Genomic DNA, 57,671 nt, shown 5'->3' on the forward strand with positions numbered 1-57,671 from the left:
TGTTAAAGAGCGTTTCGATGAGCCTTTCGTCTCAATCGAGGCCGCGCATTCTACAGCAGCCTTTCAACCTGTCAAGCGTTATTTTCGAAAATCTCTTTTCTACTCAATCGCTTGCCGCTTCCGATCCACCCTAGCTCGTCAGCGGGAGGCGAATCTTACAGCATCCTAAAACGCTGTCAACCACCTCTTTCAACCGCTTTCGATCTGCTTCGACCGAACCACCAACAGGACACTACCACCACCCTGCCAGCGCCGCGCATTCTACTCGAATCCGCCTTCCGTGCAACCTTTAATTTAAATCTAAACCCTTGATCTACAAGGCTTTTCAGGTTCAGGCTGCGCCGGAAGTGGTGCGCATTATAGGCCCTCAAATCAGGCCGTCAATAGGAAATTCGAAGAAATGTTTCGACGCGCGAATCTTCCGCTTGGCGATAAGTCCCTCCAAGTAATTTAGCTTAGTTGCTGTGGCTCATCCTGCAAGTAGCTTCATTGCGAATCGGCGGACACACCGTTTATTCAGCTTTTTGACTGCCATCCACTTACACGCTTCGATCTCACTCGCTGCGCAGGGCGACCGATCGTTATGCGCATCCACCTCAAATAGATACCACTCTAATGACGTTACATACCGCGCATGCTGTGCATGTAAACCCGCTTCCCCTGCTAACTCTCGAACCGCCGCTTCATAAGGCGATTCTTCCTTTTCTATCTTCCCGCCAGGTAACGATCATTTAGCGTGAGGCTTCCTCACCAGAAGGATCTGGTCTCTGCGACGGCATAAGATAGTTGCGCGATGTTTGACGCCCGCTCGCCGTGCGGAGGCACGTCCATAGGACGACAAGCGTCAGATGCGATCTCTTTCTGCGCTACTGCGACTTCGCCCACCTGCGTCACGCACTCCGTTCGAATTAGCTTCCGTTAGCAGGGATACCGGATACGTTGGGATGGTTCCAATGACTGCCTCAAAAGTCACTGGCATCGACCGCATGCCGGACAGCTATAAAGGCTGCGTGCTGCGCAAAATTGTCCTGAGCTCCATCGCGGCACTTCGTTACGCACGGAATCTATTGCATGAATGTTTAGTCGAGCCCGGAACGAATACCCAAAAAAGCTCATTTGACACCTGCCCGGTACGTGGCACTGTCCCTGCGAATCGTACTCCACCGTATGAAATTCTAATGCCGAGGTCCGCATGAACATGCCGCAGATGGCCACTCCACCGTTGTCCAGCACCCTCAAATTGGACGCGCACTGGATGCCTTACACCGCAAACCGAGCGTTCCACAAAGACCCACGCATTATCGTGGGTGCCGAAGGTAGCTGGCTGTTCGACGACCAGGGCCGCAAGATATACGACAGCCTTTCAGGCCTCTGGACGTGTGGCGCCGGCCACGCCCGCAAGGAAATTCAAGAAGCAGTTGGCAAGCAGCTGAGCACGCTCGATTACTCTCCCGCCTTCCAATACGCACACCCACTTTCCTTCCAATTGGCAGAGAAAGCGGCAGCGATGATGCCGACAGGGCTGGATCATGTGTTCTTCACAGATTCAGGCTCGGAGTGCGCCGATACGTCCATCAAGATCGCTCGCGCCTACTGGCGGCTAAAGGGCCAACCATCTAAAACGAAATTGATCGGACGCGCCCGGGGCTATCATGGGGTGAACGTCGCTGGAACGTCGCTTGGCGGCATTGGCGCCAACCGCAAGATGTTCGGCCAATTCATGGACGTCGATCACCTGCCCCACACGCTCCAACCCGGCATGGCGTTCACGCGTGGCATGGCAGAAGTTGGTGGCGTGGAACTGGCGAACGAATTGCTGAAACTCATCGAGCTGCATGACGCCTCTAATATTGCAGCGGTGATCGTCGAGCCCATGTCGGGCTCGGCAGGCGTCATCGTTCCGCCGAAGGGCTACCTGCAACGCCTCCGGGAAATCTGCACGCAGCATGACATCCTGCTTATTTTCGACGAGGTCATCACCGGCTTCGGGCGCACGGGCAAAGCCAGCGGCGCCGAGTACTTCGGCGTAACACCTGACCTAATGAACGTCGCCAAGCAAATCACCAATGGTGCGATTCCTATGGGGGCTGTCATTGCCTCGAACGAGATCTATCGCACGTTCATGAATCAGCCTACGCCGGATTACGTGGCCGAGTTTGGTCATGGCTACACCTACTCCGCGCACCCGGTAGCCTGCGCAGCCGGCTTGGCGACGCTCGACCTACTCGCAAGAGAAAGCTTGATCCAACAAGCCGCCGAATTAGCGCCTCGCTTCGAAAACGCCATTCACGGCCTGCGCAATGCCAAGCATGTTCTGGATATTCGCAATTGCGGACTCGCCGGCGCCATTCAAATCGCGCCGCGCGACGGGGATGCTGTCGTGCGCCCGTACGAAGCGGGAATAGCACTCTGGAAGGCCGGTTTCTATGTCCGCTTCGGCGGCGACACCTTGCAGTTCGGGCCAACGTTCAATGCCAAACCAGAAGACCTCGACCGCGTCTTCGATGCCGTTGGACAAACCCTGCAAAGCATCGCCTGACCCATCCACAGATTCAGTCATCAATTGGTAGGTAGAGCGCACCTGCTCTCAGATAAAAGAGGCTTCGATGTCCACCATTCCTCACTTGATCAACGGCGAGCGCGTGTCCACTTCGGGCCGCATGGCAGACGTATTCAATCCTGCGACTGGAGAGGTCACCGCTCAGGTGGGCCTCGCCGACAGAGCCCTCCTGCAGCAGGCCATAGACTCCGCCAAAGCCGCCTTTCCTGCCTGGCGCAACACACCACCGGCCAAACGTGCGCAAGTGTTCTTTCGCTTCAAGCAATTGCTCGAACAGAACCAGGACACCATCGCAAAATTGATTTCCGCCGAACACGGCAAAACCCATGAAGATGCGGTTGGTGAATTACGCCGCGGGATCGAAAACGTCGAATACGCCACCGCCGCACCCGAATTGCTGAAGGGCGAATACAGCCGTAACGCTGGCCCTAATATAGACAGCTGGAGCGACTTCCAGCCCGTCGGCGTCGTCGCCGGCATCACACCGTTCAATTTCCCGGCAATGGTGCCGTTGTGGATGTATCCGCTGGCCATCGCCTGTGGCAATTGCTTCATCTTGAAGCCCTCCGAACGCGACCCCAGCTCGACCTTGTTGATCGCCGAACTTCTCTACGAAGCCGGACTGCCCAAAGGCGTCCTGAACGTCATCCACGGCGACAAGGAAGCGGTGGATGGCCTGATCGAGGCGCCGGACGTAAAAGCTTTGAGCTTCGTGGGTTCGACACCTATCGCCGAATACATCTATAGCGAAGGCACCAAGCGGGGCAAACGCGTACAAGCGTTGGGCGGCGCGAAGAATCACGCTGTACTCATGCCTGACGCGGATTTGGACAATGCCGTCAGCGCGCTGATGGGGGCCGCCTACGGCTCTTGCGGCGAGCGTTGCATGGCCATCTCGGTTGCCGTATGCGTGGGCGACCAAATCGCAGATGCGCTGGTCGAGAAGATCGTGCCGGAAATCCAGGCGCTCAAGGTCGGTCCCGGCAGTTGCAAAGGTCTGGACATGGGGCCGTTGGTCACGAAAGCCGCATTGGAGAAAGTCACGGGCTACGTGGAAGACGGTGTCGCAGCCGGTGCGACTTTGGTTGTAGACGGGCGCAGCCTGAAAGTGGCTGACCATGAAAACGGCTTCTTCCTTGGCGGTTGCCTGTTCGACAACGTTTCAGCGGACATGCGCATCTATAAGGAAGAGATCTTCGGCCCAGTGCTGTGCATCGTACGCGTCGACAGCCTGGAAGCTGCCATGGCGCTCATCAATGCGCACGAATACGGTAACGGCACCTGCATCTTCACTCGTGACGGCGAGGCGGGAAGGTTGTTCTGTGACGAGATCGAAGTCGGCATGGTTGGCGTCAACGTTCCCCTTCCTGTTCCGGTGGCCTACCACAGCTTTGGCGGGTGGAAGCGCTCGCTGTTCGGCGACCTACATGCGTACGGTCCAGACGGCGTAAGGTTCTACACCCGGCGCAAAACCATTACACAGCGGTGGCCGCAACGCGCCACGCACGAAGCGGCGCAGTTCGCGTTTCCAAGCAACGGCTAAACGCCATTGGAAATAGCCTCTTAGCGCTGTTGCAGGGGCAAGCCGGGCACGCCCGGTTTGCTCGCAACAGCAACTCCATCTGAAGGAACACGCCCGACCTGCACCCCAACCAGCCCGCTACCGTCCGTGGCACGTCTACGATCTGATCGTGCAAGGGCTTTATCCAGCGAAGCGCTGCAACCATACTGAATCCGCCCATCGCTCGGACATTCAGGTCATGCTACCGATTCGCCCTCCATCGCCTCTGCTTAACGACGTCCGACGGGTGCAACCATGACCGTGCCTGGACTTCTGATTCTCATCGGCAGTTACCTCATGGGTGCAGTCATCAGTCTGTGGTGGTTACCCGAGATCCCCGGCGCCGTCATCGGCATCCTTCTGCTGGTGGCTGTCCTTAGCCTGCTCGGACGCATTCCGGACTACCTGTCTCGCACCTCTGCCACGCTGCTGCAGTACTTGCCGCTGATATTGGCGGTACCCGCACTAGGCATCGTTAGCGCCGACAAATTGCCGCCACCGCAGTGGCTGGGTCTGATCGCAGCAATCACGCTGTCATTACTGATCACGGTACCGTTTTGCGGCTGGTTGCTGCAGAGGCTTATTCAGAGGCGCAAATCTAAATGACGCATTCTTTTCTGACGCAGCCCCTCTTCGCCCTATGGATGACCCTGGCTGCGTTTCAAATTGCCCTGGTCGTGCAAAGACGGACGCGCTCGCTCGTGCTGCAACCGGTGTTGGTCACGGTATGCCTGCTGGCAGGGGCGCTGTACGTCCTGGACATCCGCTATGACGACTATCGTAGCGCCAGCAGTATGCTCTCGATTCTGCTGGGGCCGACGACCGTCGCCCTCGCAATACCGCTCTGTCAAAACATTGCACGCGTACGTCAGTTGCTGACGCCCCTGTTACTGACGGTGTTGGCAGGCGGCGTTCTCGGTGTTGGCCTAACGCTCCTGTTCGGTTGGTTGTTTGGCTTACCTGGCCATTTACTCATGAGCCTGGCGCCCAAATCCGTAACGATGCCGATCGCCATGCCACTTGCTGAGAAATTCGGTGGGCTGGCGGCCATGGCTGCGGTCATCGTGATGTTCACCGGCGTGATTGGCACCGCATTGGCGCCCCCCCTACTGCGCCTGCTCAAGGTGGAGGACCCAGCGGCTCGCGGTCTGACCCTTGGTATGAACGCCCACGCCATCGGCACCGCTCACGCCCTCAACGAAAGCCAGGAAACCGGAGCGTTCGCCGCACTTGGCATGATTCTATTAGGGCTGACAACCGCGCTACTGCTGCCCTTCGTTCTGGGCTGACCCGTAGCGGGCATTCGGCAATTCCTTCATTCATCCAATTCACCGATATCCGCCAGCAGCCATTGCCGGAACGCGTCGAGCGACGGCAGTACGCTGCTGCGCGGTGGATAGACAAGGTAGTAGGCGCGCGGACTCGTAACCGACTTACCCACCGTCACCAACTGGCCTTGTCGTAATTCGTCCTCGACCAAAAGCTGCGGTACGAGCCCGACTCCAATCCCTGCGCGCACCGCCTGAATCAGGTGCGACGTTAGCTCAAAGCTCGGACCGCCTCGCATACGCGTTGGATCAAGCCCGTGGCGACTGAACCATTCGATCCATAACGGTGGATGGCTGGCGACCTGCAGCAACGTTTGCTCGGCGAGCGCCTCGATGGTTAACGGCGCACTCGGCGCGAAGACCGAAGGGCTGGCGACAACCACCATGGACTCATCGAGCAATCGATGCGCAACCAGACCTGGCCAATCGCCGCTTCCCACGCTGATCGCTGCATCTATATCCCCTTCGTCGAAATCCACCGCCTGGATACGCGAATGAATGTGCACCTGTACCCCAGGATTGGCCTCATAGAAATGATGCAACCTCGGTAGCAACCACTTTGACCCGAAGGTCGGGAGTAGCGCCAACCGAAGGGTACCGACGCCCGAACCGTAGGCAACCGCCTGCAACGTCGCGTTGCGAATCTGCGCGAGAGCACCAGTCAGTTCGCGTCGATAGAGGCGTCCGACATCGGTGAGGACGATGGCGCGTCCTTCCCGCCGAAATAATGTAATTCCGAGCTGCGCCTCGAGTGCTTGGACCTGTCGGCTAACCGCGCTTTGAGTCAGCGACAACTCTTCCGCGGCGCGAGTGTAGCTTTCATGGCGCGCCGCCGCTTCGAACGCGAGCAACAACGACATCGAGGGGGTTAGGCGACGGTAATTCATTCATAAACCTCATCGGTCAGCCGCCAAAAATACCGTTGTAGCACGGCGCGGTGCGCCGGAAAATGTCATCCATAGCCATAGAGCCCGAACGAACACATTCGCACAGCGAAGGATTAACGGGCCAACCTAACTGACCGGACGCCCATGATGATTGCCCGTATCCCCACGCCAGCGGCGCCTGCAGCGCCTTACCTTGCCTTTCTCGATGCCTTGCATGCCGCTGGTTTTCGCGGCGACATCGCAGCAGACCATGCGCGGCGTACCGTTCTGGCCACCGACAACTCCATCTACCAACGGCTGCCACAAGCGGCCGTATTCCCCCTCGATGCAGACGACGTGCAAATACTGGCACGCGTCGCCGCCGAACCTGCACACCACAGCGTGAAGCTGACCCCGCGTGGTGGCGGTACCGGAACCAATGGCCAGTCATTGACTGACGGCGTGGTTGTCGACCTGTCGCGGCACATGAACGCCATTCTCGAGATCAACACCGAAGAACGTTGGGTGCGCGTACAGAGCGGCGTGGTCAAGGACCAGCTCAACGCCGCGCTCAAACCTCACGGCCTGTTCTTCGCCCCGGAACTATCGACCTCCAACCGCGCCACCATCGGCGGCATGATCAATACCGACGCCAGTGGCCAGGGCAGTTGCACCTACGGCAAGACCCGTGACCATGTATTGGAGCTGGATTGCGTTCTGCTCGGTGGCGAACGCTTCAACAGCACGCCCTTGGACAAGACCCTACTGGCGCGAGAGCTCACCCGTCTTGATCGCGTTGGAGATGTCTATCGCTGCGCGGAAAGCATTCAACGTGAAAAGGCCGCACTGATCGAAGCACGCTTTCCGAAGCTCAATCGCTGCCTGACCGGCTATGACCTGGCACACCTGCGTGAAGCCGACGGCCGCTTCAACCTCAACAGCGTATTGTGCGGCGCCGAAGGTTCACTGGGTTTCATCGTCGAAGCCAAGCTCAATGTGCTGCCGATTCCCAAATATTCGGTCCTGGTCAACGTGCGTTATGCAGGTTTCATGGATGCCCTGCGGGACGCCCGTGCCTTGATCCAGCACAAGCCGCTGTCGATCGAAACGGTGGATTCCAAGGTCTTGCTGTTGGCCATGCAGGACATCGTCTGGCATGGCGTTGCCGAGTATTTTCCGGAAGACTCGCAGACACCGACCCTGGGCATCAATCTGGTGGAATTCAGCGGTGACGAGCCGGACGATGTCGACGCACGGGTCGCAGCCTTCGTCGAGCATCTGCGCCACGACACAGGCGTAACACGTCTGGGGCACACACTGGCGGTGGGTCGCGCCGCTGTGACCGGCGTGTACGCTATGCGTAAACGCGCTGTCGGCCTGCTTGGCAACGTCGAAGGCGAGGTGCGCCCGCAACCGTTCGTGGAAGACACCGCCGTACCTCCCGAGCATCTGGCGGATTTCATCGCGGAGTTTCGTGCGTTGCTTGACGGCCATGGTTTGGCCTATGGCATGTTCGGACATGTCGACGCTGGCGTATTGCACGTACGTCCCGCGCTGGACATGAAGAATCCGGCGCATGCCGCGCTGGTTCGCCCCATCTCCGATGCCGTCGCCGAGCTCACCCAGCGTTATGGCGGCCTGTTGTGGGGCGAACATGGCAAAGGGGTGCGCTCGGAATACGCGCCGGCATTCTTCGGGGATCTTTATCCCGCGCTTCAGGCGCTCAAGGGTGCCTGCGACCCGCACAATCAGCTCAATCCCGGCAAGATCGCCACGCCCCTGTCGAGCGACGCATCGCTGCTGAAGATCGATGAAGTCACCACGCGCGGGGAGCTCGATCGCCAAATCGACGAGCGCGTCTGGCAAAGCTACGGCACCGCGGTGCACTGCAACGGGAACGGCGCCTGCTACAACTTCGACCCGAATGACGCCATGTGCCCCTCCTGGAAGGCAACCCGCGAGCGCGTGCATTCGCCCAAGGGTCGCGCGTCGCTGCTGCGAGAATGGCTGCGGCTGCAGGGCCAAGCCGGGGTCGACGTACTGGCCCCGGTCGCGAATGGACCGCTGCACTTCCTGCGCTCGCTGCCCGAACGCTGGCGCAACAGCCGAAACCGCGACGACGATTTTTCCCATGAAGTCTATGACGCGATGGCCGGCTGCCTGGCGTGTAAATCCTGCGCTGGACAGTGCCCGATCAAAGTCAACGTGCCGGACTTTCGTTCTCGCTTTCTCGAGCTCTATCACCGCCGCTATCTACGCCCACTGCGTGACTATCTGATCGGCTCCCTGGAGTTCACCCTACCGCTGTTCGCACGGGTACCGTGGCTGTACAACGCGCCCATGGCGTCGCGCTTCGTGGGCAATCAGCTGGCCGAGCGTGTCGGCATGGTAGACAGCCCACTCCTCAGCGATTTCGATTTTCAGGCGACCTGCCGCCGCTGGGGCGTGGTGGTCGCCACACCTAAATTGTTGAGCGAACTGGACGAAACCCTGCGCGCGAAAAGCCTGATCCTGGTGCAGGACGCCTTTACCCGCTATTTCGAAACGCCTGTTTTCGCGGCCTTCATCGAACTGGCCAGCCGTCTGGGCTACCGCGTGCTATTGGCGCCCTACTCGCCCAACGGCAAGCCGTTACACGTCCAAGGCTTTCTCACTGCGTTCGAACGTACCGCGAAACGAAGCGCACGAAAGCTGCAAGAGCTAGCTCGCTTCGATGTTCCCCTCGTGGGTCTCGACCCAGCGATGACGCTGGTCTACCGCCAGGAGTACACGAAGATCGACGGCCTAAGCTGTCCGAAAGTGCTCCTGCCCCAAGAGTGGCTCGCCGAGGCGCTGCCGACCACACCCGCGAAGTCCGCATCCTCTGGGACCTACCGCCTGCTTGCCCATTGCACGGAAAAAACCAATGCCACGGCAGCGGCTGCACTTTGGAACAAGGTGTTCAGCCAAGCAGGGCTAGAGTTGGTGAATCAAGCAACCGGCTGCTGTGGTATGTCCGGCACCTACGGTCACGAAGCCCGTAACCTAGAAACATCGAAGACAATTTTCGCGCAATCCTGGGAGCCAGCGCTTGGCAAGCAAGGCGAAGCGGAGCCACTTGCCACCGGTTATTCTTGCCGCAGCCAAGCAGCTCGCCTCAAAGATTTGCGGCTGCGACACCCTGTAGAAGCCCTGCTAGATCACTACAGAATGTAAACAACGCTACTGACGGTGCCGCTGGAAACAGCGGCACCGTCAGAACCCTAGCCGCTCCAACACGATTGAAAGCGTCATCAAGGTCAGTGATGTCGCGATAACTTCATGTGGATGTCATCGGGTCGCGCAATGATGGCATTCCCTAATCCAGCCAAGGAACGACCCGATGTCTACCGTCGCCCCGCCTACCAACGTCATGGCGTCACAACAGAGCTCATCTACCGCTGCTTTCGATGAAAAGCTCAATATCGCGAAATCCAGTAAAGCGCTGGCGGACTACCTGAAGCAAAAGGGGAAATCCGCGGTGAACACCGATGAAATGAAGCAGCTCGCAACGAATGCGAAGGGCGATGTCCCGGCTGAAGTGTCGAGTGCCGCGGCTTACCTCGTGCGTCACGAAGATGTCTTTACGGCTATCGAAACCCACGACGTCGCCGGTGCGGATGGCCTGTCAGGCGTCTGGAATTTTGAGTGGGCAGCTCAAGGTGGCCTAGACGGCACATCGGTCGCAGCGATCGCCGCCATGACCGATGCATTTGATCGCGCCATCGCCAAATCTGCGCAAATCACCGAAATCACCACCGGCAAGAAAACCGAGCTCGACGCAACCAAGCAGCGCCCGAGCAACTAATACGCCGCACGGCGAGCGCGTACACGCCGGAGAGGGTCGAAGATAGCCGTTATCTTGCAGTCGACCCCATTTGGCACAGATCGAATGGACACACCTGGAAGCGCCAGAGCACCCTGACGAAACCCTCCCATGACCGGAGCTATCCCGCTACAGGCGTAGCCGATCCGCTGCCTGCTCGGTGGCCGACCGCCGATGGTCGATGAAAGGCGCTATCTTCTCTTTCACCCGCGATAGCAGTTCAGGCGGCGCCAGCCGCGGCGACCCCACGCCATAGGGCGGTTGCGGGTCATACTCCAACTGCAGTTCGATCTCCTTCGCGATCTCTTGCCCCTCCAGCGCAGCCACGACGGAGAGCGCAAAGTCGATTCCTGATGTCACCCCGGCACCGGTCAAGCGATCCCGGTCACGCACGACCCGCTCGTGAACTGGGTGGGCACCTAACAGAGTTAGCTGATCAATCGATGACCAATGGCACGTCGCGTGGTAGCCCTTGAGAAGGCCAGCCGCCCCAAGTACCAGAGAGCCGGTACAAACCGATGTGACCAGCTGACATCCTTGGGCCGCGGCGCGCAGAAACTCCAACGTATGGCGGTCACTCATCAACGCGACTTGGCCAGGCCCGCCTGGGACACACAACACATCCAGCCGCGGGCATTCTTCGAAGCGTGTCGTTGGCAGGATGCGCATACCGCGGTCAGCGGTAACGGGCTCCAAATTTTTCCAAAGAAAGTGCACCTCGGCGCCGGGCAATCTGCCGAATACTTCGGCCGGCCCCGTCAGATCGAGTTGCGTCAGGTTCGGGTAGAGCAAGAGTCCGATGTTGTATTTAGATGTGGACATCGCAGCGTCTCCGCAGTCGATAGGCCTCGTTAATCTACTCCACGCGGGCTTGGCCTATTAGATCGATTCGGATTTACGCAACCCGCCGAAAGCAACAAATGCGCGCAACGTTTTCCTGCAAAAATCACCCAAGGTTCAAAAAAACGCGCCAGGCAAATGCGAGTGCGTTTGAATAAACCTGACTAAGGTACAGTGCAACTCCAAATTCCCACCCGCGAGGACTCTTCATGTCGGCTCCCAAACCCCGTCTGCTCGGCATTTCAGGCAGCCTGCGCAAAGGCTCAAACAACACCGCGATCCTCTCCTCCCTGGCGGATGCCATCCGTGATCGAGCTGAGCTCGTGGTGCTCCCACTCAATAAGGTGCCGCTGTACGACGGCGATATCGACGTCGACCCGGTACCGGCAGGCGTCGCCGCGCTGCGTCAGGCAATTGCCGACGCGGACGGCGTCATCATCGCTACACCGGAATACAACTACGGCATGTCGGGCGTACTGAAAAACGCCCTCGACTGGGCATCTCGCCCCTATGGAAAAGCGACGCTAACCGGCAAGCCGGTGCTGACGTTCAGTTCATCACCGGCCTTTACCGGCGGCGTTCGCGCGCAGGCGCAACTCAACGAAACGCTGACCGCCATTGCCGCGCAACTCGTGTTGCGCCCACAGACGGTGATCGCGTCGGTTCACGAGAAGGTGAAAGAGGGTCGCCTGGTGGACGAGACCACGCTGGGCTATTTGAAAGCGGGTGTGGAAGACCTGCTGAGCAACATCGAGCGCAATGCTGCGGTGATTCGACAGGAAAGCTAAAGCGCTCCAAGGCGATACCTGCGCGCAGCACCGCCTTGGTCCGTACGCAGATGGCCAAGATGGGCATGCCCGATCTTGGCCATCCTTTCTCACACGTACGCCTGGCGAGCCATACCGCGCGGCAGACGGCTTCGACCCGGTAGATCTTCCAAGCGCTTTTGCCAGGCCGCACGCACCGAAACGGCCGATTTGGTCACTTCAGCCGTTGGCGGATTGGCTTTCGCCGGATGGATCTTCACCGGATCACGCTTCACCGGATTCCCCTTCACCGCGTCGATCGTTACCGGATCCGCCTTCACCGGATTAGCACTCACGGGAGCTGCTTTCGCAGCACGCGCCGCGGCGCGTAGCTCTGCCAGGTTCGGCGTACGACGCGCGAGGTTGGCGGCTGGTGTGACTTCTTTGTCCAGCGAACGGAGGCAAAGCTTGCACGTGACCTGCGCTGGTTCATGGGTCGCTTTGATGCTGTCGCCACCTCGCCCACAAGCGACTTCGTTGGAGGACGGCGAGAAATGAATGACCAACGTTACTTCTCCAGCTAAAAACAGGCGCGGGATTCTACCGATCCTGACCGGCATTGTGTTCAGCTTGGCGGAAGGTGCGACGCTATGCCACCGAACCGGAACGCTGGCTACCCGCTGATGCGACTGAGCCCGAAGCTTTGCACCATGCCCTTGTACAGGCCGATTTCGCTACGCATACGTTCGGTGATCTGCGCCGGATCGAGCATCACGTTGTCGAGAAGAAGGCGCCCTTGAAGGTCAGCGTACTTGGACGTCGCCTGTAGCTTTCGAATATTCCCGTTCAGGCTGCGGGCCAAGCTGTTCGATATACCGGACGGGCCAAACCATCCATACCAACCATTGATCACGATATCGCCGACGCCCGCTTCCTTGAAGGTTGGCACCTCGGGCCACACGGCCTGACGGCGAGCACCGCTTACGGCCACGGCGCGGACCCCTTCGACGCCCAACGTCGGCACGTTACCGCAAATCGCCACGCAAGCAGCGAGCGCCCCGCTACGCAGATCACCGAACATGGACAACGGTGTGCGATAGGACTGTGGGCGTAATGCGACCTCCTTCGCGCGGGCGAAACTCAGAGCCGCGAGATGCCCTTCCGAGCCATAAATCGAGAACCCAAGGTCACGAAAGTCGGGATTATCCGTTACCCATTTCAAGTAGCCGTCGACTGTATTGATCGACACGGGCACGGCAGGCCCCAACACCAGCGCGTAGGCATACTCACCCAGGATGGCAATGGGTACGAAATCGTTGAGCGGGTCGTAGGGCAATCGCTCGTAGATGCTCGGGAAGACGGTCATGCTGCCCGCCTGGGCCTGCAAAAGCGTTGCACCGTCTGCCGGGGAGACCTTAACGACGCGCGCGGCGTCCAGCCCTTCGCCCGTGTCGATGATCTGCAAGTCGTAACGCATATCGTAGTCGTCTGCCATCATTCGCAGCACCGCCGATGCGAAACGGCTTCCAACCGAGCCGGCGGCAAGCCCGAAGATCAAGCGCCCGGTACTGGGCATTGATTGGGCGCGTAGCGTACCGGGGACACCCGCCAGCAAAGTGGCTGCGGCGCCGGCGTGAAGCAGTGTTCGCCGGTCAAGCATGAAAGACTCTCCGATGGGCTTTCCCCATGACGATAGCCCATGCAACGAAAAGTGCCTGGCGCTGCGCACCACGATTTGCATTCGGGTGCGCGCGCTCCTGGGTGCCTTCAGCCGCTGGAACCCTGATCCATACGCTGTCTTTCTGCCTCCCCGTTGCGCATCAAGGATTCGGCCAGTTCCGAGAGCGAAGCGATGGTCCAGGGCTTGTCGAGCAAAACGATGTGTCTTACCTCGGGCAACGTCACTTCGTACGCATACGCGCTGATCATGATGATCGGAAGGGAGGGCCATCTTTCATGCGCTTCTACGACTAAGTCGAAGCCACTCAATATCCCTGGCATCGCATGGTCCGTGATGACGAGCGACGGCTGTTCTACGCCACCGCGCAGGTAACGGGCCGCCTCGTCTGCGGTTCCGAATACCTCGGTCCTGCATCCCCACCATTCGGCCAGATCCATGAGCATCTGTTGAATGGCAGGTTCGTCTTCCACAATAACGATCAAATTCATCGAGAGTGCCGGGCTGTCTTTTAAGCGATATTGAAGCATAGGGTTATGACACGTACCGATCACTCACGTGCCATTCAGCCGAATTGTGCGCAAACCCGACGTCGCTCTTCTATGAGTTAAAGGGGAGCTAGCCACTTTCCCGCCGCAGTGATGAAAGACCCACAGGCGCCATGACGGCAATCCATCCAGATTTTTTTAGAACTACCCGAGCGCTTTGCTCGTCTTAGCCGAACCCGCGCAGGCATCTGCCAAGGGCTCTAGCTCGGTACATCGGCAAGGCGAATCGTTCGGCAGAACGAATCGAGGCCGTGCTTTAGTAGCATTCAAGGGTGACATGTGGCGAGTGCATTCATTAGGGCTGGTGATCCATTGATCGACCGGCTGTGCTTGATGAGCAAGGACGATTTAATTCCACTGTTCGACGAGCTATGCGGGCTTGGAACGCCTACCATCCTCGGATTCCTCAATCAGCATGGTTACAACATCGCGCAAACGAGTGCGTCGATGCGTCATCACTTCACCCAAATGCGGTACGTTCTTCGGGATGGCATCGGAGTGAAGATTGCTTGCAAAGCCAGTGGCAAAGACCCCAAGGCGAATCTCAACGGGACGGACCTGATTCCCGAACTCATCGCCTACCTGGTTGATCACTCAGCACGCGATTGCCAACTGTTCGCCATGGGCACCCGTGAGCCGTGGGTCACCGAAGGGTCGAAAAGCTTGTTTGCCGGGCGGCCATTCCACGCAATCGAGGGGCATCAGGAGAACGAGGTTTACCTGGACTTTTTCAAGGCGCATTACCAGCCCGGTACGCTTGCCGTCATCGTGCTCGCGTTGGGCATGCCGCGGCAGGAAGAACTTGCCTCGTTCTTGAAACAGACTTTGGATGTCCCCTGTTTGCTGATCTGCGGCGGCGCCATGCTGGACTTTGCCTCTGGCCGATTTCCACGCGCGCCCTTGCTCATGCGCCGAATGGGCTTGGAATGGCTATTTCGTTTACTGCTCGAGCCTCGTCGCTTATTTGGCCGCTATGTCGTCGGCATCCCTTTGTTCCTGTACTACATCGCGCGCAATGGCGTTCGGCTTAACCGTCCTCGTTCCGGGCAACAAACCGCACATCACGCCCCGCTGCCGTTTCCTGAAACCTCTTCTGAAAGCGCATCGGTCAATACAGCGCTCGATTGCACGCTCGCCAGTACTAGCGACGCAACCTCGGACTGCAACGCCAAGACAGCTAACCACGGCTGATCGGGGTCAGTTGGCGCCACTGACGGGCCGAGCACCCGACTGCCCGCCGTTTGCCTTCCGCCAGGCACCAACGCGATGGTGGCGGCTCAAAAAGAAATGCTCTTCAGTCAGGCGATACCTGTGCAGACCCCACAATCAAAAATCGGTCATGCAAGACGCTTGGTAGTGATCATGGCCGGCTTCATCAGTCTCGCGGTCATTTTGCTTACCTACGTACAAGTGACGTGGGACAAACGCGTGGCCGTGGAACAGCATGTCGAGGAAGTGAAGAACCTCTCCACAGCCTTGACCTTGCAGGCGGAATCCACCATCCGGGACGCGCATACCGTTCTGCTCAGCATCCAGGCCAAACTGGCCCTGTCTGGATACACGGAGGCTAATTTCGCCGAAATCCGTGAGCTGTCGCGAGTTCAACTCGGTGTGCTACGTGAGCTGGAAAGCTTCGCGGTGGCAGACGCCGACGGCGCGGCGCTCATGACGACCGTCGAGACCGCTGCCGCACCCTTCACTGCCGCCGACCGCGAGTTCTTCGCCTATCACCGCATCACTCGCAATCCGAGCCTATACATTGGGTCGCCGATCCGCAGTCGGCTCACGGGAAACTGGGTGATTCCTTTATCGCTGCGGCTGAACGACCCTGAAGGTAACTTCCGCGGCGTGGCCCTCGCATCCCTAAACGTGCAGCGCTTCATTGATTTCTACCAAGAGTTTGACCTAGGCCCGGAGGGCTCGATCAGCCTGTTCAAGCGGGACGGTTACATCCTCGCGCGATCCCGAATGCCCGCGGAAAGCATCGGCATCAACATATCCAAAAGCCCTGTACTTCAAATGATGAACGAGCACGGGGTCCCCCGTGGCACGCTCACCGCGAAAAGCGTCATCGATGGCATGACCCGGATATATGGCTTCGATGCGAGTACGCGTTATCCCATCGCCGTGGCCGCCGCCATCTCCGAGCATGACGCGTTGACGGTTTGGCGCAGTCGCGCCATGCAAGCCTGGTTGCTTTCGGCAATCACGTTGGTGATTTTCACAGGAATGACGGCGCTCATCTGGCGCGCGCTGACTCGCCAGGAACGGATGGAAACTCGGCTGCAGGCCATGCACAGCGAGCTGGCCCAGGCCAATCTGACCCTGGAGGTGATTGCCAGTGAAGATGCGTTGACGCGGTTGGCGAACCGCCGCAAGTTCGACGAAACGCTCGATACGGCGTTCCGTTCCCTACGCTCACGCGACCGACCCATGGCGCTGCTGCTGATCGATGTCGATTACTTCAAGCGGTTCAACGACGGCTATGGCCACCCCGAAGGCGACGAAGCCTTGAAACGTGTCGCCGATGTGCTCCGGCAATCCATCCGTAATGATGTGGACACCGCCGCACGATATGGCGGTGAGGAATTCGCACTTATCCTGCCTACGGCTAACGCGGAATCCGCGCCCGTCGTGGCGGAGCGAGTCCGCAGCGGCGTCGAAGCCCTACGGATCACGAACGAAGGCTCTCCCTATGGAACGCTGACCGTGAGCATCGGCATCGCAGTACTTCCGTCGAATCATCGCTTGCAAGATCCGAAGGACCTGCTTCTGGCCGCGGACAAGGCGCTCTATGCCGCGAAGGCGGAAGGTCGCAATCGAATTGCCCACCAGAGCGTCTGCCGCAGTGTTTTCACCAATGGTTGAGCGCACGTCGGAACAACCATCGGCGGCCCTATCACCTCCGACCACTCACCATGCGGCTTGAACGATCAGCAGTCCTGTCGAGTCAAGTTTTAAGGAGTCATCACTAACCTGTGACGAACTGAATTCTTACTGCCTAGAGGTACTGTTCATGGACAACAAAGCAACGATCTCCGAACTGAATGACCTGATCGAAACCTGCCTTGACGGCTACAAGGGATTCAAAGAGTGCGCGGACGACCTCAAGGATCCGCAACTGAAATCCACCATGCTCAAGCGCGCGGAAGATTGCAGCCAGGCAGCCACCGAACTGCAACAGCTCGTCACCCGCCTCGGCGGTGACCCAGAGCAGAAGGCCAGCGTTTCGGGCGCTCTGCACCGCAAGTGGGTCGACATCAAATCCGCGGTGACCGGCAAGAGCGACGAGGCGATCCTCAATGAATGCGAGCGTGGCGAAGACGTCGCCCTCAAGAGCTATAAGGAAGCGCTGGAAAAAGATCTGCCAGCCGAAGTACGCATGGTCGTCGAACGTCAGCTGCAAGGTGTCCAACGCAACCATGACCAGGTCAAAGCCCTGCGTGACGCTGCTCGCGCCCGCGGATAAATTGCATCGAGTGGTTGCCTGAAGGCAACCACTCAGCCCCTTGCGAGCTTGAAGGACTATCGCGCAAATGCGCAGGTGTTTCTTTACAGCAGACGTTTCGTTTCAACTGGCCCCAATTCGCCTTTCGTAACGCCCGCTACACCACTCCCTCATTTTTCTATTCGAACCGCTACGGCTGTACCCCGTGACGAGTACAAATGACGCCCGCGGCTCCCCTACAAGCGCCGGTTCATTCGGGAAAAGGCATCAACTCGAGAACTAGGGCTTGTCGCTCTTTTCTTGCTCGCTGAGCGTGACGACCTTCGCCGCGGCTTCGGTCTCCGAATTGAAATGGAAGGTCTCGCCGTTTTCGGCAAGCACCTGGAAGACGGTGCTCTGTCCTGGCCGGCGATGCTCTTCAGGGATGTCCGTGCCTTGCAGCTGTTTCAATGTAACGGCCATGTGTTCGTCCTCGCGCTGAGTAAAGCCCAGTCAAAGGGCCAACGCTATTCCGACAGCAGTAGCTCGACCGAAGTGCACAGCGAAGTGTTTCCGATCGCTAATTAGGTAGTGCGCTCAACCTGTGCTCATCTTGCGAACACCAGATGAGTGCAATCAGGTTAGTTTGCATGACCTAATTGAAGTGATACGCGACGCCGACGAACGCACCGAATCCTTCACCCGGCGTCGAACGCGCCGCATCCCCGCCGTTATCGTTATAACCCGGGGTGACCGTGGCGGCGTAGCGCTTGTCCGTGAGGTTGCGCAGGTCGAGCCAGGTCTGCCAATCGCCTTTCGGCGCCGCATAGCCCAGCGTCGCGCCGAAGATGGCGTAGGCGTCGGCGTAATAGGAGTTCGCGTAATCGACGGCCACTTTCGAGGCGTACTGGGTGTTAAGCCCCGCGTAGAAACCCGTCGGATGGTCGTAGCGCAACTCGGCCTGATAGTAGTGACGCGGCAGGCCTGGCAAGCGATTGCTGCCGTAGGTGTCATCGTCACGGTAGTGGAAGTCACTGAACGTATAGGCCTGACGCAACGCCAGCGCACCGGCCGCGCCGCCCTGCCAGAGCGAGCTTTCCATCCCTGCTTCGATTCCCTGATGCACGGTAGGGCTGGCGTTGGATTCGGCAATGACGTTCGGCTCGACTTCCACGCTGAGTAGCTCGTGGCGAACGGCCGAATAGTAATAGGCCAGGTCCCAACGCCCGATGGCGGAATCCCCACGCGTGCCGATCTCGAAGGTGGTCGCCGTCTGGTTATCCAGAGAAACCGCCGCGCTTTGCCGGTTGCTATAGGGCTGGTTGCTGGCAGGGAAACGATATGGCGAACCCCAGATCATCGACCAGGGATGTGGTGGTTCCACCGAGCGGCTGATATTGCCGTACACCTGCAGGTCCGGGTCGATCTGGTAGCGCAGGCCGATGCGAGGCGCGTAATCCCATTGGTGTTCGCTGACCTTGTCGTCATTGGCCGGCCAGGTCACTTCACTTTCACGTCGCGTGTAGATCAACGCGAGCCCCGTGGTCAGCCACAGGTCTGGTGCCAGTTCCAGGTCGTTGCTGGCATGGATGACGTTGTCCGAGCCCTGGTGGATGTAGTCGCGCATCAGGGTGCCCGACGGGTAGGTCGTGCCGCCCACGGTCAACGGCATATGCGCCGTCTCCCTCGACTTGGTACTCGGCAGGTTCGTCGTAGTACGGAAACCGATCGTGGAATTGCTATCGAGACCGAACAACGTGTGATGCCGGCGGTAGGCAAGCGAACCGCTGACGTCGCTGTAGTCTACTCGCACGCGGTAGTCGCTTTCGCGAATGTCCATGGGGTAATGGTGGTAGGCCAGCCCCACTTCCAGCGAAGAGTCATCATCCAGTTGCAAGGTCGTCTTGTTCGCCAGCCAGGTGCTCCCCGGCTGATCGCGTCGAGCGTCGATGCGCAAGCTGTTAGCGCTGGCATCGCGTGGGCTGTGCTCGATCTGCGCCTTGGTCAGCCGGCCGGGCGTGTCGTGCTCGGTTTCGCGGTAGCGCAGGTAGAAGCGCGTTTCCAGATTTTCGTTGATGCGGTAACCGACGTTAGCCGCAACGCCTTTACCGCTGCCGGACGCATGATCCTGGTAGCCGTCGTAACGGCTGTCGGTGAGGTTGATGTAGTAGTCGAGGTCACCAATCTGCTGGCCGGAGCTGATGCTACGTTTCTGGTAGCCATGGCTGCCGGCCTCGTAGCGCAACTGCAATTTGTCGGCATCCCGGCCAGTGCGGGTAATGTAGTCCACGGCGCCACCGAGCGTCAGGGCCCCGCGATCGAATCCGTTGGCCCCACGCAGTACCTCGGCGCGGCTGAGCCACAGGGGTTCGAGCAGTTCATAGGGCGTGCCGCCCGATCCTGTCAGGGGCAAGCCGTCGAGCAATACGTGCAGACCCGATGCGTGCGCGCCGGGGCCCCGATTGATACCCGAGCCGCGCACCGACACCTTCAGTCCTTCGTTACCTGGCGATTGCGCATAAACGCCCGGCTGATAAGCCAAAACGTCCTGATTACCGGCGACACGCCCGCTGGCAACGCGGTCCATGTCCACCAGATTGGTTCCACCCGGCACGCTCTTCAACTGCGCCTCGGCTGCCTGCTGTTCAGTCAACGTCTGGCTGGAGACCCGAACGCTATCCAGCTGGACAGCGCCGGGCGCGGTATCGGCATAGGCAGCCGAAAACGAGCCAAAGGCCAGCAAGCCGGTTGCGAAAAAGTGACCTGTACGCAGGGGAAAAGGAGGCAGTGAACGCATGATGCTAGGGGAATCTCCGAGGGAACAGCGGGCAAGTTCTGGGGAAAGACGTGGCTATGACGCACAAGACGCGTGACGGACCACGTTTCTGCGGGCCTCAGCCAGAGGCGGCGCATGATGATGGCCACGGGCGTCGCCGGCAACCGTTGGATGCGGTAATGCAGGGCCAATCATGTGTAGGGGCGGGTTTACCCGCGAACGCGGTGGCTGGGCCGGCGCGATCTTCACGGCGAAAATAGTCTTCGCGGGTAAACCCGCCCCTACAAAAACCATTACCAGCCCGGCACAAACAGATCAGCCGGCAAGAAAACATGGGATAAAAAAATGCGCCCATCTGGGCGCATTTTTTACTACGGGTCGATCAGACGAGCGCATCCCACGGGCGATCGCCCTGCTCGTCCTTGATCCGCGTAGGCAGGCCCATCACGTCCAGCGCCTTGAGGAACGGCTCGGCCGGTAGCTCTTCCACGTTGACCATACGCGACACGTCCCACTCGCCACGGGCTACCAGCAGCGCAGCGGCAACCGGAGGCACGCCGGCGGTGTAGGAAATGCCCTGGCTGTCCGTCTCAGCGAACGCTTCTTCGTGGTCGGCCACGTTGTAGATGAAGACCTCACGCGGCTGGCCATCCTTGGTGCCTTTGACCAGATCGCCGATGCACGTCTTGCCGGTGTAACCCGGTGCCAGCGAGGACGGATCAGGCAGCACGGCCTTCACCACTTTCAATGGCACGACCTCCAGGCCTTCGGCGGTTTTCACCGGTTGCTCCGAGAGCAAACCGAGGTTCTTCAGCACGGTGAACACGTTGATGTAGTGCTCGCCGAAGCTCATCCAGAAGCGCACGTTCGGCACGTTCAGGTTCTTGGAGATCGAGTGCACTTCGTCGTGGCCGGTCAGGTAGAGGTTCTGGGAACCCACGACAGGCAGATCATCCGTACGCTTGACCTCGAACATGGTGTTGGTCGTCCACTGGCTGTTCTGCCAGCTGTAGACCGTACCGGTGAACTCGCGGAAATTGATTTCCGGGTCGAAGTTGGTCGCGAAATACTTGCCATGACTGCCAGCATTGACGTCGAGGATGTCGATCGACTCGATCGTGTCGAAATGCTGTTGTTGAGCCAGGGCCGCATAGGCGTTCACCACACCCGGGTCGAAACCGACGCCGAGAATGGCTGTAATGTTCTTCTGCTGGCATTCCTCGAGGTGTTTCCACTCGTAGTTGCCATACCAGGGCGGGGTTTCGCAGATCTTGCCCGGTTCTTCATGAATGGCGGTGTCCAGATAGGCAGCGCCGGTATCGATGCAGGCACGCAGCACCGACATGTTGAGGAAGGCTGAACCGACGTTGATGACGATCTGCGATTCGGTCTCGCGGATCAGCGTCTTGGTCGCCTCGATATCTAGTGCATTGAGCGCGAAAGCCTTGATTTCAGCGGGCTGCTTGAGGCTGCCCTTGGCGTTCACACTGTCGATGATGGCCTGGCATTTGGAGATGTTCCGTGACGCGATGGCAATACGACCGAGTTCGTCGTTGTGCTGCGCGCACTTGTGGGCCACCACCTTGGCGACACCTCCTGCACCAATGATAAGAACGTTCTTCTTCAATTGTTTCACCTCCAGGGTACTGCGTTGTTAAAACCAGCTAATGCATTAAGTGGATCGGCGTGCGTAGCCGGCACTTACCTGCGCGGTCCGATCCATCCATTATTTCGTGACCAATACGGTGGATGAAAAAAGCGTCATCCACCTCACACGTCAGCTAAGGCTCGACAGGTAATCGTCGAAACCGAACTCGCGAACCACATCGACACTACCGTCGAGTTGTTTCACCGCGATGGCCGGCATTTTCAGGCCGTTGAACCAGTTTTTCTTGACCATGGTGTAACCAGCCGCGTCAACGAACGACAGACGATCGCCGATCGCCAGCGGACGATCGAACTGGTATTCACCGAAGATATCCCCCGCCAGGCAGGATTTGCCGCACACCATGTAGGTGTGCTCACCCTCGCTCGGCGTCAGCTTGGCGTTCAGGCGGTAGATCAGCAGATCGAGCATGTGCGCCTCGATTGAGCTGTCCACGACCGCAAGATTCTTGCCGTTGTACAGCGTGTCGAGCACGGTCACTTCCAGCGACGCGCTGCCAGTGATGGCCGCTTCACCCGGCTCCAGATAGACCTGTACACCGTACTTCTCGGAGAAGCCTTTCAGGCGTGCACAGAACTCGTCGAGCGCATAGCCCTCGCCCGTGAAGTGGATACCGCCACCGAGGCTGACCCATTCGACTTTGTGGAGCAAATGACCGAAGCGTTCCTCGATGTGAGCCAGCATCTTGTCGAACAGGCCAAAATCGCCGTTCTCACAATTGTTGTGGAACATGAAGCCGGAAATCTGCTCGATCACGCCTTCGATCTTCTCCGGGTCCCACTCGCCCAGACGGCTGAAGGGGCGCGCCGGGTCTGCCAGCAGATAATCCGAGCTGCTCACCTGCGGGTTGACCCGCAAACCGCGAATGGTGCCCTCGGTCGCCGTGCGGAAACGCTCGAGCTGACCGATGGAGTTGAAGATGATCTTGTCGCAGTTGGCGACCATCTCTTCGACTTCGTCATCGGCCCAGGCCACGCTGTAGGCATGAGTCTCGCCGGCGAACTTCTGCCGACCGAGCTTGAGCTCGTAGAGGGACGAAGAGGTAGTGCCGTCCATGTACTCCTGCATCAGGTCGAACACCGACCAGGTGGCGAAGCACTTGAGCGCCAGCAGCGCCTTGGCGCCGGAGTTCTCGCGCACGTAGGCGATCTTTTCCATGTTGGCCAGCAGCTTCTGCTTGTCGATGAGGTAGTACGGCGTCTTGATCATTTGGGAACCTCCGGCAGGGCCAGCCAAAAAAAGAGGCGAATTGTGCCGTTACCGAATGCAGATCGAAAGGGTAAAAGCGGATTTTGCCGCGCGATCAGATGGATGATCTGCCAATGGAGCCTTGGAAGTTCGTCCCTCGACCTCCCAGCAGGAGGCCGTTCGCGCCCGAAGCGATACGCCATCGCCAATCACCGACATTCAGCGAGCCAATGTCTGCGCCGAAGTAAAGCGGGTTGTTATGACAGGGTTATTTACTCAGCTGAATGCTCAACATCAGGGCAACATGGAGCTATCAGGCCCGAACCCATCGCTGGCGCATCCACACGCTCAAAGCGTCCACTAGGAAGACCAGTACCAGCATCGCCAGAATCACGGTGCTCGCCTGGGGCTCTTGGAAAAGACTGAGACTGACGTAAAGCATCTGCCCCAATCCACCCGCGCCGACGAAGCCGAGGATCGTCGCCATGCGAATGTTGTTTTCCCAGCGATAGAGCATGTACGCGAGTAGCTGTGGCCAGAGGTTGGGCAGCGTGCCGTAGCAGAACGCGGCGATCTGCCCGCCGCCTTGCAGGCGAATGGCGTCTGCCGGCGCCGCGGGCGTGTTTTCCAGCGCCTCAGCGAACAGTCGGCCGAGCACACCAGCGGTATGCAGCGCGAGCGCGAGCGTTCCGGCGTTGGGACCCAGGCCAGCAGCAAGCACCATGAGCGCCGCCCATACCAGCTCTGGAATAGCGCGCAATGCGTTGAGGACAAGGCGTGCGAAACCCGCCAGCGGCCAGCCAAAACGTCCGGCGGCGGGCAGCGCGAGAAACAGCCCGAGTACTGCGGCGAGCAGCGTTCCCAATGCCGACATTGCCAACGTTTCCAGCGCACCGTAGCCGATGGCCCGCAGGTGACCGGTACCGAGATCCGGTCGTAGGAATCGTTCGGCATAAGCCGACATCTGGCTCAGGTTGTCGCCGCCGAATACGCGCAACAAATCAACACCGAGGTAACCGAACGATGCGAACACGGCGACCAGAATCACCAGCAGGATGAGCCAGTTGGTCACTCGCTTCATGCCAGTCGCCCTCGCAATAGACGGCTCAATGCATCCGCCAACATGACGAGCAGCAGGAAGGTCAGCAGCATGCTGGCCACCTCACCGCCGGCGAACATCCGCAGCGAGAGATCGATCTGCTGCCCGAGGCCACCCGCGCCAACGAAGCCCATGACCACGGATGCACGCACGGCGCATTCCCAGCGATACACCGTGTACGACATCAGCTCAGCCGCTGCCGTAGGCAGAATGCCGTAGCAGAACGCGGCCAATCGCCCGCTCCCGGCCTGCATCAAGGCATGCGCTGGGCGCTGGTCGACCGACTCGAAGATTTCCGCGTAGACCTTGCCCAGCATTCCGGCGTAGGTGATGCCGATCGCCAGTACACCCGCGGTCGGCCCAAGACCGACAGCTCGAACGAACAGCAGCGCCCAGACGATCTCAGGCACGCTGCGCAGGAAGATCAGCAAACCACGCACTGGCCAGCGCAGCGCCTGCGCCCACCAAAGCGGGCGTCCCCCACGGCTCGCGGCTGAAAGGGATAGCGCGCGGCTGGCGAACAGGCCCGCCGGAATGGCGATCAGCAGTGCAATGGCCATCCCGGCGGTGGCGATCGCCAGCGTCTGCAAGGTGGCGTCGAACAGCAATGCGAGAAATTCGGCGTCGCTTGCCAATGGCCAGAAGCCGGCCAGGAAATTGCCCATGTCGCGTGCGCTGTCGCCATGCCAAAGCACGGAAACGTCCAGCTCGGCGAGCCGTATTCCCGGCCATAGCAGGATGAGCGCAAGCGCCGTCAGCATCAGCCTCGGCAGTAGTGCGGGGTCTCGGGTGTCGCGGCTTAGCATCGCGGAATTTGCACAGCCATAGCGTCTGCCTCTGCTGCGGGAGCAGGAACCAGATGTTCGTTGGCGTAAAGCGCACGCAGTCGCTCGGGAGCCACGTCTGCAGCTGCGCAATCGAACATTACCTGCCCGTCACGCAAACCGATCACCCGAGGAAAATGCGCCAGCGCCAGCTCGACGTTATGCAGGCTGGCCACGAGCGTTACATTGCGCTCGCGCGCATTCCGGCACAGAACGCCGAGCGTGTGATCGGCCAGCACCGGGTCCATCGCGGAAACAGGCTCATCAGCCAGCAACAGCTCCGGGGACTGATACAACACGCGGGCGATACCCACACGCTGCAATTGCCCACCCGAAAGCTGACCGCACTGGGCGAACAACTTATCGGCGAGGTCCAGTTCGGCCAGCGCTTTGCGTGCACCCTCGGCATCGAGCGGATGGAGCAGATTCAACAGGCCGCGTGCCAACCCCCACTCCGCTAGCCGGCCCGCTGACACTGCCGTGACAACGCGCTGCCGCCCCGGGATAGGTGGCGCCTGGTGAACGAGTCCAATGCGTGAGCGTAGTCTTTGACGAGATCGATTACCCATGTTCCAGGGTTGTTCGCCCAACACCCGAAGCTCGCCTTCGGTTGGCTTTATCGCTGTAGAGAGGACATTGAGCAGGCTCGACTTACCTGCTCCCGAGGGGCCGATCAGCGCAACGCGCTCACCGGCTTCGATCTCTAGATCGACATTTCGAAGCGCCTGCACCGCCTTGCCATGGCGCAGGCTTGCGCGATGCAGGCCGAGGATCATTTCAGCAGGTCGGCTGCACGCGCGGCTTCTTCGATGCCCTTGTAGTTTTCAGGCTTCGTTTCGATGAAACGACTGGCGGCCTGAAGGTCCAGGATGGCCCTGTCGTCCGGCTTGGCTGGATCGAGCTTGAGGAATGCCTGCTTGATCTTCTCGGCGACCTGCTTGTCCAGCGAGCCGCGTACCGTCCAGTTGTAGTCGAAATAGGTCGGCGTGGTAGAGAACACCTTGACCTTGCCAGTATCGACTTTGCCGCTGTCCACGAGCTTCTGCCACACGCTGGCATTGAGTACACCGGCATCGACCTTGCCCGCCTGAACCCAGGCAGCGGTCGCATCATGCGCACCGGAATACGCGACACGGCTGAAGAAATCTTCCGGCTTGATACCGTCCTGCAACATGAAATAACGCGGCATCAGGCTGCCGGAAGTAGAGGATACGGAGCCGAAGGCAAACGTCTTGCCTTTCAGGTCCTGCAGCGATTTCACGTTCGCATCGGCGGTGATGAATTTGCTGGTGAACTGCGCGTCCTGCTCACGTTGAACGAGTGGGATCGCCGTGCCATTGGTACGCAGATTCACTTGAACGAAGGTAAAGCCTCCGAGCCAGGCCATGTCGAGGCGATCGGTCGCCAAGGCTTCCACGACAGCGGGATAGTCGGCGACGGGCACGAACTCGACCTTCATGCCCAGTTCTTTTTCCAGATAGGCACCCAGCGGCTTGAACTTGCGCAGCAGTTCGGTCGGGGCTTCATCGGGAATAGCACTGACCCGCAGCACATCGGCGGCGTTGGCGACTACAGCGGAAAAAGACAGGGCGATGCCGGCGGCGAGCGCCAGGGTGCGCTTGAGCATGGAGTTCTCCGGTTCAATAGCGGAAAAAACGAATGAGGAAGCACGGGTGCTTCGTCTGACGGTGGTAAAGAGCGGACGGAAGTATAGGGTGAGTCGGCGTCGGGGGCGAGCGGCATAGCGCTGTCGTGCGGCAAATCCGGCCATTGTAGGAGCGAGCTTGCTCGCGAATACGGTGGTATTGGCGAATACGATCTCCACGGCGAAATCCGCTTTCGCGAGCAAGCTCGCTCCTACAAAAAGCCGGATCAGCTCAACATTTGATTCCTATAGCTCGCCGCATAACCGAGCGCGCCTAAATAAACCGCGCCAACTCGCTCAGGCACAGCACCACAAACAGTGCCGCCGCAAGACCTAGCAGTAGGTTGGAAAGCCAACCCGAACGCCATTCAGCCGGGACGCGCTTTGAGTTGAGCAACCAGATCAGCGTCAGCGCCAGGAACGGCATGAAGAACGCACCGAACGCGCCATAAGCGACAACGAGCGCGAACGGACGTCCGAGTGCGAGCAGCAGCATCGGTGGAAAGGTCAGCCAGAGCACATAGAAACGGAATGCCTTGGTGGTCTCGAGATTGCTGCGATCCTTGCTACCGCCAACGACCTGCCTTACGAAATCGGCGAAGAGCAGCGACACCCCATGCCAGACGCCGAGGATCGAGGAAAACGTCGTAGCCGCAAAACCGATCAGGAAGATCGTGGAAACGATGGGACCGAAACGATCACGTAGCACATCATCGAGGTCGAGAAGCCCACGATCCCCGTCCGAGAGTGCGATCTGCGCGGTATAGAGAAGCTCGGCGCCCACGACCAGCATCGAGATCACGAAGATTCCTGTCGCGATATAAGCCACTCGGTTATCGAGGCGCATCACGCCCATCCACGCCGGCGTGTTCCACCCTTTGGCGTTCACCCAATAACCATACGCGGCCATGGTAATGGTGCCGCCGACACCGCCGATCAACCCGAGCGTATAGATGGCCGAGCCTTCCGGAATCGTCGGTACCAGTCCCGTCAGCGCATCGCCCACGTTCGGCACGACCAGAATCGCGAGCCCTACCACCACTACGAACATGATTCCAATGAAGATCTTCATCACCAGTTCGAACATCGCGTAACGGTTGAGCAGAATGAACACGGCTCCCGCGATCCCTGAAAGCGCGCCCCATACCCAGAAAGGAAGTAGGTCAGGGAAAAGTGCGGATAACGGCAATGCGGTGGCGCTCATCGCCGTGCCGCCGTAGACGAAACCCCAGATGACGATGTAGATACCGAAATACCAGTAGGTCCAGATCCCCAGCGAACGCCAGCCCTCGAGCATAGTGGAGCCGGTTGCCAGGTGGTAACGAGCCGACCCTTCGGCCAGGGCAATCTTGACGATACAGCCGACCACAGCGGCCCAGAGCAGCGCATAGCCAAAGCGGGAGCCGGCGATGAGCGTTGCCACAAGATCGCCGGCGCCGACGCCGGTTACGGCAACGACGATACCGGGTCCGATGAGTTTCCAGCGTGCGAGCGTTCCACGGGGTGGGACGGCGCTTGGCGTGTGATCGGTTGGGGGAGTCGTGTTGTTATTGTCGGTCATTCGATTGCCTCCGCGGGATGTGAGCATTTTTTGCTTAACACATCCCTCGTGAGGGGCAAGCGATGCAGCAATACAAATTGTGTTTGGGCGGGTCTAGGATCGGTGTTTCTCAGGTAGGTGAAGTGAACCGTAGTTGCTTGGGTTTGCGTATCCGATGCACATCGGTGGATGGCGTCGAGCACCCACCCTACGGCTACCCAATACATCTGACGGAGCCCATTCCTGTAGGAGCCAGCTTGCTGGCGATCAATTTTTTCGATGCCGCGCGAACTCTGATCGCCAGCAAGCTGGCTCCTACAAAAGTGGAGGCATGCTCTAGATTCTTGCTCCGAATGAACAACGGTTTATCTGATGCTTGACCGAAGCGGAGCGGAAAACACCTACCCTTCCTGTCGCTCGATCAACCCCAATTCCAAGTCCGCCGGGTCGACCCAGCTCTCGGAAAGCTCGCCCTTCACCGCGATTCCCAGATCACGGAACTCCGCCACCTGCTTGACCAGATTCCCTCGTCCGCCGACCAATTGGTCGCGCGCCTTGCCGTACGCATCGCGCGCACGGTCGAGGCTGGCTTCGATGTTGTCCATACTGCCGAGGAAGGTGCGGAGCTTGTCGTAGACCTTGCCGGCGCGGTCCGCGAGTTCGGCGGTATGTCGGTTCTGATCCTCGAAACGCCAGAGCTGGCGAACGATGTTCAGGCTGGTGAGCAGCGTCGTAGGTGTTGCCACCAGCACGTTGCGCTCGATGGCTTTTTGGAACAGCGTTTCGTCCGCCTTCAGCGCCTCGACGAACGCTGACTCGATCGGGATGAACATGAAGACCATTTCCGGCGCGTTCAGCCCGGGCAGATCGAAGTAATGCCGATCGGCCAATTCGCGGATGCGCATGGAAATCGCCGACACGTGCTCAGCCAATGCCAACCGCCGTTCGGTGTCATCCTCGGAGTTGACGTAACGGGTATAGGCGTTCAGCGACACCTTGGCGTCGATGATCAGGTGTTTGCCCTGTGGCAGATATACCAGGGCATCTGGCCGCTTGCGCCCTTCACTGGTAGTGAAGCTGGCCTCGCGCACGAAGTCCCGCCCTGCCACGAGTCCGGAACGCTCCAGTACGTTTTCGAGAATCAGCTCACCCCAGTTGCCCTGCATCTTCTTCTGCCCTTTCAACGCATTGGCGAGGTCATGAGCTTCCTGGGTGATCTGGCGATTCAATTCGTTGAGCTGGACCAGTTGCTGGGCAAGCGTCGCCTGCTGCTGGACGTCCTTGTGATGAATGTCCTCGACCTTGGCGCGAAAGCCATCGATCTGCTCACGGAAAGGCTTGAGCAACGCGTCCAGCGATTGCTGATTCTGCTGAGAGAACGCCTGCCCCTTGGCTTCGAAGATTTGCGCGGCGAGTTGTTCGAACTCAAGCTTGAGCTGGTCGCGACTCTCCTTGAGCAACTGTTGCTGCTCACTGAAATGCCACTGCTTCTGTTCGAGAGTGCTATTCAGGGTCGCGTGTTCGCGGTCGAGACCGGCGTAGCGCTGTTGCAGCGCCTCGAGTTGCGCACTCAGATGTGCATTACGCTCATTGGCGCTTTCTACCTGATTGCTCAGGTGCCGTGCTTCGGCACGCGAGGCCTCCGCGTGCCCGTGTAACGCTGCGAGCTTCTGCTGATCGGCCTGCTGTCGCTCCTGCAAACGTTGAATGGTTGCCTGAGACTCCGCCTGCTGCGTACGCAGATACTCGATGCGCTCGCGGTCTGCCAGGTGTTCAAGAGTCTCCTGTTGCGCACCCGCGCGCTCCTGCTCCAATTGGTTCTGCAGGGCCAGCAAGCGCTTTTCGCACTCCCGCAATTGACCCGCCTGACGAAAAGAAAGCCCGGCAAGCCCCACCACCAGTAGCAGCGCTGCGCCGGCGAGGCTCCAGTAGAGTTCGATGAGTCCCATAACCAACCCTGGATAAATAACCAGGTCAAAGGATATACCTATTGGCCGCCGGGATCGAATGCGCTTGTAGACGCCGTACGTAGGGCGGGTGAAACCCGCGTAGAAAGCCTAAATGCCGCGGGTTACACCCGCCCTACAGGTACGTGGGAACGGCTTTAGCCGCGAATACGACGACCGACGATCAATTGCGATCACGCCACTCACGTCCGGGCCCCCGGTCCGATCCACGCGAACCACCGCCACCCTGGATCAGCGCCCGGGTAGCTTCGGTTTCACCACGCCACGTCGGGCGCGGCTTCTCTGGTGGGCGCGGCGGTGGAAGTCGGTTGTCCGGTCGATGATCTCCACGATGATCCCCGCGATCGTAGCCACGACCAGAGTTGGACCCATAGCCGTTGCCATAGCTCGTACCGTAACCGCTGTAGCTACGGCGCTCTTCATACCTCGAACTACCATAAGGCCTGACGTAGCGCGACTCGCTCGTAGGCACATAAACCACGTTCGGTTCGGATTCTGGAACCTGCGGAGCCGGGACGACCTGAACCGGTGCTGGGGCAGGCGCCGCAGCAGGTACCGGTGGCTGCTGCGTCTGTACGTACGCAGCGGGTGGTGCAGCAGCAGGTGCCATACGCACGGTGTCATTGCCGCCAGGTTTGGGGTTTACCGGCTCGAAGCGCTGTTCAAGGGTATGACCCGAACCGCAAGCCGCATCGGTATAGGTAACGTTGCCCTTGCTGTCCACGCATTTATTGATCTCAGCTGCGTGCAACACAGGCGCCGCGAGCACACAGGTCAGTGCAATTACACGACGTAGGAAAACCATAGAACCTCGCTTGGCGACCGGAAGGCTTCGGCGCCGCTTCTTAGAGGGTGTTTACAAAAGGCTGTGCTCGGTTATGCCGCGTTGAAATCAGCCTCAAAATGCTCATTTACCATTCGTAAACTGCGCTTTTTCAGCTGATTTCGCCTTGCCTAGCCTTCGCTCGCCTGTTTTGTAAACACCCTCTTATGGGGTGCAGCGTTAGACCTCGGGCAGGCATCACGTTCCGTTTTAGTCTGTGTGGAAGTATGAGCGCGCCGCAAAGCTTGATAAAGCAGCGGCCGTCGGCGCCACGTAGGGCCGAAGCCAGAGCGGGTCCGAACCGCTCTTTACCCAATCCTGACAAGACATTACCTCTCGCTGACCCAATTCCATTAGCGTGCTCACTATCATTGCGTCATCGAATATGACGTGTGATCCGCCATGCCTAGACCTCGCTATCTCATCATTGCCCTGCTCGTTCTCGCGGCTGGCGGCTACGCTGCCTTCCGGACCTTCTCCACCAGTCCAACCGCGGGTTTGCTCACCGCCGAAGTGCGCGAGGGCAACATCGAGCAAACGGTCGTCGCTACCGGCGCGCTGGAAGCGTTCCAGCAAGTCAGCGTGGGCGCCCAGGTTTCCGGGCAGATCAAGTCGCTGGCTGTCGACTTTGGTGATCAGGTCAAGAAAGGCGATCTGATCGCCGAGATCGATTCGCTCACCCAGCAGAACAACCTGGCCAACGCCAAGGCCGCCCTGGCCAATATCAAGGCACAGCGAGCTGCCGGGGTCGCAACCTTGAAGCAGAGCGAGCTGGCCTTCGTCCGGCAGAAGAAGATGCTGTCGCAGAACGCCAGTTCGCGCGAAGACTACGAAGTCGCGGAAGCCAACCTGAACACCGCCAAAGCGCAGATCGCCGCCTATGACGCGCAGATCGAACAGGCGCAGATCGAGGTGAACACCGCCCAGGTCAATCTCGGCTATACCCGAATCACCGCGCCCATCGACGGCACCGTCGTCGGGGTCGTGGTGAAGGAAGGCCAGACCGTCAACTCCGCGCAATCCGCACCGACCATCGTCAAGGTCGCGCAGCTCGACCGCATGACCGTGAAAGCGGAGATTTCCGAAGCGGATGTGGTGCGTTTGAAGCCCGGCCTACCGGTGTATTTCACCATCCTCGGCGAGCCGGACAAGCGCTACGAAGCCACGCTGCGGACCATTCAACCCGCGCCCGACTCTATCAACGATAACGACAGCACCAGCAGTTCGAGCAGCTCTTCGTCGTCGTCCAGCACAGACACGGCTGTCTATTACATCGCGGTGTTCGATGTCCCCAACGAAGACGGCAAGCTGCGCATCTCCATGACCACCGAAGTGAACATCGTGCTGGATCGCGCCCAAAGCGTGCCGACGATTCCGGCATCCGCGCTGGGCACCGCCAACCGCGACGGCAGCTATAGCGTGCAGGTGCTCGGCAAGGACGGCACCGTAAGCGCCCGGCAGATCCGCACGGGCCTGGAAGACTCCATCAACGTGCAAGTCACGGAAGGCCTGGAAAACGGCGAACGCATCGTCCTGGGTGATTCGGCGCAAGGCTCGACGACGCGCATGCGAATGCCGCCTCGGATGGGTATGTGACATGAGCGCGCTCCTTCTCGAACTACGTGACCTGCGGCGGGAATTCGCGGCCGGAGACGAAACCATCGCGGTGCTGGAAGACGTCAACCTGTCGATCCAGCAGGGCGAGATGGTCGCGATCATCGGCGCTTCCGGCTCCGGCAAATCGACGTTGATGAACATTCTCGGCTGCCTGGACCGGCCGACCGCGGGCACCTACCGCATTGCCGGGCGCGAAACGGCGCACCTGACCCCGGACGAATTGGCGCAACTGCGCCGCGAGTACTTCGGTTTCATCTTCCAGCGCTATCACCTGCTCGCGGACCTCGACGCGACCGGTAACGTCGAAGTCCCAGCGGTATACGCAAGTGTGGACAGCGCAGCACGGCGTGAACGCAGCACCACCCTGCTCCAGCGGCTTGGCCTGGGCGAGCGCCTCACGCACAAGCCCAGCCAGCTCTCCGGAGGCCAGCAGCAACGTGTATCCATTGCCCGCGCGTTGATGAATGGCGGGCAAGTGATTCTTGCGGACGAACCCACCGGCGCCCTCGACAGCCACAGCGGCGAAGAAATGCTCAAGCTGCTGCGCGAGTTGCACGACGCAGGTCACACCGTAGTCATCGTCACCCACGACATGAAAGTGGCCGAAACCGCTGACCGCATCATCGAAATCAGCGACGGCCAGATCATCGCGGACCGCCGCCTGGTCCCTGGCGAACTCACGCCCAAGAGCCCGGAATCGCAACGGACGCCCAAGGAACACAAAGGCTGGCGCGTCGCGGTCGGCCATTTCAACGAAGCCCTGCGTATGGCGTTGCTGGCCATGAAGGCGCACAAACTGCGTACCTTCCTGACCATGCTCGGGATCATCATCGGCATTGCGTCGGTGGTATCCGTCGTCGCTCTCGGTCAGGGATCGCAACAGCAGGTGCTGCAGAACATCAGTTCGATCGGCACCAACACCATCGATATTTTCCCAGGCACCGGATTCGGTGACAGGCGTTCCGGCCGCATTCAGACGCTGGTGCCAGCGGATGCCGAAGCGCTCGCCGGGCAAAGTTTCGTCGATAGCGTGACGCCCTCGGTATCGAGTTCGGGCACCCTGCTCTATCGCGATCAGGCGTTGACCGCCTCCATCAGTGGCGTCGGCGATCAGTTCTTTCGCGCCAAGGGCTACACCTTTGCCCAGGGCCGCGCGTTCGACGAAAAGGACGTGAAGCAACTCGCGCAGAACGTGGTGATCGACCAGAACACCTACCAGAAGCTGTTTCCCGGCCAGAACGCCCTGGGCAAGGTCATCATCCTGAACAACGTGCCCTGCCGCATCGTCGGCGTGCTCGACACCATCCAGAGCAACTTCGGAGCCAGCGATTCGCTGCGGGTGTATCTGCCCTACACCTCGGTGATGAAGCGCGTGCTCGGCCAATCCTATCTGGAAAGCATCACGGTGCGCGTTGACGACAGCGTATCCAGCGATGCCGCCGAGCAAGGGATCATCCGTCTGCTGACCCGCCGCCACGGCAAGCAGGATTTCTTCGTGATGAACACGGACACCATCCGCCAGACCATCGAGAAGACCAGCCAGACCATGGCGCTGTTGATCTCCACGATCGCGCTCATCTCGCTGGTGGTCGGCGGTATCGGCGTGATGAACATCATGCTCGTGTCGGTGACCGAGCGTACCCGTGAAATCGGCGTGCGCATGGCGGTCGGAGCGCGACAGCACGATATCCTGCGGCAGTTCCTCATCGAGGCAGTGCTGGTCTGCCTGATTGGTGGTGCGTTGGGCGTTCTCTCCGCACTGACGTTCGGCGCAGTCTTCAGCCGATTGACCAGCGACTTTCCGCTGCTGTTCTCCGGCTCCTCCATCGTGGCCGCGTTCCTCTGCTCCACCCTGATCGGCCTGGTGTTCGGCTATCTGCCGGCCCGTAACGCCGCCCGCCTCGACCCTGTCGACGCGCTCGCTCGAGACTGACCTGTGAAAAAACTTCCTTTCGCTGCCCTGTTGATGCTTTGCCTGTCCGGCTGCGGCTCGTTGCTCACCACTGACTACCAGCGCCCGCAGCTGGATGTCCCGACTACCTGGCAGCAGGCCACGACCGCCGCCACGTTCAAGGATGCGGATTGGTGGAAAGCCTTCAACGACCCTGAACTGGATCGGCTGGTTAACCTCGCTCTGGAACGCAACAACGATCTGGGAAGTGCGCTGCTCAACATCCGTCGGGCACGCCTGCAAGCAGGGCTGACGCGCGATGCACGCTTCCCGCAAGTCAGCGGTGCATTCAGCGCAGACCGAACCCGAGCCCTGCGCGGCGAAGGCAGTGAGGCGCACAGCTACTCTCTCACCGGTTCCGTAAGCTGGGATGCGGATCTGTGGAACAGACTCGGCGCCGCCGACGATGCCGCCACGCTGGAAGCCCTGGCTACCGAGCAGGATTACGCCGCCACACGCCTTTCCCTCATCGGCACCGTTGCGACCCTTTATTGGCAGATCGCCTACCTCAACGAGCGGATTGCCCAAAGTGACGCCAGCATCGCCTACGCCGAGCAAACGCTGGGCATCGTCGAGGCGCAATACAACGCCGGAGGCACGTCGTCGCTGGAACTGGCGGAAGCCCGTCAGAGCCTGGAAACGCAGCGCGCCAGCGCGGTGGAGTTACAGCAGGAACGCGTCGAGCAACGCAATGCACTGGCCGTTCTCTTCGATGGCGCGACCTTACCGGCGCTGACCGAACCGCAGATACTCTCCCGCGCGACCTTGCCCGACGTGAACGCCGGCCTTCCGGCCGCTCTGCTGGCACGCCGCCCTGACCTGCGCGCGAGCGAACTTCGCCTTCGCGAGAGCCTCAAGACGGTCGATGCCACGCGCGCCAGCTATTACCCGGACCTCAGTCTGACCGGCACATTGGGTTATTCCAGCACCGCGCTCGGCATGCTGCTCAAGGATCCAGTCGGCGCGCTTGGGGCCGGGATCACCCTGCCGTTCCTGCAGTGGAACCAGATGAGACTGGACATCGCCGTGTCCCAGACCGACTACGAACTTGCGGTTAAAGACTTCCGCCAGACCCTCTACGAAGCGCTATCCGACGTCGAGAATAACCTGGCGGGCCGGAGACACTACGCCGAGCAAGAAGCCATGCGCGAACGCGCGCTGAACAATGCCCGCGAAGCCGAACGCATCTACGGCGTTCGCTACGAGTCAGGCGCAGAGACGCTGCAAAACTGGCTGACCGCCCAGGAAACCCGACGCAGCGCGGAAACGACGCTGGCGGAGAATCGGCTCAACCAGTTGCTGAACTACATCACCCTTAGCGAAGCCTTGGGTGGCGGTGCGCAGGTGCCGGGCGAGGTTTTGGTAACGGCGAGGCCGTAAGAAGCTTTTGTAGGAGCCAGCTTGCTGGCGATCACATTAGTTAGTGCGACGTGGTCTCACGTCCTGCGCCGTAACGGACGGCCAGTAGCGCCACCGCCACCGCATTCGCGGCCAAGGCCGCTCGTACAAAAGGCACCACAGCTCTTGTAGGGGGCCAGCCGGGCTGCGATCAGCCGGGCTGCGATCAGCGTGTAGGGTGGATGGCCGAAGCCATCCACGCGGGCCGCAGTATTCCCCGACAGGATCACTCCACCCTGATCTCCGCATTCGCGACCAAGGTCGCTCCTACAAAAGCGGTTGGTCGAAGTCGAGCGCTCATGAACCAGCAGTATCGCTTTTTGTAGGGGCGGCCGGGCGGCGAACCGCTTTAGCCGCGACGACGGTAGTCGGCTCAACCCCTCGTTGCCCGTACTTTCGCGGTCGCGGGCAAGCCCGCCCCTACAGTTTCGGCCAGAAGGTGCCTCACCCCGGCTGCGAGGGGCTTGTTCGCGCATATGGCGAATAACGCAACCTCAGGTCAAATCGCAGCGCCAACGCCTCCCGCTGGCGACCTCATTCACTCTTGGACCAAACGCGCCTTACCAGCATCGCGAACACCTTCAAATGGACTTGTCGGACAACGATCCCGATAATGACCGCCCGCAGTTCAATACCGGAGAACCGATTTGTCCGCGCCTATCGGCGGTCGGCTGGCGCGCTGGCCCCGTCCCCTGCAGTGGTTCATCCTCATTCTCGGCGCTGGCGTCGTCGGCCAAGTGCTCGATTGGCTGAAAGTTCCCGCCGGCGCGTTCCTGGGCCCGATGTTCGTAGCGATTTTTCTCGGCGTAAACGGCATCGCTATCCGACTCCCGCGTATCGCCTTCGGCTGCGCCCAAGGTGCAGTTGGGCTACTTGTCGCACATTCCATGACCATGGCCGTGCTCCTCTCGCTGCTACAGCAGTGGTGGCTCATGCTCGGGGTGACCGTGTTCACGGTATTGCTCAGCGCCATCGTGGGTATCGGCATGATCCGCATCGGCGGCCTGGACGGCAGCACTGCGGCCTGGGGAACGACGCCAGGTGCCGCCGCGGCGATGGTCGCCATGGCCGAAGACGACGGCGCGGATTCGCGGGTCGTGGCGACAATGCAATACGTACGTGTGGTGTGTGTCGTGGCCGCTGGTGCATTGGTCAGCCATTGGCTGGGCGCGCACTCCACAGGTGGCCCAACGACGGCGCCGCCGTTAGCGTGGAATGCCACACTGCTGGTCGAATTGCTCTTCAATCTGCTGATCATCGTGGTTGGCCTGGTGGCCGGACGCCGAATATCCGCCGGCGCACTGTTGGTGCCACTTTTCATTGGCAGTGCGCTACAGGTCACCGGCCTGCTGCGGGTCGGCCTCCCTCTACCATTGATGGAACTGGCCTACGGCGTACTCGGCGCCTACGTAGGCTTGCGCTTCGATCGCCAAACGGTGCAGTACGTAGCGAAACGTCTGCCGCTGATGATCGGGGGCGCCCTCGTGCTCATCCTGCTTTGCGCCGGCTTCGCCTGGATCGTCGCGAGATGGCTGCATGTGGATTTTCTGTCCCTTTATCTCGCGACCAGCCCCGGCGGTTTAGACGCGATGGCGATCATCGCCGTGGACACACAGTCGGACGTGGGTTTGGTGCTCGCCATGCAGACGATCCGTTTGTTCGGTGTCGTTTTGACTGGGGCCTACCTTGCGCGATTGGTCATACGGCTGACTCGGCCTGCTGTGACGTAATGAGCGGGATGCTCCAGACCGGCTGATGATTGCATTCTGTAGGAGCTAGCTTGCTGGCGATCCGGATCCGACCGACGACAACGTTTCGTCTGAACGGCCGTGATCGCCAGCTTGCTGGCTCCTACAAAAAGCCAAACGCGACAGCGGCATCCCCATAACCACCCCCACTCCACCGCCAGTGCTATGGTGCTACGCCTTTATTCCCCCTACACAACCAAGCCGCAGGATGAGGACTATTCGAAATGGGACAGATGATCGAGATCACCGCCAAAGACGGCGGGCGCTTCAACGCCTATTTGGCTCTACCGGCGAGCGGCAAAGGGCCCGGCGTGGTGATCGGCCAGGAGATCTTTGGCGTCAATGCGAACATGCGTGCGGTAGCGGATAACTACGCCGAAGAAGGCTACGTTGCACTGGTACCTGATCTGTTCTGGCGACTCGAGCCGGGCATCGAGCTGGGCTATGACGAGCAGGCCTTCGCCAAAGCCATCGATCTGTTCAAGCGCTTCGACATCGACAAAGGGATCGAAGACATCGCCGCAACTGTCGACACGCTGCGCCAGCGGGATGAAGTCGAACATGCGGGCATCGGCTTCGTTGGTTTCTGCCTCGGCGGCAAGCTGGCGTACCTGACAGCCACGCGTACGGACGTGTCCTGCTCGGTCGGCTACTACGGCATGGGCATCGAAGACCTGCTGGACGAAGCCGCGAACATCAAGGGCCGGCTGGTACTTCACTTCGCCGCAGACGACGGCTACTGCCCGGCCGACGCACGCGAGAAGATCAAGGCAGGCTTGGCAAAACTGCCGAAAGCCGAAATCTACGTCTACCCCGGCGTCGATCATGCCTTCGCACGCGTAGGCGGCATGCATTACGACAAACCCGCCGCGCTGATGGCCCATGAGCGCACTGTGGCCGCCTTCAAGAAAGAGATCGGCCCGAACTTCGACTTGTCCGCACTATGGGAACAGCACGTGCTGGAGGAGTTCGGCAACCGAGACGTGCCTGCGACAATGGCGACGATGGTGGCCGAGCCGTATGTGAACCACATCCCGACGATGACCGGTGGCGTCGGCTACGCCGAGCTTAGTCGCTTCTATCAGCACCATTTCGTTCACGGCAATCCGCCGGACATGAAGCTTGTGCCCATCTCACGCACCATTGGCGCGCTGCAAATCGTCGACGAGTTTATCCTGTCCTTCACACACACTACCGAAATCGACTGGATGCTGCCCGGTGTGGAGCCGACGGGGAAGCAGGTCCAAATCCCCATGATCGGCGTCATCAAGTTCCGTGGCGACAAGCTCTGCCACGAGCATATCTATTGGGATCAGGCGAGCGTGCTGGTGCAGGTCGGACTGCTCGATCCGCAAGGTCTGCCGGTTGCGGGCGCGGAAACGGCGCACAAGCTGCTCGATGAAAGCCAGCCTTCCAACAGGCTGATGAAGCGTTGGCAGGATAGCGAGGGTCGCTGAGCTCCCGCAGCCGATTACCGGCTGCGAGCAAAGAACGTTTTTGCATCTGATCGCGCGACTAGCGGTGGCCGGCATCTCATGACTAGGCAACCTGGGAGCGGGCCATCCCCGCGATAAATTTTCGGCGCAAGACTGCTATACCGGAGTAGATCCCATCGCGGGCATGGCCCGCTCCCACAGACGACGTGCAGGCGCTAAAAGCGAACATCCAAATCCGTCGTTATAGATCGTAGGGTGGAAAACCCGCGAAGCGGTTTTCCACCACCTCCCCTGCTTGACCGTCTAGAACCGATCCGCCAAATCCGTCGTCGCAAGCAGGTGCTGGAAACTCTCCAGCATCACCGACTCCGCCTGGGTCATTTTCTGCTCTCGGTTCCAGAGCAAGTGCACGTCTACATCGGTGACGCCCTCGCCTGGCGGCAGTCGCCACATCTCACCGCTGTCGACATCGTTTGCGACGACGTGCTCTGGCAGACACCCGATACCGTAACCCGCGCATACCAAACGACGGATCTCTTCCAGGCTCGGAGACGACGCGACGATATGCCCAGTGAAGCCCTGCTGATCGCGAAAAACCGTCAATGGCGACAGGCTTCCACCAATCTGATCGCTGGTGAAGCTCACGAAATTTTCGCTCTGCAGATCGCCGAGGTTCAGATCTTCACGTCCAAATAAGTTATGCCTGCGCCCGCAGAAAAATGCATAGCGCTGGCGCATCAATACGCGCTGCTCCAATTTAGGCTGCGGAATTCGGCATAGAGCGACACCCAGCGTTGCGGTTTTCTGCAAGATCGAACTGATGATGTCCGAGCTGCGCATCACGTCGATTTCCAGCTCGACACGTGGATAACGTTGGTGAAAGTCGGCGAGAAAGTCGTCATAGAACCGCGACTGTACCCGGCTGATCGTCAGCATGCGCACCTTGCCGACTACGGTTTCAGCCGGCGCCTCCAGTGCAGCGCCTAGACGTGAGACGTTGCCATAGATATCCGCTGCGATCCGGAACACTTCCTCGCCCGCCTCCGTCATCGCAAAACGCGGCCCACGGCGAATGATGAGTGCGCAGTCGAGCTGCTCTTCCAACCTTTTGAGCGCCTGACTGACAGCGGGCTGCGTCAGATGCAATCGGGCCGCTGCGCGACTCACGCTGCCTTCCTGCCCGATAACCAGGTAAGTACGCAGCAGGTTCCAGTCCAGCCGGTCGTTCAAAAATCGCCGAGCTTCGAGTCTGGGCAAATGCTGGATGTCTTCGAAAACGCCCGAGCCAAACGAGTTATTAGCCATATTTATACATGGATATAAGAATTAGAAAATTGACTAATCCTAGCCCTAACCGGGATAACGTCACAACGCGCCGTTAGAGCGCGATTAGCAACAGGCGCCGATTTCATTTTCTTATGTAGGAGCCAGCTTGCTGGCGATGCTTTTGATTTTGGATCGCCAGCAAGCTGGCTCCTACAAAAGAGCGAATCTGGTTCATTCGACCAGCATCGTCTGAACTGGCCCCTTTCTTATCTCCTGCCCAACAAAACAGAACGTTCGATGCCCTCGCCGCACTGAACCTTCGATAAACGCCAGAGAACGCACACATGCAGCCCGTATCCCCTCGCCGCCAGCCCAAGCGCGCGGCCACCGCCGCATTCGTCGGCACCATGATCGAATGGTACGACTACTACATCTTCGCTACCGCCGCCGCGCTGGTCTTCGGCCAGTTGTTCTTCCCTTCGGAAGATCGCTTGCTGAGCACCCTTGCCGCGTTCGGCACCTTTGCCGTCGGATTCTTTGCGCGGCCATTGGGCGGCGTCATCTTCGGCCACGTCGGTGATCGGATCGGCCGCAAGAAATCGCTCATCGTCACGCTGCTCATGATGGGTATCGTGACGGTGTTGATCGGTCTGCTGCCAACCTATGAGCAAGCTGGGCTATGGGCACCAGCGCTGCTGATTCTGCTGCGTGTCGTGCAAGGCATCGCCGTCGGCGGGGAATGGGGTGGCGCGGTGCTTATGGCGGGTGAACATGCCCCCGAGGGCCGCCGAACGTTCTTCGCCTCGTTCGCGCAATGGGGTAGCCCGGCCGGTCTGATCCTGTCGATCATCGCCTTCCGCGCGGTTACCGAACTGCCTGAAGAAGACCTGATGAGCTGGGGCTGGCGTCTGCCGTTCCTGGCCAGCGCCCTGCTGCTGATCGTTGGCCTCGCCATTCGCCTGGGCGTCGATGAGTCGCCTGAATTCGAAGAGATGAAGGGTCGCCAAGAAACCGCGAAAGCGCCGGCACTCGAAGTGCTGCGCACCGCCTGGAAACCGCTGTTGCTGTGCATCGGTGCCAACACATTGGGCATCGCAGGCGTGTACTTCACCAACACCTTCATGCTCAGCTACACAACGCAGGTCATGGAGCTGCCGCGTTCGATGATCCTGGATTGCTTGTTTTTCGTCGCAATCATCCAGTTCATCGTGCAACCGCTGGCAGCCGCCTTCGCCGAAAAGATCGGGCCATCACGCTTCCTGGTGCTGATCTCGCTGCTCGCCATGGCTTCGCCTTATCCAATGTTCGTGCTTGTCAGTTCGGGCTCTGCGCCGATGATCGTGCTTGGCATCGCCCTCGCTGCGGCCTGCATGGCGTCGTTCTATGCCGTGATCGCCGGCTTCGTCAGCGGCGTTTTCCCGACCCGCGTGCGCTACACCGCTATCTCCATGGCTTATCAGATCTGCGGCGCGATCGCGGGTGGCCTGACCCCGATGGTCGGCACCCTGCTCGCTCACCGCTTCACCGGTGAATGGTGGCCGCTGGCGTTGTTCTACACACTGCTGGCCGGACTCTCGATGATCTGCGTGGTATTCCTCGCTCGCCGTCACGCCGAAGCCCCACGCGCGGCCCATGCCTGACCCTAAAAGGAGAACCAGGATGCATACGATCAAGGGTGAACGCCTCTGGGACAGCTTGATGGCGATGGCCGAGATTGGCCCGACCGAGCGTGGCGGCAGTAGCCGTCTAGCGCTGTCAGAAGAGGATCGGCAAGGCCGTGAGCTGTTCTCAGGATGGTGCGAAGCCGCTGGCATGACACTTTCCGTCGACCGTATCGGCAATCTGTTCGCCCGTCGTCCGGGTCGTACAGACGCTGCGCCGGTCGTCATGGGTAGCCATCTGGATACGCAGCCCAAGGGCGGCCGCTTCGATGGAATCTATGGTGTGCTGGCCGGCCTGGAAGTCGTTCGGACGCTGAATGACAACGACATCCAGACCGACAAACCGCTGGAAATCGCCGTGTGGACGAATGAAGAAGGCGCGCGCTTCACGCCTGCAATGCTGGGTTCCGCAGTATTCACGGGCAACCTGGAGCTCGATAAAGCATTAGCGACCTGCGACCGCGATGGCGTCAGCGTCGCTGAAAGCCTTGACCACACTGGCTATGCCGGCGAGCAACCGCTGGGCCGGACGTTCGATGCCTATTTCGAAGCCCATATCGAACAAGGTCCGATTCTGGAAGACGAAGGCCTGCCGATCGGCGTCGTTACCGGCGGGCAGGCAATCTGCTGGCTGGATATTCATGTTACCGGCGTCGCGGCACACGCTGGCACGACGCCAATGCCCAAACGCAAAGACGCGCTGTTCGGCATTGGCCAGATGCTGGGCACGCTCGAATCGTTAGCGGATGACTTCGCGCCGAAAGGCCTGGTCACCGTTGGCCAGCTGGACATCGCCCGCTCCTCACGCAACACCATCGCCGCCGATGTTCGCTTTACGCTCGATTTGCGCCACCACGAAGATGCAGCGCTGGCCGACATGGAACATGAGGCTCGCGAGCGCCTTGCGCGCATTGCGGAGGAACGCGGCCTGACGATCGATATTCAACGCCACTGGCTGAGCCCCGCGACACCGTTCGATCCCGCGTGTGTGAACGCTGTTCGCGAAGCGGTCGAAGGGCTGGGCTATCCCTATCGCGACATCGTCAGCGGTGCCGGCCACGACGCCATTCATCTCGCGCGCCACTGCCCGACCGCCATGATCTTCATCCCATGCGCCGATGGGCTGAGCCACAACGAGGCCGAGTCGGCCACCCCCGAAGACGTGCGCATGGGCGCCGATGTCTTGCTCAACGCGGTGCTGCAACGCGCCGGTTACCAGGAGAAGTAACGTGAAGACTTTTTTCCATCCTGATCAACGCTTGCACCACCCACGTACGTACCTGTCGCGAGGGCAAATGCGGACTCCGCAGGAAATCCCGGCTCGGGTAGATGCCTTGCTCGCTGCGGTCGAAAAGCTCGGCTATCCCATCGAGCAACCGCAGGATTATGGCTTGGGCCCGCTTCATGCCGTGCACGGCGAGGCGTACGTCAGCTACTTGGAGTCGGCCTATCGCGAGTGGCATGAAGTCCCGGAAGACTGGGGCGATGAGGTGATGTCCAACATCTACATCCGCGAAAACAACCCATTGCGCGGCATTTTGGCGAAGACGGCCCGCTATCTGGCCGACGGCAGCTGTCCGATCGGTGAAGGCACTTGGAAAGCGGTCTACGGCTCCGCCCAATCCGCCGTTGCCGCCGCGAAGGCAGTGGTCGATGGCGAGCCCGCCGCTTATGCACTTTGCCGACCACCAGGGCACCACGCTCGGGCCGAAGGTGCCGGCGGCTTCTGCTACCTGAACGGTGCGGCCATCGCTGCACAGGTGCTGCGTGAGCGGTTCGGCAAGGTCGCGATCCTCGACACGGATATGCACCACGGCCAAGGCATCCAGGAGATCTTTTACGAGCGTGACGACGTGCTCTATATCTCCATCCATGGCGATCCGACCAACTTCTATCCGGTCGTCGCCGGGTTCGAAGATGAGCGCGGTCAGGGCAAAGGCGAAGGCTACAACGTGAATCTGCCGATGCCGCACGGCTCCAGCGAAGCGGACTTTTTCGCGAAGATGGATCAGGCGGCGGCGGCGTTACGCGATTTCGCACCGGATGTATTGGTACTTTCGCTGGGCTTTGACATCTACGAGAACGATCCGCAGACCAAAGTTGCCGTCAGTCATGCGGGCTTTGGGCATCTAGGAGAGCGCATTCGCGCAATGAATCTGCCAAGCGTAATCATCCAGGAAGGCGGCTACGACATCGCGACCCTGGACGAAAATGCTCAGCGGTTCTTCCGAGGGTTCGATGGGGCCTGATTTAGCCTCACGCGTGGAAAAGACTTCGCCGTTTTCCACCCTACATCGGGATAGGTAGGGTGGAAATTCCAACGATGAGGTCATGTCGAAAATCGGTTTAACCGGGTTCCACCCGGTCTACAACGCCCGGTAGGGCGGGTGGAACCCGCGTGGGTGCAACGCCGTACCGTAGGGTGGATGGCCAAAGCCATCCACCTGCTCTTACAGGATGCATGGAACCCGCAGGCGTTTGATAAATGCTCACAACAACCGGGTTATCACCCGGCCTACGTCACTCCGCGTAGATCATCTTCCGCGTCATGCCGCCGTCGATCACGAACTCCTGGCCGGTGACGAACTCGGAATCGGGAGACAACAACCACGCGACCGCCGAGGCGATGTCTTCGACTTCCCCTACCCGCCCAGCCGGATGCTGCGCATGATCGGTTTCGCCCAACGGCTCGTCTCTACGCGCCGAAGGATCACGTGAGTCGATCCAGCCCGGGCTCACCGCATTCACCCGAATCTCTGGCCCAAGGCTGACCGCCATGGCATGGGTCAATGCCAACAAACCGCCCTTGGTAGCCGAATACGCTTCCGTATGCGGCTCAGACTGATGCGCCCGGCTCGACGATACATTGATGATCGAGCCGTGGTGGCTGCGCAGATACGCTGCGCAATGCTTCGCGAGTAGCATCGCACCGGTCAGATTGACCGCAAGCACTCGATTCCAATGCGCCAGGGTCAGCTCTTCCAGCGGCCCATTGATAGGGTCGGCAATCCCGGCATTGTTGATCAGGGCATCCAAGCGCCCGAATTGCCCGAGCACTTCAGCTACAGCCAAAGCCACATGCGGCTCACTGGACACGTCGAGCGCAACGAACCAGGCGTTGTCGCCCAGTTCCTGAGCAACGATAGCGCCGCGCCGACGGTCGACGTCCGCAATGACCACTTGCCAGCCTTCGACGATCAGCCAAGCCGCAATACCCAAGCCAATCCCACGCGAGCCACCGGTGACCAGCGCAACCCGGCCGTTGTTAGGCGCACGGCTTTCCATCGTCCACTCGATCACAATGCCGCCAAACCACGTGCCAAGTCCGCCTTCAGGTCCTCGAGGTCCTCGAGGCCAACAGCAAGACGAACGAGATTGTCCTTAATTCCGGCATTGGCCCGCTCCTGCGGCGACAAGCGACCGTGGGAAGTGGTCGCCGGATGTGCGATGGTCGTCTTGGTGTCGCCCAAGTTCGTCGTGATGGAAACCACGCGGGTCGCATCGATAAAGCGCCAAGCGGCGTCTTTGCCACCTTCGACCTCGAAACTGACCACCGCGCCGAACGCACGTTGCTGCCGCTTGGCCAGCTCATGCTGCGGATGGCTTTGCAGGCCCGCGTAATACACCCGCTCGATACCGGCCTGGCCTTCCAGCCATTCGGCCAACGCCTGGGCACTGGTGCAGTGCGCCTGCATGCGAATACGCAAGGTTTCCAGTCCTTTGAGGAAGATCCAGGCGTTGAATGGGCTGAGGGTGGGACCCGCAGTGCGCAGGAAGCCCACGGCTTCCTTCATCAATTCGGCGCGCCCGGCCAGGACGCCACCCATGGCACGACCCTGGCCATCGATGTACTTCGTTGCCGAGTGCATCACGATGTCCGCGCCTAAACTTAAGGGGCGCTGCAATGCTGGCGTACAGAAACAGTTGTCCACGGCCAGCAAAGCGCCGCGCGCGTGGGCGATTTCCGCCAGCGCTGCAATGTCGACAAGCTCGGCCAGCGGGTTCGATGGCGACTCGACGAAGAACAACTTGGTGTTCGGCTTACACGCCGCTTCCCAGGCTGAAAGATCCGACAACGGCGGATAGTCGACCTCGACGCCAAACCGTTTGAAGTACTTTTCCATCAGGCTGATGGTGGAGCCGAACACGCTGCGCGATACCAGCACATGGTCACCCGCGCTGCACTGGCTCATCACCAGCGTCAGGATGGCGCTCATCCCGGTGGATGTCGCCACCGCCTGCTCGGCACCTTCCATCGCGGCGATACGCTCTTCGAACGCGCGCACAGTGGGGTTGGTGTAGCGTGAATAGACATTGCCTGGAACGTCTCCAGCAAAGCGCGCCGCGGCATCGGCTGCAGTACGGAAGACGTAACTCGAGGTCAGGAACATGGCTTCACCGTGCTCCGCTTCTGGAGTCCGGTGCTGACCGGCGCGCACCGCCAGTGTGTCGAGTGCAACGCCTTCCAGATCACTGTCCAGACGACCCGCTTCCCATTCCAAAGCCATTGTTCCCCCTTGTCTTCGGTTACCCGGCGCCAAGCACCGGGCCGACTCAGTTGTTATGCAGATCGATGATTTCGCTGACCATGGTGGCCTTGGCCTTGTTGGCGTCGTTGCGTGCCTGCTCGATCTTGTTCAGGTAGGCGTCGTTGACGTCACCGGTGATGTATTCGCCATCGAACACCGCGCAGTCGAAGTTCTGGATCCGCGGCGACTTGTGGGTACGCACAGCTTCTTTCAAGTCCTGCAGGTCCTGGTAGATGAGCCAGTCGGCGCCGATCAGCTCCCGCACTTCTTCGGTCGTACGACCGTGGGCGATGAGTTCGTGCACGCTCGGCATGTCGATGCCATAGACGTTGGGATAACGAACCGCCGGGGCCGCAGAGCAGAAATAGACGCTCTTAGCACCCGCTTCGCGGGCCATCTGGATGATCTGCTTGCACGTGGTCCCGCGGACGATGGAGTCGTCCACGAGCATGACATTCTTGCCGCGGAATTCGAGCTCGATGGCATTGAGCTTCTGACGCACTGACTTCTTGCGCGCCGCCTGCCCCGGCATGATGAAGGTCCGACCGATATAGCGGTTCTTGACGAAGCCTTCGCGGAACTTCACGCCCAGATGATTTGCCAATTCCAGCGCGGCGGTACGGCTGGTGTCCGGGATAGGGATAATGACATCGATGTCGTGATCGGGGCGCTCGCGCTGGATCTTCTCGGCAAGCTTTTCGCCCATGCGCAGGCGCGCCTTGTAGACGGAAATGCCATCGATGATGGAGTCCGGACGCGCCAGATAGACGTGCTCAAAAATACATGGCGCGTAGTTCGACTGGGTCGCGCACTGGTGCGTGTACAGCTCGCCTTCCTCGGTGATGTACACTGCCTCGCCGGGCTCCACGTCGCGGATCAGCGTAAAACCCAGTACATCGAGCGCGACGCTTTCGGAGGCGATCATGTACTCCACGCCATCCTCGGTCTCGCGCTTGCCGAACACGATCGGGCGAATCGCATTGGGGTCGCGGAACCCGACGATGCCGTAGCCGGTGATCATCGCTACAACCGCGTAACCGCCACGGCAGCGCTCGTGGACTTCGGAAACGGCCGCGAAGATGTCCTCGGGGGTCGGCTGCAGCTTGTTGCGTACCGCCAACTCGTGGGCGAAGACGTTGAGCAGCACTTCGGAGTCCGACGTGGTGTTCACATGGCGCAGGTCGGACTCATAGATCTCGCGCGATAGCTGCTCGACGTTCGTCAGATTGCCGTTGTGGGCAAGCGTGATGCCGTACGGCGAGTTGACGTAGAACGGCTGGGCTTCGGCGGAGCTGGAGCTTCCTGCCGTGGGATAACGCACGTGGCCGATCCCCATAGGGCCAGTCAGACGTTGCATGTGGCGCTGCTGGAACACGTCACGCACCAGCCCGTTGTCCTTGCGCAAAAACAACCGGCCTTCATGGCTGGTCACGATACCGGCCGCATCCTGACCGCGATGCTGAAGGACGGTGAGCGCGTCATACAGCGCCTGATTGACGTTCGTTTTACCGACGATACCGACGATGCCACACATGTGACCAAACCCCTGCTATTAGTACAGCTTTGCGTTAGAGCCCGGAGTAGCCCAGGCCCGCGATCCGTATTTCAACTCGGCGACGGTGGTACCACCATACTGCCCAGCCATTGGCTCGAGAGGCCTAGAATGAAATTCTTGGACCAATCGGCAACCATCAGAAAATGTGGCAGCAGTGTCGACTGTTGCCACCACGGATCCTGTTGTACCGGTGACAAGCTCAACAGGCCCACCAGTATCACCACCAACAAGCCGCCTCGCGCCGCACCGAACGCCATTCCCAGAAACCGATCGGTTCCTGAAAGGCCGGTCACACGCACCAGCTCGCCAATGAGAAAATTGATCAGTGCCCCGACCAGCAAGGTCACGACGAAAAGAATCCCGCAGGCTGCGATGACCCGCACGGAGGGCACGTCGATATAGTCGACGAGATACTGCGACAGCGCACCGCCGAACAGCCAGGCGACCGCGCCAGCCACGATCCAAGTGAGCAGCGACAAGGCTTCCTTGACGAAGCCACGCTTCAAGCTGATCAGGGCGGAAATAACGACGATCGCGACGATGGCCCAATCGACCCAGGTAAATCCCACGGTTCAGCCCAACGATGAAAAGGCGCGCATTTTAACAGAGCACCGCAGGACGGCGTAGGGTCAGTTGAACTTTCGCGGTAATAGCTGCGATAGACGGAGTGAGAAGTGAGAAAGCCCTCAATGCGAAACTGAACGCGCTTTTGTAGGAGCCCATTTATGGGCGATGCCTTTAAGAACGGATCGCCCATAAATGGGCTCCTACAAAAGCATTCCCCCCGGACCTATCCTCGGTGAATCCCGTTTGCTAAGAACGGTCACAACCTGACAACTACACTGACAACCAATTGCTAGACCGCCGAGGGCCTTTCATGAAGTTTGCAGGCACATCGTCCTACGTTGCTACCGAAGATCTGAAACTCGCCGTGAATGCCGCCATCACGCTGGAACGGCCCTTACTCATCAAAGGCGAGCCCGGAACGGGCAAGACGCTGCTGGCCGAAGAGCTTGCAGGCGCGCTCGGCACACAGTTGATTACCTGGCACGTCAAGTCGACGACCAAAGCCCACCAGGGGCTTTACGAATACGATGCGGTAAGCCGTCTGCGGGACTCGCAGCTCGGCGACAATCGAGTGCATGACATTCGCAACTACATTCGCAAAGGCAAGCTGTGGGAAGCCTTCGAAGCGCAAGAGCGCGTGGTCTTGCTCATCGACGAGATAGACAAGGCGGACATCGAATTTCCGAACGATCTGCTTCAAGAGCTCGACCGTATGGAGTTCTTCGTCTACGAGACAGGTGAAACGATCAGGGCTGTGCATCGACCGATCATTGTCATCACCTCGAACAACGAGAAGGAGCTGCCCGACGCCTTCCTGCGCCGATGTTTCTTCCATTACATCGCGTTCCCTGATCGCGAAACGCTCAGGCGTATCGTCGAAGTGCACTATCCCGGCATCCAGGACGCGTTGGTTGCAGAAGCACTGGAAGTCTTCTTCGACGTGCGCAAGGTTCCGGGCCTTAAAAAGAAACCATCGACCTCCGAGCTTGTGGACTGGCTAAAACTGCTCATGGCAGATGACGTCGGCGGTTCGGTACTTCGTGAACGCGACCCTACTCGCGCGATTCCGCCCATGGCCGGCGCGCTGGTGAAGAACGAACAGGATGTTCAATTGCTCGAACGCCTGGCATTCATGACCCGGCGCACCCATCGTTGACTGGAACGAGGACAAGACATGCATACCTCCGGTAGCTGCCTCTGCGGCGCGATCAAATATGATCTCGACGCGCAAATCCAAAAGATCGGGCATTGTCACTGCAGCATGTGCCGCAAGGCGCATGGGGCCGCCTTCGCTAGCTTCGTGAATGTTCCTGCGGAAGCCTTTCGACTGCTTGAAGGCGAAGACAGCCTTGGCGCCTATCACTCCTCCGAGCAGGTGACGCGGACATTTTGCAAGCAATGCGGATCGTCCCTGCAGTTCATCGACCGCAGGGCGAAACACATTGGCGTCGCGGCCGGCACGTTGGATTCCGCACTGCCGCGTACCGAGCAGTACCACCTTTACGTGGACTCCAAGGCAGACTGGTACAACCTCGATGATCGATTGCCGAAACACAATGGTGATCCGGATCTATAGGCGATCCGCTGCAACGGCGGTGACAGGACCACTCGCTTCGGGAGATGCGTAGATGCTGCTCGACCTCTTTCACGAGATGAGAACAGCCGAGGTGCCGGTCACCGTGCGCGAGCTGCTCGACCTCCATGAGGCGCTGGGCAAGCGCCTGGTGTTCGCGGACATGGATGAGTTCTACCACCTCGCGCGCACGATTCTCGTCAAGGACGAACGTCATTACGACAAGTTCGATCGTGCGTTCTCGGCCTACTTCGAAGGGCTGGACGACCTTGCGCCGCATCTGGAAGCGATGATTCCTGAAGAGTGGCTGCGAAAGGAATTCGAGCGATCACTGTCGCCGGAAGACAAAGCGCGCATCGAGTCCCTGGGTGGGCTGGACAAACTCATCGAAACCTTTCGCCAGCGACTGGAAGAACAGAAGAAACGCCACGCCGGCGGTAACAAGTGGATTGGCACTGGCGGAACCAGCCCGTTCGGCTCGGGTGGCTACAATCCCGAAGGATTCCGTATTGGCAACGAAGGTGAGCGCCAGGGCAAGGCCGTCAAGGTGTGGGAGCAACGGGACTACCGCAATCTTGACGACAACGTCGAAATTGGGACCCGCAACATCAAGCTGGCCCTGCGGCGATTGCGCAAATTCGCTCGGGACGGCGCCGCCGAGGAGCTCGACTTGGACGGCACCATCGAGCACACCGCCCGAGACGCAGGCTTGCTGAATATCCAAATGCGGCCGGAAAAACGAAACGCCGTGAAGTTACTGCTGTTATTCGATATCGGCGGTTCGATGGATAGCCATGTAAAGGTTTGCGAAGAACTCTTCTCCGCGTGCCGGACCGAATTCAAACATCTGGAATATTTCTACTTCCATAACTTCATCTACGAATCCGTCTGGAAAGACAGCGCGCGCCGCATGCACGAGCGCACTGCCACTCATGATGTGCTGCACCGCTACGGCGATGATTACAAAGTCATTTTCGTCGGCGACGCCGCGATGGCCCCCTATGAAATAACGCAGGCTGGCGGCAGCGTGGAGCACTGGAACGAAGAAGCAGGGCATGTGTGGATGCGCCGGGTCACCGCAAAATTCAACAAAGTGATCTGGCTGAACCCCTACCCTCGCGATGCCTGGGATTACAACGCATCGAACCTGCTGATCCGCGAACTTGTGCATGAGCACATGTATCCGCTTACCCTGGCGGGGTTGGAACAAGGCATCCGGTATTTGGCGAAGTAATTGGGGTGCGGGGGTCAGCGCCGAATGGCCGCAAAAGCGGGCGACTGAAGATCGCCCCTACAGATCTTTGGCATGCAGCGATAACCAAGGTCTTCCGGTGGTCCTGTAGGGGCGATCTTTAGTCGCCCGCGATGTATCGAACGCCACCAGTCCGAGGAGAAGCAAATGCCCTACCGCATATGCCGTGCTGGGCGGCTTCCAATCGAAAACAGGCTGGCTAACAGCAATACGAGCCCTTCCACCACGAATGCAAAGAGAAATCCGGACGCGACGGCCCAAACAATCGCAGAAGGCGTTAGCAGGATCTGGTAGGTGTAGGCACTGTACGTCTCCTGCAAAAGGGTATTGTCCGCCCGCGTCAGCATGTGCCAGGTACGTTGGTACCACGGGCCTTGCAGCGCATCCCACTCGGCCTCGAGCAGGCGACTTCGGCGGACAAGCACTTCGACGCTGTCAGCATCGTTACGAATGATCGGGTCTGGATTTTCTCGGTAGTGCGCCACAAGGGCGTCGAGATCGCCGTTGAAGTAACGGGTTGCCGTGGCCTGGAAGCCGTTGAGTCCCTCCTGTGCCTCGATCCGATGAGCATCGACCCGCTTGGCGTAGTCATCCATGAATCCAGGAATCTGGATGCCGATCAGCAACCCGAACGCAAACAGCACAAGTCGCAAATAGCCCAACATCATTCAATCGATCTCCTTGTCAGACAACGGCTCTGCGATAGCTCGCACGATGCATTCGCCGCCCACCCAAAGCGTCCACGTTCCCGAGGGATGCATTGTCCATGTCTCGTTCGTGGTAAGTGGTTCGGTTGCCAGTACGGTCACCACGTCATTCGGCGTCGTCTCGGATTGAAAATCCACCTGCACTTCCAGATCCTTGAGATGGGCAGGACCAAAGGGTGCACGACGGGTGATCTCCGCAAGCTTCGTGGTGCAGAACGTGAACAACCACTCGCCATTGCTGAGCATGCAATTGAATACACCACGGCTACGATAACGCTGACAGCAGGCAACCAGCGTCGGGACGATTTCCGGCCCGGGCGCGTGTTTAGGGAACCGTTCGCGAATATGGTTGAGCAGATCGCAGAAAGCGGCCTCGCTATCGGTCGTACCTACCGGCTGGTAGAAGCCGGGCGCTGGCGAGAAGTTAGCGAGCTGACCATTATGGGCAAAACACCAGTTCTGCCCCCATAGTTCCCGAACGAACGGGTGGGTGTTGGCCAGGCAGACGTCACCCACGTTGGCATGACGGATATGGCCGATGACGGTTTCGCTTTTAATGGGGTAGCGGCGAACCAGCTCCGCGACTTCCGATTGGTAACTCGGACGCGGATCCTGAAAGACCCGAACGCCCTTCCCCTCGTAAAAAGCGATTCCCCAGCCATCACGATGTGGGCCAGTGAGCCCGCCCCTCTGCATCAATCCCGTAAAACTAAACACGATGTCCGTTGGGACGTTGGCGCTCATGCCAAGCAATTCGCACATGGATAGTGCCCGTTAGAGCCGGGGTTCGACCCGCATGCCCGAAGCACGCGGCGCAGGGGAGCTCGTCCGGGGGGCCAGCTCATCGCGCTCATCGTCCTCATGCGCCGATTCACGCACATTGCGCCGGGCGTGTCGTTTAGCCTCCTCGGCCTTGCGTTGCCGCACTTTACGCTCCAGTGGCCACCGTACCAAGGCGAAGACAAGATAGGCTCCGAATGCGACAAGCGCGTAGGACACGAGATCCATCACACCACGCCAGGCGTTGTCCCCCACCTTGAGCACGACGTCCATTGCAGTGATCGCAACAGCGGGCGCAAAAAAATCCTTGGTCGGGTCGACGATCGTCGGCGTTAACACCAGCACCGCGACGATCAATCGAAGCGGCTCTCGCAACCAGCGCCACATCCACCCCGTCAGTTTGAAAGAAACAGCGATACAACCGAGCGCGGCGACGCCGTATATAGCCCAGGCGATGAGATAGTCTTGCTCGGTCATGCGGCCTTCGTGGTCGGATTGGCAAACGGGCGCTTATCATAGCGGCTTTTCGCCAAACGGGCTTACCTGGCCGCTCTGCGGCTGCCCGAACAGGAGACGTCATGACCACAGCCCCCATTGCCCCTCGCGACGATGGCATCGACCCTTACGCCTGGCTGTCGCAACGTGACGACGAGGCAGTGCTCACCTACCTGAATGCAGAGAACGCCTGGACCGAGACTTGCCTCGCGCCACAGGCGGCGTTGCGCGAGCACTTGTTCGAAGAGATCAAGGGCCGCATCCGCGAAACGGACTTGTCGCTGCCCTCTCCCTGGGGCCCGCATCTCTATTACCAGCGAACGACGGCAGGTGACGAATACCCTCGGCATTACCGCTGCGCGCGGCCCGCCGATGGTTCCTACGCCGTGCAATCGGACAGCGAACAGCTTTTGCTCGATCCGAACGCGCTGGCGAATGGCGGATTCCTGTCGGTTGGCACCATCAGTGTCAGCCCGGACTATCGGCAGATCGCCTACAGCCTCGATACCGCCGGTGATGAAATTTACCGGCTGTTCGTGAAAGAGATCGCGACCGGTGCGATTCAAGAGCTGCCCTTCGATTCCTGCGACGGCAGTATGACCTGGGCACAAGACAGCCAGACCCTGTTTTTCGGCGAGCTGGATGACACACATCGCCCACACAAGGTTTATCGGTACACGCTGGGCGACGACGCGCCGCAGCAGGTCTTTCATGATCCCGATGGACGCTTCTTCGTGCACTGCTACCTCACGAGCTCGGAGCGTCAGTTGGTCATCCTCGCCAACAGCAAAACGACCAGTGAGACCTGGGTGCTGGACGCCAGCACACCTGAAGGTGACTTCAAATGCGTGGCACCGCGTGAGGAAGGCCATGAATACTTCGTTGACCACGGTCGCGTGGAAGGCGAATGGACCTGGCTGATACGCAGCAACCAGACGGGCATAAACTTCGCGGGCTACACCGCACCGGAAGCCCACCCCGAGCGCGAGCACTGGAGGCTTCTGATCGAGCACGATGAAGCCCGCATGCTCGAAGGCATTGGCGCACATGACGGTGCTTTCATCGTAAGCCAGCGCGAAGGCGGCCTTCCTATCATCCAGGTGCACAAAGATGGCCAGGCGCCCTATCGCGTGGACATTCCCGATGCGGCCTACAACCTCTACGTCCAGGACACGTTGGAATTCGACAGTCCAGTAATACGGCTGCGTTATGAGGCGTTGAACCGACCGGCCCAAGTTCGCCAATTGGATCTGGCCAACGGCGAGCAGGAGGTATTGAAGGAAACGCCGGTCGAGGGCGACTTCAATGCCGACGACTATTTCAGCCAGCGGCTCTGGGCCATCGCCACGGACGGTACGCGCATCCCGATCAGCATCGTCGCCCGCCGCGATGTGATGGACGCGTCCCGCCCGGCGCCGCTTTACCTTTACGGCTATGGCGCATACGGCGAAAGCCTCGATCCCTGGTTTTCCCATGCACGACTTTCATTGCTGGATCGCGGCATCGTGTTTGCCATCGCGCACGTTCGCGGTGGCGGCGAATTGGGTGAAGCCTGGTACCGCGCCGGCAAGCTTGCGCACAAACAAAACACGTTTTCAGACTTCATCGCGTGCGCCGAGCATCTCATCGATGAAGGGCGAACGACTGCCAAGCAACTGATCATCAGTGGCGGAAGCGCCGGCGGTTTGCTCATTGGCGCAGTACTCAACCAGCGGCCAGAGTTGTTTGCCGGCGCGATCGCCGAGGTGCCCTTCGTCGACGTGCTGAATACGATGCTCGATCCGGATCTGCCACTCACCGTCACTGAGTACGATGAATGGGGAAATCCGAACGAGGCAGACGTATACGCGCGCATCAAGGCATACGCGCCCTATGAGAACGTGCAGGCGCAGGCTTATCCGGCCATCCTCGCCGTGGCCGGCTATAACGACAGCAGGGTCCAATACTGGGAAGCGGCAAAATGGGTTGCGAAGCTTCGCGCCCTGAAGACCGATGACAACCTGCTGTTGCTCAAGACCGAAATGGGCGCCGGGCATGGAGGGATGAGCGGCCGTTATCAGGCACTGCGGGACGTGGCGTTGGAGTATGCGTTTGTGCTGAAGGTGTTGGGATTGGCCAGCGATCGCTAACCGTCTTCTAGTATTCCAATCCTGTGGGAGCGGGCCATGCCCGCGAATGGAATAACAGCCCTAAAGCGTTAGATAAGGCTGCTACTGCATCGCGGGCATGGCCCGCTCCCACGATCGTCAAGTGATTTACGGCTAGAAACCTCAGCGCACCGCCTTGACCAGCTTCGTCACCGGGGTACCAGACGTGCGCCCGTAGACGTCTTCGAAGCGCTCGATATCGTCCTCTCCCAAGTATCCACCCGACTGCACTTCGATAATCTCGAGCGGAATCTTGCCTGGGTTCGCCAGACGGTGCACCGACGCGATTGGAATGTAGGTCGACTGGTTTTCCGTCAGCAGGAACACTTTGTCATCACAGGTCACCTGTGCCGTGCCGGATACGACAATCCAGTGCTCCGCCCGATGGTGATGCATCTGTAGCGACAGACTGGCGCCGGGCTTCACGGTGATATGTTTCACCTGATGCCGCACGCCATTATCGACGGAGTCATAGGCGCCCCACGGACGGTACACCTCGCAATGGTTTTGCGTTTCCTTCCGCGATTGCTCATCCAGTGCTCCAACCAGCTTTTTGACGTCCTGCACGCGATCCTTATGCGCAACCATCACCGCATCGCGCGTCTCGACGACCACGATGTCTTCCACGCCGAGCAGCGTTACCAGCTTTCCGTTGCCACTGACGAGGCAATTGCGGCTGTCGTGGGCCAGTACATCGCCCTTGAGCACGTTGCCTTCGGCATCCTTCTCATGGACGTCCCACAACGATGACCAGCTGCCGACATCGCTCCAACCGGCATCCAGCGGCACTACACAGGCGTGGCGGGTACGCTCCATGACGGCGTAATCGATGGAATTGTCCGGGCATAACGCAAACGTATCGGCATCGATGACCACGGTGTCTTCCGACACCTGGCTGCGCGCCAGCGTCAGTACGCAATTGTCGTAGATGTCGGGTTCGTGCTTGCGCAGCTCATCGAGATAGCGGCTGGCGCGGAACAGGAACATCCCGCTGTTCCAGAAGTAGTTGCCGGCCGCGACGAACTCACGCGCCCTGGCTTCGTCAGGTTTCTCGACGAACTGATCGACTCGCAAGATACCTGCACCCGCCCCCAACTCTTCGCTGATACGGATATAGCCAAACCCCGTCTCGGGTGCTGTAGCGGGAACACCGAACAGAACCAACTCGCCGGCTTCAGCCTGTTGCTTGCCTTGCTCGACCGCGCGCCGGAAGGCCGCTTCGTCGGTGATGACATGATCGGCAGGCAGGACGAGCAACACGTCGTCACGGCCTTCATCGAGTAACTTCAGCGCCGTCATCGCCACGGCCGGCGCGGTGTTACGACCGAATGGCTCGAGCACCAACACCTGACTGGAATGCCCGATCTCCTGAAACTGCTCATTGACCAGGAAGCGGTGATCCTGATTGCACACCACGATTGGGCGCTGCATACCATCGAAGGCCAGGCGTTCCACGGTTTGCTGGAAGAGCGTTCGATCGCCTGTCAGCGCGAGGAACTGCTTGGGAAACTGCTTGCGTGAAAGAGGCCAGAGCCGCGATCCACTACCACCAGAAAGAATTACCGGGATCATCTTCGTATCTCCTACGAATGGTTTCGTTTCGGATTCGAAGGCTTTCCAGCGAGAGGCTCACTGGAGGACTACCCTTCACATGCCTGTTCGTCACGCCGATACGCAGCAAGCGGGATGCCATACCTGCCCTCACCTTGGCGCGATCTGCAACTCATTGATTCCCTGGCGCATTCACGCTCGACGAGCGTTCCACGCGCTGCATGTCGGAGAAAGTCGATGCACCGGCATCAGGCACGTGCGTCAACTCGGGTCATCGTGACCGCTTTCAACATCTGCGAAAAGCTATACGCCGCGAAGGTGACACGTGGATGACGGCTCTTCCAAAAACGTCCGAATGGCAGTGGCTGCGGTCGCCAGGTGCATTTCGTGGGTGTAACCGGATCGCTTCAAAGGCTTGAGATCGTGGTCACCCGATTCCAGCCAATGCAGCTTGATCAACGGGGCCAGCCTGTAATGTTCGACGGTCTGCCGTGACCCCATGGCGTCGCGCT

48 protein-coding genes and 1 pseudogene (1 of these 49 running past the window's edge) are annotated in these 57,671 nt (G+C 59.6%); 22 read left to right on the forward strand and 27 right to left on the reverse strand.

Annotated elements, in window-relative coordinates; genetic code table 11:
- Positions 1-469: 469 nt before the first annotated feature.
- A pseudogene (locus IEY47_RS20655) lies at positions 470-712 on the reverse strand (NUDIX domain-containing protein); the annotation flags it as partial.
- A gap of 480 nt (positions 713-1,192) precedes the next feature.
- On the opposite strand from IEY47_RS20655, the gene aptA reads away from it, so the two are divergent.
- The 4 genes from aptA to IEY47_RS00025 all read left to right on the forward strand — a co-directional run bounded on the left by aptA (position 1,193) and on the right by IEY47_RS00025 (position 5,410).
- On the forward strand, positions 1,193-2,539 hold the full coding sequence (gene aptA / locus IEY47_RS00010; RefSeq protein ID WP_188981101.1) for an omega-aminotransferase AptA: 1,347 nt from the start codon (positions 1,193-1,195) through the stop codon (positions 2,537-2,539).
- Between the two features lie 67 nt (positions 2,540-2,606).
- Positions 2,607-4,103, forward strand: coding sequence for a CoA-acylating methylmalonate-semialdehyde dehydrogenase (locus IEY47_RS00015; RefSeq protein ID WP_188981102.1), 1,497 nt, complete (start codon positions 2,607-2,609; stop codon positions 4,101-4,103).
- Between the two features lie 273 nt (positions 4,104-4,376).
- Positions 4,377-4,727 (forward strand): CidA/LrgA family protein, encoded by a 351-nt coding sequence (locus tag IEY47_RS00020; RefSeq protein WP_188981103.1) that lies wholly within the window; start codon positions 4,377-4,379, stop codon positions 4,725-4,727.
- Positions 4,724-5,410, forward strand: a complete 687-nt coding sequence (locus IEY47_RS00025; protein ID WP_188981104.1) for an LrgB family protein — start codon at positions 4,724-4,726, stop codon at positions 5,408-5,410. Before IEY47_RS00020 ends, IEY47_RS00025 begins: the two co-directional genes overlap by 4 nt.
- Positions 5,411-5,436: 26 nt before the next feature.
- Here the strand turns inward: IEY47_RS00025 and IEY47_RS00030 are convergent, their stop codons facing one another.
- On the reverse strand, positions 5,437-6,336 hold the full coding sequence (locus IEY47_RS00030) for a LysR substrate-binding domain-containing protein (protein ID WP_188981105.1): 900 nt from the start codon (positions 6,334-6,336) through the stop codon (positions 5,437-5,439).
- Positions 6,337-6,483: 147 nt separating this feature from the next.
- Here IEY47_RS00030 and ydiJ point away from each other — a divergent pair, with 147 nt between their 5' ends.
- Positions 6,484-9,510, forward strand: coding sequence for a D-2-hydroxyglutarate dehydrogenase YdiJ (gene ydiJ, locus IEY47_RS00035; protein ID WP_229779140.1), 3,027 nt, complete (start codon positions 6,484-6,486; stop codon positions 9,508-9,510).
- 448 nt (positions 9,511-9,958) lie between these two features.
- Positions 9,959-10,141, forward strand: coding sequence for a hypothetical protein (locus tag IEY47_RS20660; protein ID WP_373293503.1), 183 nt, complete (start codon positions 9,959-9,961; stop codon positions 10,139-10,141).
- A 147-nt stretch (positions 10,142-10,288) separates the two neighbouring features.
- Here IEY47_RS20660 and IEY47_RS00045 read toward each other — a convergent pair whose 3' ends face one another.
- Positions 10,289-10,981: a DJ-1/PfpI family protein gene (locus IEY47_RS00045; RefSeq protein WP_188981107.1), complete on the reverse strand. Its 693-nt coding sequence runs from the start codon at positions 10,979-10,981 to the stop codon at positions 10,289-10,291.
- A 227-nt stretch (positions 10,982-11,208) separates the two neighbouring features.
- Here IEY47_RS00045 and IEY47_RS00050 point away from each other — a divergent pair, with 227 nt between their 5' ends.
- Positions 11,209-11,787, forward strand: a complete 579-nt coding sequence (locus IEY47_RS00050; RefSeq protein WP_188981108.1) for an NADPH-dependent FMN reductase — start codon at positions 11,209-11,211, stop codon at positions 11,785-11,787.
- An 89-nt stretch (positions 11,788-11,876) separates the two neighbouring features.
- Here IEY47_RS00050 and IEY47_RS00055 read toward each other — a convergent pair whose 3' ends face one another.
- From IEY47_RS00055 to IEY47_RS00065, 3 genes are all read right to left on the reverse strand, one after another.
- Positions 11,877-12,311, reverse strand: a complete 435-nt coding sequence (locus IEY47_RS00055; RefSeq protein ID WP_188981109.1) for a hypothetical protein — start codon at positions 12,309-12,311, stop codon at positions 11,877-11,879.
- Between the two features lie 107 nt (positions 12,312-12,418).
- Positions 12,419-13,405, reverse strand: coding sequence for a tripartite tricarboxylate transporter substrate-binding protein (locus IEY47_RS00060; RefSeq protein ID WP_188981110.1), 987 nt, complete (start codon positions 13,403-13,405; stop codon positions 12,419-12,421).
- A gap of 107 nt (positions 13,406-13,512) precedes the next feature.
- The gene (locus IEY47_RS00065; protein ID WP_188981111.1) at positions 13,513-13,953 is read right to left on the reverse strand and encodes a response regulator; all 441 of its coding nucleotides are present in this window, start codon (positions 13,951-13,953) and stop codon (positions 13,513-13,515) included.
- A gap of 351 nt (positions 13,954-14,304) precedes the next feature.
- Between IEY47_RS00065 and IEY47_RS00070 the strand changes: the two genes are divergently transcribed.
- The 3 genes from IEY47_RS00070 to IEY47_RS00080 all read left to right on the forward strand — a co-directional run bounded on the left by IEY47_RS00070 (position 14,305) and on the right by IEY47_RS00080 (position 17,440).
- Complete coding sequence (locus IEY47_RS00070) at positions 14,305-15,162, forward strand: WecB/TagA/CpsF family glycosyltransferase (RefSeq protein ID WP_188981112.1); 858 nt, start codon at positions 14,305-14,307, stop codon at positions 15,160-15,162.
- 171 nt (positions 15,163-15,333) lie between these two features.
- Entirely contained in the window at positions 15,334-16,839 is a 1,506-nt protein-coding gene (locus IEY47_RS00075) for a sensor domain-containing diguanylate cyclase (RefSeq protein ID WP_188981113.1), read from the forward strand.
- Positions 16,840-16,987: 148 nt separating this feature from the next.
- The gene (locus IEY47_RS00080) at positions 16,988-17,440 is read left to right on the forward strand and encodes a PA2169 family four-helix-bundle protein (RefSeq protein ID WP_188981114.1); all 453 of its coding nucleotides are present in this window, start codon (positions 16,988-16,990) and stop codon (positions 17,438-17,440) included.
- Positions 17,441-17,698: 258 nt separating this feature from the next.
- On the opposite strand, the gene IEY47_RS00085 is transcribed toward IEY47_RS00080, so the two are convergent.
- The 11 genes from IEY47_RS00085 to IEY47_RS00135 all read right to left on the reverse strand — a co-directional run bounded on the left by IEY47_RS00085 (position 17,699) and on the right by IEY47_RS00135 (position 30,908).
- Positions 17,699-17,881: a hypothetical protein gene (locus IEY47_RS00085; RefSeq protein ID WP_188981115.1), complete on the reverse strand. Its 183-nt coding sequence runs from the start codon at positions 17,879-17,881 to the stop codon at positions 17,699-17,701.
- A gap of 172 nt (positions 17,882-18,053) precedes the next feature.
- On the reverse strand, positions 18,054-20,195 hold the full coding sequence (locus IEY47_RS00090; protein ID WP_188981116.1) for a TonB-dependent receptor family protein: 2,142 nt from the start codon (positions 20,193-20,195) through the stop codon (positions 18,054-18,056).
- Between the two features lie 361 nt (positions 20,196-20,556).
- Complete coding sequence (locus tag IEY47_RS00095) at positions 20,557-21,801, reverse strand: saccharopine dehydrogenase family protein (RefSeq protein WP_188981117.1); 1,245 nt, start codon at positions 21,799-21,801, stop codon at positions 20,557-20,559.
- Positions 21,802-21,951: 150 nt separating this feature from the next.
- Entirely contained in the window at positions 21,952-23,049 is a 1,098-nt protein-coding gene (locus IEY47_RS00100) for a carboxynorspermidine decarboxylase (RefSeq protein WP_188981118.1), read from the reverse strand.
- A gap of 292 nt (positions 23,050-23,341) precedes the next feature.
- Positions 23,342-24,109: a phosphonate ABC transporter, permease protein PhnE gene (phnE, locus tag IEY47_RS00105; RefSeq protein ID WP_188981119.1), complete on the reverse strand. Its 768-nt coding sequence runs from the start codon at positions 24,107-24,109 to the stop codon at positions 23,342-23,344.
- Positions 24,106-24,933, reverse strand: coding sequence for a PhnE/PtxC family ABC transporter permease (locus IEY47_RS00110; protein WP_188981120.1), 828 nt, complete (start codon positions 24,931-24,933; stop codon positions 24,106-24,108). Before IEY47_RS00110 ends, phnE begins: the two co-directional genes overlap by 4 nt.
- Positions 24,927-25,727 carry a phosphonate ABC transporter ATP-binding protein gene (locus IEY47_RS00115; RefSeq protein WP_188981121.1) on the reverse strand — a complete coding sequence of 267 codons (801 nt, stop codon included), beginning with the start codon at positions 25,725-25,727 and terminating at the stop codon, positions 24,927-24,929. Before IEY47_RS00115 ends, IEY47_RS00110 begins: the two co-directional genes overlap by 7 nt.
- Positions 25,724-26,578: a putative selenate ABC transporter substrate-binding protein gene (locus IEY47_RS00120; RefSeq protein ID WP_188981122.1), complete on the reverse strand. Its 855-nt coding sequence runs from the start codon at positions 26,576-26,578 to the stop codon at positions 25,724-25,726. Before IEY47_RS00120 ends, IEY47_RS00115 begins: the two co-directional genes overlap by 4 nt.
- Positions 26,579-26,870: 292 nt before the next feature.
- Positions 26,871-28,157 carry an Nramp family divalent metal transporter gene (locus tag IEY47_RS00125; protein WP_188981123.1) on the reverse strand — a complete coding sequence of 429 codons (1,287 nt, stop codon included), beginning with the start codon at positions 28,155-28,157 and terminating at the stop codon, positions 26,871-26,873.
- Between the two features lie 380 nt (positions 28,158-28,537).
- A complete protein-coding gene (gene shdA / locus IEY47_RS00130) occupies positions 28,538-30,085 on the reverse strand; it encodes a DNA recombination protein RmuC (RefSeq protein WP_188981124.1) in 1,548 nt (515 codons plus the stop codon).
- Between the two features lie 181 nt (positions 30,086-30,266).
- Positions 30,267-30,908: a DUF4124 domain-containing protein gene (locus IEY47_RS00135; RefSeq protein ID WP_188981125.1), complete on the reverse strand. Its 642-nt coding sequence runs from the start codon at positions 30,906-30,908 to the stop codon at positions 30,267-30,269.
- 420 nt (positions 30,909-31,328) lie between these two features.
- Between IEY47_RS00135 and IEY47_RS00140 the strand changes: the two genes are divergently transcribed.
- The 5 genes from IEY47_RS00140 to IEY47_RS00160 all read left to right on the forward strand — a co-directional run bounded on the left by IEY47_RS00140 (position 31,329) and on the right by IEY47_RS00160 (position 39,097).
- Positions 31,329-32,522 (forward strand): efflux RND transporter periplasmic adaptor subunit, encoded by a 1,194-nt coding sequence (locus tag IEY47_RS00140; RefSeq protein ID WP_188981126.1) that lies wholly within the window; start codon positions 31,329-31,331, stop codon positions 32,520-32,522.
- A gap of 1 nt (position 32,523) precedes the next feature.
- Entirely contained in the window at positions 32,524-34,476 is a 1,953-nt protein-coding gene (locus IEY47_RS00145) for a MacB family efflux pump subunit (protein WP_188981127.1), read from the forward strand.
- A 3-nt stretch (positions 34,477-34,479) separates the two neighbouring features.
- The gene (locus tag IEY47_RS00150; protein WP_229779106.1) at positions 34,480-35,874 is read left to right on the forward strand and encodes an efflux transporter outer membrane subunit; all 1,395 of its coding nucleotides are present in this window, start codon (positions 34,480-34,482) and stop codon (positions 35,872-35,874) included.
- Between the two features lie 665 nt (positions 35,875-36,539).
- Complete coding sequence (locus tag IEY47_RS00155; RefSeq protein WP_188981128.1) at positions 36,540-37,622, forward strand: AbrB family transcriptional regulator; 1,083 nt, start codon at positions 36,540-36,542, stop codon at positions 37,620-37,622.
- 242 nt (positions 37,623-37,864) lie between these two features.
- Positions 37,865-39,097: a dienelactone hydrolase family protein gene (locus IEY47_RS00160; protein WP_188981129.1), complete on the forward strand. Its 1,233-nt coding sequence runs from the start codon at positions 37,865-37,867 to the stop codon at positions 39,095-39,097.
- A 282-nt stretch (positions 39,098-39,379) separates the two neighbouring features.
- Here the strand turns inward: IEY47_RS00160 and IEY47_RS00165 are convergent, their stop codons facing one another.
- Positions 39,380-40,381 carry a LysR family transcriptional regulator gene (locus IEY47_RS00165; protein ID WP_188981130.1) on the reverse strand — a complete coding sequence of 334 codons (1,002 nt, stop codon included), beginning with the start codon at positions 40,379-40,381 and terminating at the stop codon, positions 39,380-39,382.
- A 305-nt stretch (positions 40,382-40,686) separates the two neighbouring features.
- On the opposite strand from IEY47_RS00165, the gene IEY47_RS00170 reads away from it, so the two are divergent.
- From IEY47_RS00170 to IEY47_RS00180, 3 genes are read left to right on the forward strand one after another with little or no spacing between them, the layout of a single operon-like run.
- The gene (locus tag IEY47_RS00170) at positions 40,687-41,982 is read left to right on the forward strand and encodes an MFS transporter (RefSeq protein ID WP_188981131.1); all 1,296 of its coding nucleotides are present in this window, start codon (positions 40,687-40,689) and stop codon (positions 41,980-41,982) included.
- Positions 41,983-42,001: 19 nt separating this feature from the next.
- The gene (locus IEY47_RS00175) at positions 42,002-43,231 is read left to right on the forward strand and encodes a Zn-dependent hydrolase (protein ID WP_188981132.1); all 1,230 of its coding nucleotides are present in this window, start codon (positions 42,002-42,004) and stop codon (positions 43,229-43,231) included.
- A 1-nt stretch (position 43,232) separates the two neighbouring features.
- On the forward strand, positions 43,233-44,252 hold the full coding sequence (locus IEY47_RS00180) for a histone deacetylase family protein (RefSeq protein ID WP_188981133.1): 1,020 nt from the start codon (positions 43,233-43,235) through the stop codon (positions 44,250-44,252).
- A 271-nt stretch (positions 44,253-44,523) separates the two neighbouring features.
- Here the strand turns inward: IEY47_RS00180 and IEY47_RS00185 are convergent, their stop codons facing one another.
- From IEY47_RS00185 to IEY47_RS00200, 4 genes are all read right to left on the reverse strand, one after another.
- On the reverse strand, positions 44,524-45,288 hold the full coding sequence (locus IEY47_RS00185) for an SDR family oxidoreductase (protein ID WP_188981134.1): 765 nt from the start codon (positions 45,286-45,288) through the stop codon (positions 44,524-44,526).
- 11 nt (positions 45,289-45,299) lie between these two features.
- Positions 45,300-46,511 carry an O-succinylhomoserine sulfhydrylase gene (locus tag IEY47_RS00190; RefSeq protein ID WP_188981135.1) on the reverse strand — a complete coding sequence of 404 codons (1,212 nt, stop codon included), beginning with the start codon at positions 46,509-46,511 and terminating at the stop codon, positions 45,300-45,302.
- Positions 46,512-46,557: 46 nt separating this feature from the next.
- Complete coding sequence (gene purF / locus IEY47_RS00195) at positions 46,558-48,066, reverse strand: amidophosphoribosyltransferase (protein ID WP_188981136.1); 1,509 nt, start codon at positions 48,064-48,066, stop codon at positions 46,558-46,560.
- Positions 48,067-48,137: 71 nt separating this feature from the next.
- Positions 48,138-48,656, reverse strand: coding sequence for a CvpA family protein (locus tag IEY47_RS00200; RefSeq protein ID WP_188981137.1), 519 nt, complete (start codon positions 48,654-48,656; stop codon positions 48,138-48,140).
- 308 nt (positions 48,657-48,964) lie between these two features.
- On the opposite strand from IEY47_RS00200, the gene IEY47_RS00205 reads away from it, so the two are divergent.
- From IEY47_RS00205 to IEY47_RS00215, 3 genes are read left to right on the forward strand one after another with little or no spacing between them, the layout of a single operon-like run.
- Complete coding sequence (locus tag IEY47_RS00205) at positions 48,965-49,810, forward strand: AAA family ATPase (RefSeq protein WP_188981138.1); 846 nt, start codon at positions 48,965-48,967, stop codon at positions 49,808-49,810.
- Between the two features lie 18 nt (positions 49,811-49,828).
- Positions 49,829-50,230 carry a GFA family protein gene (locus IEY47_RS00210; RefSeq protein WP_188981139.1) on the forward strand — a complete coding sequence of 134 codons (402 nt, stop codon included), beginning with the start codon at positions 49,829-49,831 and terminating at the stop codon, positions 50,228-50,230.
- A 52-nt stretch (positions 50,231-50,282) separates the two neighbouring features.
- Positions 50,283-51,461 (forward strand): vWA domain-containing protein, encoded by a 1,179-nt coding sequence (locus IEY47_RS00215; protein WP_188981140.1) that lies wholly within the window; start codon positions 50,283-50,285, stop codon positions 51,459-51,461.
- A gap of 170 nt (positions 51,462-51,631) precedes the next feature.
- On the opposite strand, the gene IEY47_RS00220 is transcribed toward IEY47_RS00215, so the two are convergent.
- Genes IEY47_RS00220 through IEY47_RS00230 form a run of 3 tightly spaced genes read right to left on the reverse strand, consistent with a single transcriptional unit; the run spans position 51,632 to position 53,443 of the window.
- Positions 51,632-52,147: a DUF2937 family protein gene (locus IEY47_RS00220; protein WP_188981141.1), complete on the reverse strand. Its 516-nt coding sequence runs from the start codon at positions 52,145-52,147 to the stop codon at positions 51,632-51,634.
- Positions 52,148-52,948: a class II glutamine amidotransferase gene (locus IEY47_RS00225; RefSeq protein ID WP_188981142.1), complete on the reverse strand. Its 801-nt coding sequence runs from the start codon at positions 52,946-52,948 to the stop codon at positions 52,148-52,150.
- Between the two features lie 12 nt (positions 52,949-52,960).
- Positions 52,961-53,443, reverse strand: a complete 483-nt coding sequence (locus IEY47_RS00230) for an MFS transporter (protein ID WP_188981143.1) — start codon at positions 53,441-53,443, stop codon at positions 52,961-52,963.
- A gap of 101 nt (positions 53,444-53,544) precedes the next feature.
- Between IEY47_RS00230 and IEY47_RS00235 the strand changes: the two genes are divergently transcribed.
- Positions 53,545-55,590 (forward strand): S9 family peptidase, encoded by a 2,046-nt coding sequence (locus tag IEY47_RS00235; RefSeq protein WP_188981144.1) that lies wholly within the window; start codon positions 53,545-53,547, stop codon positions 55,588-55,590.
- Between the two features lie 141 nt (positions 55,591-55,731).
- Here IEY47_RS00235 and IEY47_RS00240 read toward each other — a convergent pair whose 3' ends face one another.
- Together IEY47_RS00240 and IEY47_RS00245 are read right to left on the reverse strand one after the other, a co-directional pair.
- Positions 55,732-57,180, reverse strand: coding sequence for a mannose-1-phosphate guanylyltransferase/mannose-6-phosphate isomerase (locus IEY47_RS00240; RefSeq protein ID WP_188981145.1), 1,449 nt, complete (start codon positions 57,178-57,180; stop codon positions 55,732-55,734).
- A 282-nt stretch (positions 57,181-57,462) separates the two neighbouring features.
- On the reverse strand, positions 57,463-57,671 hold the 3' portion of the coding sequence (locus IEY47_RS00245) for an alpha/beta family hydrolase (protein WP_188981751.1). Its footprint extends 424 nt past the window's final position; the window shows 209 of its 633 coding nt (coding positions 425-633); its start codon lies beyond the right edge, outside the window; its stop codon occupies positions 57,463-57,465.

Origin of the sequence: Pseudomonas matsuisoli, assembly GCF_014647635.1 — a bacterium.
Lineage (GTDB): Bacteria > Pseudomonadota > Gammaproteobacteria > Pseudomonadales > Pseudomonadaceae > Pseudomonas_P > Pseudomonas_P matsuisoli.

What these genes read in the sequence shown, in the direction of transcription:
- IEY47_RS00240 (WP_188981145.1), bottom strand. Translation starts at nt 57,180, where the DNA reads ATGATCCCGGTAATTCTTTCTGGTGGTAGTGGATCGCGGCTCTGGCCT.
- IEY47_RS00015 (WP_188981102.1), top strand. Translation starts at nt 2,607, where the DNA reads ATGTCCACCATTCCTCACTTGATCAACGGCGAGCGCGTGTCCACTTCG.
- IEY47_RS00170 (WP_188981131.1), top strand. Translation starts at nt 40,687, where the DNA reads ATGCAGCCCGTATCCCCTCGCCGCCAGCCCAAGCGCGCGGCCACCGCC.
- IEY47_RS00100 (WP_188981118.1), bottom strand. Translation starts at nt 23,049, where the DNA reads ATGATCAAGACGCCGTACTACCTCATCGACAAGCAGAAGCTGCTGGCC.
- IEY47_RS00185 (WP_188981134.1), bottom strand. Translation starts at nt 45,288, where the DNA reads ATGGAAAGCCGTGCGCCTAACAACGGCCGGGTTGCGCTGGTCACCGGT.
- IEY47_RS00190 (WP_188981135.1), bottom strand. Translation starts at nt 46,511, where the DNA reads ATGGCTTTGGAATGGGAAGCGGGTCGTCTGGACAGTGATCTGGAAGGC.
- IEY47_RS00160 (WP_188981129.1), top strand. Translation starts at nt 37,865, where the DNA reads ATGGGACAGATGATCGAGATCACCGCCAAAGACGGCGGGCGCTTCAAC.
- IEY47_RS00215 (WP_188981140.1), top strand. Translation starts at nt 50,283, where the DNA reads ATGCTGCTCGACCTCTTTCACGAGATGAGAACAGCCGAGGTGCCGGTC.
- IEY47_RS00090 (WP_188981116.1), bottom strand. Translation starts at nt 20,195, where the DNA reads ATGCGTTCACTGCCTCCTTTTCCCCTGCGTACAGGTCACTTTTTCGCA.
- IEY47_RS00115 (WP_188981121.1), bottom strand. Translation starts at nt 25,727, where the DNA reads ATGATCCTCGGCCTGCATCGCGCAAGCCTGCGCCATGGCAAGGCGGTG.
- IEY47_RS00065 (WP_188981111.1), bottom strand. Translation starts at nt 13,953, where the DNA reads ATGCTTCAATATCGCTTAAAAGACAGCCCGGCACTCTCGATGAATTTG.
- IEY47_RS00210 (WP_188981139.1), top strand. Translation starts at nt 49,829, where the DNA reads ATGCATACCTCCGGTAGCTGCCTCTGCGGCGCGATCAAATATGATCTC.
- aptA (WP_188981101.1), top strand. Translation starts at nt 1,193, where the DNA reads ATGAACATGCCGCAGATGGCCACTCCACCGTTGTCCAGCACCCTCAAA.
- IEY47_RS00230 (WP_188981143.1), bottom strand. Translation starts at nt 53,443, where the DNA reads ATGACCGAGCAAGACTATCTCATCGCCTGGGCTATATACGGCGTCGCC.
- IEY47_RS00145 (WP_188981127.1), top strand. Translation starts at nt 32,524, where the DNA reads ATGAGCGCGCTCCTTCTCGAACTACGTGACCTGCGGCGGGAATTCGCG.
- IEY47_RS00070 (WP_188981112.1), top strand. Translation starts at nt 14,305, where the DNA reads ATGAGCAAGGACGATTTAATTCCACTGTTCGACGAGCTATGCGGGCTT.
- IEY47_RS00045 (WP_188981107.1), bottom strand. Translation starts at nt 10,981, where the DNA reads ATGTCCACATCTAAATACAACATCGGACTCTTGCTCTACCCGAACCTG.
- IEY47_RS00030 (WP_188981105.1), bottom strand. Translation starts at nt 6,336, where the DNA reads ATGAATTACCGTCGCCTAACCCCCTCGATGTCGTTGTTGCTCGCGTTC.
- IEY47_RS00125 (WP_188981123.1), bottom strand. Translation starts at nt 28,157, where the DNA reads ATGACCGACAATAACAACACGACTCCCCCAACCGATCACACGCCAAGC.
- IEY47_RS00060 (WP_188981110.1), bottom strand. Translation starts at nt 13,405, where the DNA reads ATGCTTGACCGGCGAACACTGCTTCACGCCGGCGCCGCAGCCACTTTG.
- IEY47_RS00175 (WP_188981132.1), top strand. Translation starts at nt 42,002, where the DNA reads ATGCATACGATCAAGGGTGAACGCCTCTGGGACAGCTTGATGGCGATG.
- IEY47_RS00080 (WP_188981114.1), top strand. Translation starts at nt 16,988, where the DNA reads ATGGACAACAAAGCAACGATCTCCGAACTGAATGACCTGATCGAAACC.
- IEY47_RS00165 (WP_188981130.1), bottom strand. Translation starts at nt 40,381, where the DNA reads ATGGCTAATAACTCGTTTGGCTCGGGCGTTTTCGAAGACATCCAGCAT.
- IEY47_RS00050 (WP_188981108.1), top strand. Translation starts at nt 11,209, where the DNA reads ATGTCGGCTCCCAAACCCCGTCTGCTCGGCATTTCAGGCAGCCTGCGC.
- ydiJ (WP_229779140.1), top strand. Translation starts at nt 6,484, where the DNA reads ATGATTGCCCGTATCCCCACGCCAGCGGCGCCTGCAGCGCCTTACCTT.
- IEY47_RS00205 (WP_188981138.1), top strand. Translation starts at nt 48,965, where the DNA reads ATGAAGTTTGCAGGCACATCGTCCTACGTTGCTACCGAAGATCTGAAA.
- IEY47_RS00025 (WP_188981104.1), top strand. Translation starts at nt 4,724, where the DNA reads ATGACGCATTCTTTTCTGACGCAGCCCCTCTTCGCCCTATGGATGACC.
- purF (WP_188981136.1), bottom strand. Translation starts at nt 48,066, where the DNA reads ATGTGTGGCATCGTCGGTATCGTCGGTAAAACGAACGTCAATCAGGCG.
- IEY47_RS00020 (WP_188981103.1), top strand. Translation starts at nt 4,377, where the DNA reads ATGACCGTGCCTGGACTTCTGATTCTCATCGGCAGTTACCTCATGGGT.
- shdA (WP_188981124.1), bottom strand. Translation starts at nt 30,085, where the DNA reads ATGGGACTCATCGAACTCTACTGGAGCCTCGCCGGCGCAGCGCTGCTA.
- IEY47_RS00085 (WP_188981115.1), bottom strand. Translation starts at nt 17,881, where the DNA reads ATGGCCGTTACATTGAAACAGCTGCAAGGCACGGACATCCCTGAAGAG.
- IEY47_RS00220 (WP_188981141.1), bottom strand. Translation starts at nt 52,147, where the DNA reads ATGATGTTGGGCTATTTGCGACTTGTGCTGTTTGCGTTCGGGTTGCTG.
- IEY47_RS00120 (WP_188981122.1), bottom strand. Translation starts at nt 26,578, where the DNA reads ATGCTCAAGCGCACCCTGGCGCTCGCCGCCGGCATCGCCCTGTCTTTT.
- IEY47_RS00235 (WP_188981144.1), top strand. Translation starts at nt 53,545, where the DNA reads ATGACCACAGCCCCCATTGCCCCTCGCGACGATGGCATCGACCCTTAC.
- IEY47_RS00110 (WP_188981120.1), bottom strand. Translation starts at nt 24,933, where the DNA reads ATGCTAAGCCGCGACACCCGAGACCCCGCACTACTGCCGAGGCTGATG.
- IEY47_RS00225 (WP_188981142.1), bottom strand. Translation starts at nt 52,948, where the DNA reads ATGTGCGAATTGCTTGGCATGAGCGCCAACGTCCCAACGGACATCGTG.
- IEY47_RS00140 (WP_188981126.1), top strand. Translation starts at nt 31,329, where the DNA reads ATGCCTAGACCTCGCTATCTCATCATTGCCCTGCTCGTTCTCGCGGCT.
- IEY47_RS00075 (WP_188981113.1), top strand. Translation starts at nt 15,334, where the DNA reads ATGGCCGGCTTCATCAGTCTCGCGGTCATTTTGCTTACCTACGTACAA.
- IEY47_RS00135 (WP_188981125.1), bottom strand. Translation starts at nt 30,908, where the DNA reads ATGGTTTTCCTACGTCGTGTAATTGCACTGACCTGTGTGCTCGCGGCG.
- phnE (WP_188981119.1), bottom strand. Translation starts at nt 24,109, where the DNA reads ATGAAGCGAGTGACCAACTGGCTCATCCTGCTGGTGATTCTGGTCGCC.